The organism is Enterobacter sp. NFIX59 (assembly GCF_900113755.1).
In the GTDB taxonomy this organism is placed as follows: domain Bacteria; phylum Pseudomonadota; class Gammaproteobacteria; order Enterobacterales; family Enterobacteriaceae; genus Enterobacter; species Enterobacter pseudoroggenkampii.
The window spans coordinates 1143805-1201127 of sequence record NZ_FOQN01000001.1; the positions used below are offsets into that span (position 1 = coordinate 1143805).

At 56.4% G+C, this 57323-nt stretch carries 55 protein-coding genes (2 of these 55 only partly in view); 21 read left to right on the forward strand and 34 right to left on the reverse strand.

The window, feature by feature from the left end; genetic code table 11:
• A protein-coding gene (gene cspD / locus BM007_RS05595) for a cold shock-like protein CspD (RefSeq protein ID WP_006809408.1) crosses the window boundary here: on the forward strand, positions 1 to 152 show its 3' portion. The gene continues 70 nt to the left of window position 1, outside the view; only the last 152 of its 222 coding nucleotides appear in the window; the start codon falls outside the window, past its left edge; its stop codon occupies positions 150 to 152.
• Positions 153 to 222: 70 nt separating this feature from the next.
• Here cspD and macB read toward each other — a convergent pair whose 3' ends face one another.
• The gene (macB, locus tag BM007_RS05600; RefSeq protein ID WP_090417551.1) at positions 223 to 2163 is read right to left on the reverse strand and encodes a macrolide ABC transporter ATP-binding protein/permease MacB; all 1941 of its coding nucleotides are present in this window, start codon (positions 2161 to 2163) and stop codon (positions 223 to 225) included.
• A complete protein-coding gene (gene macA, locus BM007_RS05605) occupies positions 2160 to 3275 on the reverse strand; it encodes a macrolide transporter subunit MacA (RefSeq protein WP_032649222.1) in 1116 nt (371 codons plus the stop codon). The genes macB and macA overlap by 4 nt, the downstream gene beginning before the upstream one ends.
• Before the next feature lie 159 nt (positions 3276 to 3434).
• On the opposite strand from macA, the gene BM007_RS05610 reads away from it, so the two are divergent.
• Positions 3435 to 4391, forward strand: coding sequence for a VirK/YbjX family protein (locus BM007_RS05610; RefSeq protein WP_090417552.1), 957 nt, complete (start codon positions 3435 to 3437; stop codon positions 4389 to 4391).
• Here BM007_RS05610 and BM007_RS05615 read toward each other — a convergent pair.
• Positions 4388 to 6046: an ATP-dependent endonuclease gene (locus BM007_RS05615; protein ID WP_090417554.1), complete on the reverse strand. Its 1659-nt coding sequence runs from the start codon at positions 6044 to 6046 to the stop codon at positions 4388 to 4390. The genes BM007_RS05610 and BM007_RS05615 overlap by 4 nt on opposite strands.
• Before the next feature lie 291 nt (positions 6047 to 6337).
• On the opposite strand from BM007_RS05615, the gene aqpZ reads away from it, so the two are divergent.
• The 4 genes from aqpZ to hcr all read left to right on the forward strand — a co-directional run bounded on the left by aqpZ (position 6338) and on the right by hcr (position 10880).
• A complete protein-coding gene (gene aqpZ / locus BM007_RS05620) occupies positions 6338 to 7033 on the forward strand; it encodes an aquaporin Z (RefSeq protein ID WP_023335104.1) in 696 nt (231 codons plus the stop codon).
• Positions 7034 to 7204: 171 nt separating this feature from the next.
• The gene (locus BM007_RS05625) at positions 7205 to 8104 is read left to right on the forward strand and encodes a LysO family transporter (protein ID WP_024907818.1); all 900 of its coding nucleotides are present in this window, start codon (positions 7205 to 7207) and stop codon (positions 8102 to 8104) included.
• 144 nt (positions 8105 to 8248) lie between these two features.
• The gene (gene hcp / locus BM007_RS05630; RefSeq protein ID WP_090417556.1) at positions 8249 to 9901 is read left to right on the forward strand and encodes a hydroxylamine reductase; all 1653 of its coding nucleotides are present in this window, start codon (positions 8249 to 8251) and stop codon (positions 9899 to 9901) included.
• Positions 9902 to 9911: 10 nt separating this feature from the next.
• Positions 9912 to 10880 (forward strand): NADH oxidoreductase, encoded by a 969-nt coding sequence (hcr, locus tag BM007_RS05635; RefSeq protein ID WP_090417558.1) that lies wholly within the window; start codon positions 9912 to 9914, stop codon positions 10878 to 10880.
• An 86-nt stretch (positions 10881 to 10966) separates the two neighbouring features.
• On the opposite strand, the gene BM007_RS05640 is transcribed toward hcr, so the two are convergent.
• Complete coding sequence (locus BM007_RS05640) at positions 10967 to 11401, reverse strand: DoxX family protein (RefSeq protein ID WP_090417559.1); 435 nt, start codon at positions 11399 to 11401, stop codon at positions 10967 to 10969.
• Between the two features lie 151 nt (positions 11402 to 11552).
• On the opposite strand from BM007_RS05640, the gene poxB reads away from it, so the two are divergent.
• The 4 genes from poxB (at position 11553) to BM007_RS05660 (ending at position 16864) form a co-directional block, all read left to right on the forward strand.
• Positions 11553 to 13271, forward strand: a complete 1719-nt coding sequence (gene poxB, locus BM007_RS05645) for a ubiquinone-dependent pyruvate dehydrogenase (protein WP_047346936.1) — start codon at positions 11553 to 11555, stop codon at positions 13269 to 13271.
• A gap of 38 nt (positions 13272 to 13309) precedes the next feature.
• The gene (gene ltaE, locus BM007_RS05650; protein ID WP_048990963.1) at positions 13310 to 14311 is read left to right on the forward strand and encodes a low-specificity L-threonine aldolase; all 1002 of its coding nucleotides are present in this window, start codon (positions 13310 to 13312) and stop codon (positions 14309 to 14311) included.
• A 10-nt stretch (positions 14312 to 14321) separates the two neighbouring features.
• Entirely contained in the window at positions 14322 to 15758 is a 1437-nt protein-coding gene (locus BM007_RS05655) for an SDR family oxidoreductase (protein ID WP_090417561.1), read from the forward strand.
• A gap of 92 nt (positions 15759 to 15850) precedes the next feature.
• Complete coding sequence (locus BM007_RS05660) at positions 15851 to 16864, forward strand: NAD-dependent epimerase/dehydratase family protein (protein ID WP_024907825.1); 1014 nt, start codon at positions 15851 to 15853, stop codon at positions 16862 to 16864.
• 118 nt (positions 16865 to 16982) lie between these two features.
• Here the strand turns inward: BM007_RS05660 and BM007_RS05665 are convergent, their stop codons facing one another.
• From BM007_RS05665 to gspC, 15 genes are all read right to left on the reverse strand, one after another.
• Entirely contained in the window at positions 16983 to 18815 is a 1833-nt protein-coding gene (locus BM007_RS05665) for a chitinase (RefSeq protein WP_090417563.1), read from the reverse strand.
• Positions 18816 to 18948: 133 nt separating this feature from the next.
• Complete coding sequence (gene iagB, locus BM007_RS05670) at positions 18949 to 19389, reverse strand: type III secretion system invasion protein IagB (protein WP_024907827.1); 441 nt, start codon at positions 19387 to 19389, stop codon at positions 18949 to 18951.
• A 106-nt stretch (positions 19390 to 19495) separates the two neighbouring features.
• On the reverse strand, positions 19496 to 22207 hold the full coding sequence (locus BM007_RS05675) for a glycosyl hydrolase family 18 protein (protein ID WP_090417565.1): 2712 nt from the start codon (positions 22205 to 22207) through the stop codon (positions 19496 to 19498).
• Between the two features lie 256 nt (positions 22208 to 22463).
• Positions 22464 to 23261 (reverse strand): prepilin peptidase, encoded by a 798-nt coding sequence (locus tag BM007_RS05680; RefSeq protein ID WP_090417567.1) that lies wholly within the window; start codon positions 23259 to 23261, stop codon positions 22464 to 22466.
• The gene (gspM, locus tag BM007_RS05685; protein ID WP_090417569.1) at positions 23258 to 23743 is read right to left on the reverse strand and encodes a type II secretion system protein GspM; all 486 of its coding nucleotides are present in this window, start codon (positions 23741 to 23743) and stop codon (positions 23258 to 23260) included. The genes BM007_RS05680 and gspM overlap by 4 nt, the downstream gene beginning before the upstream one ends.
• Positions 23740 to 24873 (reverse strand): type II secretion system protein GspL, encoded by a 1134-nt coding sequence (gene gspL / locus BM007_RS05690; protein ID WP_090417570.1) that lies wholly within the window; start codon positions 24871 to 24873, stop codon positions 23740 to 23742. Before gspL ends, gspM begins: the two co-directional genes overlap by 4 nt.
• Before the next feature lie 15 nt (positions 24874 to 24888).
• Positions 24889 to 25899: a type II secretion system minor pseudopilin GspK gene (gene gspK, locus BM007_RS05695; RefSeq protein ID WP_024907832.1), complete on the reverse strand. Its 1011-nt coding sequence runs from the start codon at positions 25897 to 25899 to the stop codon at positions 24889 to 24891.
• The gene (gene gspJ / locus BM007_RS05700) at positions 25896 to 26501 is read right to left on the reverse strand and encodes a type II secretion system minor pseudopilin GspJ (protein ID WP_061715663.1); all 606 of its coding nucleotides are present in this window, start codon (positions 26499 to 26501) and stop codon (positions 25896 to 25898) included. Before gspJ ends, gspK begins: the two co-directional genes overlap by 4 nt.
• Complete coding sequence (gene gspI, locus BM007_RS05705) at positions 26498 to 26878, reverse strand: type II secretion system minor pseudopilin GspI (RefSeq protein WP_048990951.1); 381 nt, start codon at positions 26876 to 26878, stop codon at positions 26498 to 26500. The genes gspJ and gspI overlap by 4 nt, the downstream gene beginning before the upstream one ends.
• Positions 26871 to 27356: a type II secretion system minor pseudopilin GspH gene (gene gspH, locus BM007_RS05710; protein WP_048990949.1), complete on the reverse strand. Its 486-nt coding sequence runs from the start codon at positions 27354 to 27356 to the stop codon at positions 26871 to 26873. Before gspH ends, gspI begins: the two co-directional genes overlap by 8 nt.
• Positions 27356 to 27805, reverse strand: coding sequence for a type II secretion system major pseudopilin GspG (gspG, locus tag BM007_RS05715; protein ID WP_024907836.1), 450 nt, complete (start codon positions 27803 to 27805; stop codon positions 27356 to 27358). Before gspG ends, gspH begins: the two co-directional genes overlap by 1 nt.
• 3 nt (positions 27806 to 27808) lie before the next feature.
• On the reverse strand, positions 27809 to 29017 hold the full coding sequence (gene gspF, locus BM007_RS05720) for a type II secretion system inner membrane protein GspF (RefSeq protein WP_090417572.1): 1209 nt from the start codon (positions 29015 to 29017) through the stop codon (positions 27809 to 27811).
• Positions 29017 to 30495, reverse strand: coding sequence for a type II secretion system ATPase GspE (gene gspE, locus BM007_RS05725; protein WP_090417574.1), 1479 nt, complete (start codon positions 30493 to 30495; stop codon positions 29017 to 29019). The genes gspF and gspE overlap by 1 nt, the downstream gene beginning before the upstream one ends.
• A gap of 15 nt (positions 30496 to 30510) precedes the next feature.
• Complete coding sequence (gene gspD, locus BM007_RS05730) at positions 30511 to 32436, reverse strand: type II secretion system secretin GspD (RefSeq protein ID WP_024907839.1); 1926 nt, start codon at positions 32434 to 32436, stop codon at positions 30511 to 30513.
• A gap of 13 nt (positions 32437 to 32449) precedes the next feature.
• Positions 32450 to 33181 carry a type II secretion system protein GspC gene (gene gspC, locus BM007_RS05735; RefSeq protein WP_090417576.1) on the reverse strand — a complete coding sequence of 244 codons (732 nt, stop codon included), beginning with the start codon at positions 33179 to 33181 and terminating at the stop codon, positions 32450 to 32452.
• A gap of 300 nt (positions 33182 to 33481) precedes the next feature.
• On the opposite strand from gspC, the gene BM007_RS05740 reads away from it, so the two are divergent.
• Together BM007_RS05740 and BM007_RS05745 are read left to right on the forward strand one after the other, a co-directional pair.
• A complete protein-coding gene (locus BM007_RS05740; RefSeq protein ID WP_090417578.1) occupies positions 33482 to 35032 on the forward strand; it encodes an ExeA family protein in 1551 nt (516 codons plus the stop codon).
• Positions 35032 to 35661, forward strand: coding sequence for a hypothetical protein (locus BM007_RS05745; RefSeq protein ID WP_090417580.1), 630 nt, complete (start codon positions 35032 to 35034; stop codon positions 35659 to 35661). Before BM007_RS05740 ends, BM007_RS05745 begins: the two co-directional genes overlap by 1 nt.
• On the opposite strand, the gene BM007_RS05750 is transcribed toward BM007_RS05745, so the two are convergent.
• From BM007_RS05750 to BM007_RS05760, 3 genes are all read right to left on the reverse strand, one after another.
• Complete coding sequence (locus BM007_RS05750) at positions 35662 to 36285, reverse strand: helix-turn-helix domain-containing protein (protein ID WP_061715669.1); 624 nt, start codon at positions 36283 to 36285, stop codon at positions 35662 to 35664. It abuts the gene before it with no gap.
• A gap of 268 nt (positions 36286 to 36553) precedes the next feature.
• Positions 36554 to 37384: an N-acetylmuramoyl-L-alanine amidase gene (locus BM007_RS05755; protein WP_090417582.1), complete on the reverse strand. Its 831-nt coding sequence runs from the start codon at positions 37382 to 37384 to the stop codon at positions 36554 to 36556.
• A complete protein-coding gene (locus BM007_RS05760) occupies positions 37381 to 37704 on the reverse strand; it encodes a heavy metal-binding domain-containing protein (protein WP_023310944.1) in 324 nt (107 codons plus the stop codon). The genes BM007_RS05755 and BM007_RS05760 overlap by 4 nt, the downstream gene beginning before the upstream one ends.
• A 97-nt stretch (positions 37705 to 37801) precedes the next feature.
• Between BM007_RS05760 and BM007_RS05765 the strand changes: the two genes are divergently transcribed.
• From BM007_RS05765 to artJ, 6 genes are all read left to right on the forward strand, one after another.
• Positions 37802 to 38320, forward strand: coding sequence for a lipoprotein (locus BM007_RS05765; RefSeq protein ID WP_045908429.1), 519 nt, complete (start codon positions 37802 to 37804; stop codon positions 38318 to 38320).
• Positions 38321 to 38546: 226 nt separating this feature from the next.
• A complete protein-coding gene (artP, locus tag BM007_RS05770) occupies positions 38547 to 39275 on the forward strand; it encodes an arginine ABC transporter ATP-binding protein ArtP (protein ID WP_023310942.1) in 729 nt (242 codons plus the stop codon).
• Between the two features lie 19 nt (positions 39276 to 39294).
• Positions 39295 to 40026, forward strand: a complete 732-nt coding sequence (gene artI, locus BM007_RS05775) for an arginine ABC transporter substrate-binding protein ArtI (protein ID WP_048990934.1) — start codon at positions 39295 to 39297, stop codon at positions 40024 to 40026.
• A gap of 6 nt (positions 40027 to 40032) precedes the next feature.
• Positions 40033 to 40749: an arginine ABC transporter permease ArtQ gene (gene artQ / locus BM007_RS05780; RefSeq protein ID WP_024907846.1), complete on the forward strand. Its 717-nt coding sequence runs from the start codon at positions 40033 to 40035 to the stop codon at positions 40747 to 40749.
• Entirely contained in the window at positions 40749 to 41417 is a 669-nt protein-coding gene (gene artM, locus BM007_RS05785) for an arginine ABC transporter permease ArtM (RefSeq protein WP_024907847.1), read from the forward strand. The genes artQ and artM overlap by 1 nt, the downstream gene beginning before the upstream one ends.
• Positions 41418 to 41590: 173 nt before the next feature.
• Positions 41591 to 42322: an arginine ABC transporter substrate-binding protein ArtJ gene (artJ, locus tag BM007_RS05790; protein ID WP_061715671.1), complete on the forward strand. Its 732-nt coding sequence runs from the start codon at positions 41591 to 41593 to the stop codon at positions 42320 to 42322.
• A gap of 79 nt (positions 42323 to 42401) precedes the next feature.
• Here the strand turns inward: artJ and BM007_RS05795 are convergent, their stop codons facing one another.
• The 11 genes from BM007_RS05795 to nfsA form a co-directional block, all read right to left on the reverse strand.
• Positions 42402 to 43871: a sensor histidine kinase gene (locus BM007_RS05795; protein WP_090417583.1), complete on the reverse strand. Its 1470-nt coding sequence runs from the start codon at positions 43869 to 43871 to the stop codon at positions 42402 to 42404.
• Positions 43868 to 44560 (reverse strand): response regulator transcription factor, encoded by a 693-nt coding sequence (locus BM007_RS05800; RefSeq protein ID WP_061715672.1) that lies wholly within the window; start codon positions 44558 to 44560, stop codon positions 43868 to 43870. Before BM007_RS05800 ends, BM007_RS05795 begins: the two co-directional genes overlap by 4 nt.
• Positions 44561 to 44632: 72 nt before the next feature.
• The gene (rlmC, locus tag BM007_RS05805) at positions 44633 to 45760 is read right to left on the reverse strand and encodes a 23S rRNA (uracil(747)-C(5))-methyltransferase RlmC (RefSeq protein ID WP_090417585.1); all 1128 of its coding nucleotides are present in this window, start codon (positions 45758 to 45760) and stop codon (positions 44633 to 44635) included.
• Between the two features lie 40 nt (positions 45761 to 45800).
• A complete protein-coding gene (locus BM007_RS05810; RefSeq protein ID WP_090417587.1) occupies positions 45801 to 46298 on the reverse strand; it encodes a YbjO family protein in 498 nt (165 codons plus the stop codon).
• A 41-nt stretch (positions 46299 to 46339) separates the two neighbouring features.
• Positions 46340 to 47185 (reverse strand): putrescine ABC transporter permease PotI, encoded by an 846-nt coding sequence (potI, locus tag BM007_RS05815; protein ID WP_023310934.1) that lies wholly within the window; start codon positions 47183 to 47185, stop codon positions 46340 to 46342.
• A complete protein-coding gene (gene potH, locus BM007_RS05820; protein WP_090417589.1) occupies positions 47182 to 48135 on the reverse strand; it encodes a putrescine ABC transporter permease PotH in 954 nt (317 codons plus the stop codon). Before potH ends, potI begins: the two co-directional genes overlap by 4 nt.
• A 9-nt stretch (positions 48136 to 48144) precedes the next feature.
• Positions 48145 to 49278, reverse strand: a complete 1134-nt coding sequence (gene potG / locus BM007_RS05825) for a putrescine ABC transporter ATP-binding subunit PotG (RefSeq protein WP_024907855.1) — start codon at positions 49276 to 49278, stop codon at positions 48145 to 48147.
• Between the two features lie 102 nt (positions 49279 to 49380).
• Positions 49381 to 50493 (reverse strand): spermidine/putrescine ABC transporter substrate-binding protein PotF, encoded by a 1113-nt coding sequence (gene potF, locus BM007_RS05830; RefSeq protein WP_024907856.1) that lies wholly within the window; start codon positions 50491 to 50493, stop codon positions 49381 to 49383.
• 351 nt (positions 50494 to 50844) lie between these two features.
• A complete protein-coding gene (locus tag BM007_RS05835; RefSeq protein WP_003858385.1) occupies positions 50845 to 51321 on the reverse strand; it encodes a YbjN domain-containing protein in 477 nt (158 codons plus the stop codon).
• 63 nt (positions 51322 to 51384) lie between these two features.
• Positions 51385 to 52287 carry a 30S ribosomal protein S6--L-glutamate ligase gene (gene rimK / locus BM007_RS05840; RefSeq protein WP_024907857.1) on the reverse strand — a complete coding sequence of 301 codons (903 nt, stop codon included), beginning with the start codon at positions 52285 to 52287 and terminating at the stop codon, positions 51385 to 51387.
• Positions 52288 to 52356: 69 nt separating this feature from the next.
• Positions 52357 to 53079, reverse strand: coding sequence for a nitroreductase NfsA (gene nfsA, locus BM007_RS05845; RefSeq protein ID WP_024907858.1), 723 nt, complete (start codon positions 53077 to 53079; stop codon positions 52357 to 52359).
• 184 nt (positions 53080 to 53263) lie between these two features.
• Between nfsA and BM007_RS05850 the strand changes: the two genes are divergently transcribed.
• Positions 53264 to 53533, forward strand: a complete 270-nt coding sequence (locus tag BM007_RS05850; protein ID WP_006809455.1) for a GrxA family glutaredoxin — start codon at positions 53264 to 53266, stop codon at positions 53531 to 53533.
• 30 nt (positions 53534 to 53563) lie between these two features.
• Here the strand turns inward: BM007_RS05850 and BM007_RS05855 are convergent, their stop codons facing one another.
• Positions 53564 to 53938 carry an inner membrane protein YbjM gene (locus BM007_RS05855; protein ID WP_061715676.1) on the reverse strand — a complete coding sequence of 125 codons (375 nt, stop codon included), beginning with the start codon at positions 53936 to 53938 and terminating at the stop codon, positions 53564 to 53566.
• 273 nt (positions 53939 to 54211) lie between these two features.
• Here BM007_RS05855 and BM007_RS05860 point away from each other — a divergent pair, with 273 nt between their 5' ends.
• Positions 54212 to 55897, forward strand: coding sequence for an aspartate:alanine antiporter (locus BM007_RS05860; protein ID WP_014169303.1), 1686 nt, complete (start codon positions 54212 to 54214; stop codon positions 55895 to 55897).
• 889 nt (positions 55898 to 56786) lie between these two features.
• Positions 56787 to 57323, forward strand: partial view of an HD domain-containing protein gene (locus BM007_RS05865; protein ID WP_090417591.1) — the 5' portion only. It continues 507 nt past the right edge of the window; 537 of the gene's 1044 nt are visible here — the first part of the coding sequence; its start codon is at positions 56787 to 56789; its stop codon lies off the right edge, out of view.

Below are 57323 nucleotides of genomic sequence, written 5' to 3' on the forward strand. Positions count from 1 at the left end.
GCGAGGATATCTTCGCTCACTATTCCACCATTCAGATGGATGGTTACAGAACGCTCAAAGCCGGGCAGTCCGTCCGGTTCGATGTACACCAGGGACCAAAAGGCAATCATGCAAGCCTAATCGTACCCGTTGAAGCAGAGACGGTTGCATAGCTCTCTGTTTTATTGTGTACATCCCGCAGTCAAAATGCCAGCCCGATCGGCTGGCATTTTTATTTTCGGGTTATTCCCGAGCCAGCGCGTCCACCGGATCCAGCCGCGCCGCATTGCGGGCGGGCAACCAGCCAAACAAAATGCCGGTAAAGGTCGAACACAAAAATGCGGTAATAATGGCAACCGGCGAGAAGCCAATCTCCCAGCCGGGTAAAAAGAGCTGGAGTGCAAACGCGATCATCATCGAGAGCGCAATGCCCATCGCCCCGCCGACCAGACACACCAGCACGGCTTCAATCAAAAACTGCTGCAGCACGTCACTGGCGCGGGCCCCGACCGCCATGCGGATGCCGATCTCCCGGGTGCGTTCCGTTACCGACACCAGCATGATGTTCATCACCCCGATGCCGCCGACGACCAGCGAAATCACCGCCACCAGCGTGAGGAACAGCTGAAGAGTACGTGTGGTCTTTTCCGCCGTTTTCAAGAGGCCGTCCATATTCCAGGTGAAGAAATCTTTCTTCCCGTGGCGCAGGATTAACAGCCGCTCAAGCTGCTGTTCGGCGAGCGCGCTGTCGTAGCCCTCCTTCACGCGCACGGTGATGGAGTTGAGCCAGGACTGCCCCATAATCCGCCCGGAGATGGTGGTGTAGGGCAGCCAGACGCGCAGGATCTTGCTGCTGCCAAACATCGACTGCTTCTCTTCCGCCACGCCGATGACCGTGGCAGGCATGTTGCCGACCAGGATCACTTCGCCTACCACGTTGACTTTATTGGGGAAGAGCTGCCTGCGCGAGTTCGCGTCCAGCACCACCACCTGCGCCCTGCCCGCCAGCTGTTCGGCGTTAAAGGTAGCGCCTTCACTGAAGGTCATGCCGTAGACGTTGAAATAGTCTCCGCTAACGCCGTTCGCACTGGCGGCAACGTCGACATTGCCCACCCGCAGGCGCAGGTTCTGCGACACCGCAGGCGTGGCGGAGTTGACCCACGGCTGCTTCTGAATGGCCGCCAGATCGTCGTATTTCAGCGCCTGCTGATACTGCGGCTCGTCGTCGCCAAAGTCTTTGCCGGGATACACGTCAATGGTATTGGTGCCGATGGCGCGGATATCTGCCAGCACCAGCTGCTTGGCCGCGTCGCCCACCACCACAATCGACACCACCGAGGCGATACCGATGATGATGCCGAGCATCGTCAACAGGGTACGCATTTTGTTGGCCGCCATCGCCAGCCAGGCCATGGTCAGCGCTTCACGAAAGCCGCTGGAAAACTGTCCCCAGCCGGTTGATGTCGGGAGCGCTTCTTTCGGCGCCGCTGCTCTGGACTCGCGCGGCGGCGGATTGCTGACCAGCTCGCCGTCGTGGATCGCAATAATGCGTTCCGCCTGCGCCGCCACCTGCGGATCGTGGGTAACAATGATGACCGTGTGCCCCTGATCGCGAAGCTGATGGAGGATCGCCATCACCTCTTCGCCGGAATGGCTGTCGAGCGCGCCGGTCGGCTCATCCGCGAGGATCACCTGCCCGCCGTTCATCAGGGCGCGGGCAATACTCACGCGCTGCTGCTGGCCGCCGGAAAGCTGCGAGGGCTGGTACTCCAACCGCTCTGCCAGCCCCAGACGCGTCAGCAGCATCTGCGCGCGCTCGAGGCGTTTTTTACGCTCGACGCCCGCATAGACCGCAGGTACTTCCACGTTCTGCGCGGCATTGAGGTGAGAAAGCAGATGGTAACGCTGGAAGATAAAGCCGAAGTGTTCCCGGCGCAGCTTCGCCAGCGCGTCGCCATCCAGCGTGGAGACATCCGTCCCGGCCACGCGATAGGTACCGCTGGTGGGTTTATCCAGGCAGCCGAGAATGTTCATCAGCGTCGATTTACCGGAACCCGATGCGCCGACAATCGCCACCATCTCGCCCGCCTCCACGCGCAGGGAGATGCCCTTCAGCACCTCCACCGGGCCATCGCCGGAGGGATAGCTGCGACGAATGTTATTCAGCTCAAGCAGCGCCGTCATTTGGCGGCTCCGGGCAGGCTTTCGCTGACAACAACCTCCTCGCCCTCTTCCAGCCCTTTCACCACTACCACGTCAGTGTCGTTGCGCGCGCCAATCACGACCTCACGCTCGCGCGTTTCGCCGTTGCGCAGCACTTTCACTTTATAACGGCTATCCCCGGCGGATTCGCCGAGCGCAGAGAGCGGAATGGTCAGCACGTTCTTCACGCCGGTCAGCTGGATATGCACCTGTGCGGTCATGTCCAGACGCAGCACGCCCTGCGGGTTTGGCACTTCAAAACGAGCATAGTAGAAAATAGCGTCGTTCACTTTTTCCGGCGTCGGCAGAATGTCTTTCAGCACGCCTTCGTAGCGCGTCTGCGGATCGCCCAGTACCGTAAACCAGGCGTTTTGCCCCGGCTTAAGATGGATCACATCCGCTTCTGAGACCTGGGCTTTGACCAGCATGGTGCTCATGTCCGCCAGCGTCAGAATGTTTGGCGCCTGCTGTGCGGCAATCACCGTCTGCCCCTGGAGCGTGGTGATCTGGGTCACTTCGCCCGCCATCGGTGCCACAATTTGGGTGTAGTCGAGGTTGGTTTTCGCCGTATCCAGCGAAGCCTGATTGCGTTTGATTTGCGCGTCAATCGTGCCAATCTGCGCCTGTTTCACCGCCAGTTCAGTGGTGGCGGTATCTAAATCTTGTTTTGAAATAGCCTGAGTTTTAGCCAGCGCCTGCTGACGGGTTAGCGTCACCTGGGCCAGGTTACGTTCTGCCAGCGCCTGCGCACGCTGCGCGCGCAGTTCCATCAGCGTGGCTTCCACCTCGCGGATCTGGTTCTCAGCCTGTTCAGGATCGATAACGCCGAGCAGCTGGCCTTTTTTCACCTTGTCGCCAATCTCAACCGACAGCGTTTTCAGCTGGCCGCTGACCTGAGCGCCGACGTCAACCTTGCGCAGCGCGTCAAGCTTGCCCGTCGCGAGGACGTTTTGCTGCAGTTCGCCCGGACGAACAATCAGTGTCTGATACTGCGGCACCGGCGCGTTCAGCACCTGCCATAGCCAGTATCCACCGGCTAAAACCACGACCGCCAGCAGCAGAAACAGCGTTCTGCGTTTTCCCTTGAGGTTCATAAATAATCCAAATAAATGTTCTGGCAATGATAAGTGTTGATTCTATCTAAACGACTCCTCAACGAAACCCCTTCTTCTTGAAATCGTCACAATTTGTTTACGAGACGTTGAACGTTCGCCTGCTGAAATGGAGATCTTCATCAAGAAGCAGGATCTATCATGTCTTCCATCGTCGATACACCTTTTTCAAACTTGCCTCAGCCTAAATCTGGCTGGCAGCTCTTCAAAAATCTGGCTTTCGGTAAGCTCAAACCAGGACTGGCGTGGCAAAACCCCGCCTATCGACGTAAATTCATGTTACGTTCACTGGCGACACCCATTAGCACTGCGCGCCTGTTAACAAGTCTTGCAAAACAACCACGTCTGATGCAGATGCTGCAGGTACAACCAGGGCTACCGTGTCGGTTGCATCGTCCCTGGTTGACGGTGAATATGGATCGACAGCATGCGCTGGAATCCCTCAACTGGCACTATCAGACGATGAGCCGCCAGCTTCCGGTGACGCTGCTAACGGGTTATTTTTCGAAGAAGGGCTTCACCCTGCTGACCTTAACCGGCAAAGATGAACAGCAATTTACCGTCCGTCTGTGCGCCGATGCGTTTCTGGATAAAGAAGGGGAAGCCACCCTCGCCTTCTGCGACCATCAGAATACGGTGCTGGCCGAGATGACCTTCACCCTGTGCCAGTTTGAGGGAAAATCGACGCTGTTCATTGGCGGTTTGCAAGGGGCAAAAGCGCATGTTCCCCATGAGCTGATCCAGGGTGCGACGAAAGCCTGCCATGGTCTGTTCCCGAAACGTCTGTTGGTCGAGGCCGCCATGACCCTCGGCACCGCCTTCCCGGTAGAACAGATTATCGCCGTCAGTAACGATACCCATATTTATCGCAGCTGGCGCTACCGCAAGAAAAAAGAGGGGAAACTGTTGGCCGATTACGACAGTTTCTGGCTCTCTATCGGCGGTGAAAAACAGGATAACGGTAACTTTATGCTGCCGCTCGTCATGCCGCGTAAACCGATGGAAGAGATCGCCAGCAAAAAACGCTCCGAATATCGCCGCCGCTACGAGCTGCTGGATAGCCTGATTCAGCAGGTGAAACAGGCGACCCAACGCTAATCCGCTTTCCCGCGTGCCAGCCACAGCACGCGGGAAAACATCTTCCGCAGCAGGGTCGGTACCGCCTCTACGCCCCGCCTTCCCGCTTCCGTCGCCACTTCAATGGCTAAATCCGGTTTTGACGAACGATGAATGGCTTTGGCGATCACGCGCCGCATGTTCATCGGGACATCGACCGGCACCATGGCAATGCGGTGGAAGACGTCATCGAACCCCTGACGGTACATAAAGTGTTCCATGTCCATCGCAGGGAGCATGGTTAAATGGTCGCGCTCTTCCTCACGCTCGTTATTCAGCAGGCTGCGTACGGTCGAGGCATATTTTTTGCCCGCCTCATCACCGTCGACCAGAACGTGCCACTCGATCCCCATCCGGCGAGCAAATTTTATCAGCGGCTTTAGTCCCGACTGGGCGAATTCAATCACCTTAATGCCTTCCGCATCAAAATGGTGGCCGCACTGGCGCGCCAGTTCGTTGATAACCCACGTTTCCGTTTCCCCCTCCACCAGCAGCCAGCAGCGGGCAAAGAGCGACGACGCGCGGTTAAAGCGAATATGAAACGCGATGCGCCGCCCGTCTTCCGCGTTCAAACCACCCGGACCAAGCCGGAAAGCGGAGACGCGGGAGGACTCACGGACCAGACGGCAGACGTGTTCTACCGGCGTCAGCGATAATAATTCACCGGAATTGGTGGTCGTAATGCGCTGGAGCGGCAGCAGATTCAGCAGATGCCATGCCACGGAGAGCATGATGGGATGCAGCCGCGTTTCCGGGTCTTCCACCAGCAGCAGCGGCCGGGCGTCCCGGTCAAGACGAACGGTGCCTTTGGCCTGCAGAAGCGTTGAAAACAGCCCCAGCAAAATCACCCGATGGGTACGACCGCCGGGCCGGTCAATCATTCGGTTAATGATGTCGAGGTAACGCCAGCTGCGCTGCTCATCATGAGAACGGCGGCGCATCAGACGATGACGCGACTCAGAGGTTCCATGCTCGGAAAAATAGTGCTCCAGGAGTTGCACCATTGCGGACAACCCCTGACGGATTTGACCATCGGTCAGATTTTGCGGACGCGACACCAGCTCTCTTGCCAGAAAATCCAGCTCGCGGGCGGTGACTTCCACGTCCGGCATATTGGGTACGGTACCGTTACGAATACGCCGCATAAAACGCGCATCGCGCAGGCGTAACACCGGCGTCAGGCGAATCAGGTGGCGGGCCAAATCGTCGATATTCTCAAGCGGGATCGGGTTGGCTTTCTCATCGAGAAAATCACGCAGGGTGAGTACCCCCTCGTTCTCCGCCATCTCCCCTTCCAGCCGATAGAAAATCCGGTGGAAACCGTCATCGCACGGCACCCAGCAGGGTGACAGCGGGCGGAAGCGACGCACCCGATGCCGTCCGGGCTCGGATTCGCGGAACGTCAGGATGATATGCAGGTGCTTCTCGCGCCCCGTCACGTCGCCGGGCGGGAACCAGAAATCGTCGCGAACGAAGTGATACAGATCGTCTTCGGGCGAAAGCAGTAACGTCAGCGCATCCAGCAGGCTGGACTTACCCCACGCGTTCTCGCCGATCAGGACGTTGTTCTGTTCCAGCTGCAGCGACAGGCGGTTAATACCGCGAAACCCGACAATTTCCACACGTTCGAGAAGCATAAATCCCCCGACAAATGATCACTTTTTCCTTTAAGTTATCAGCAGTATAGCGGGAGGCGTTCTGTCACGACAGCACAACGTTCACCCTTGCGAGAATTAGTCTATGCTCTATTTACCGCTAATTTGAACAAGGATTGACATCGCATTGCCTAAAATCAAACCAACAGAATTTATTTAAGTGGCGAAGGGGTGTTGTTATTTTTTAGAATAGAGACTCTTTGAGTCGTCATCCCTTTATGACGATATATCCCGCGCGCGGGAAAGCGTGCGGATAATTATTTTGAGGTGGTTATGTTTAGAAAATTAGCGGCAGAATGCTTTGGTACATTCTGGCTGGTATTTGGTGGCTGCGGTAGCGCCGTTCTGGCAGCAGCATTCCCGGAATTGGGTATTGGTTTTGTCGGCGTCGCGCTGGCGTTTGGTTTAACCGTATTAACCATGGCGTTTGCCGTGGGACATATTTCCGGCGGTCATTTTAACCCGGCAGTGACATTAGGTTTATGGGCAGGCGGCCGTTTCCCGGCAAAAGACGTGATTGGCTACATTGTGGCGCAGGTGGTTGGCGGTATTATTGCAGCTGGCGTTCTGTACGTGATTGCCAGCGGTAAAGCCGGGTTCGACGCGGCGGCCAGCGGCTTTGCCTCTAACGGCTTCGGCGAACACTCTCCGGGCGGTTACTCCATGCTGTCTGCCATCGTGATTGAAATTGTGCTGACCGCCGGCTTCCTGCTGGTGATCCACGGCGCAACGGACAAACACGCGCCAGCCGGTTTTGCCCCGATTGCGATTGGCCTGGCGCTGACGCTTATCCATCTGATTTCGATTCCGGTCACCAACACCTCCGTTAACCCGGCACGCAGCACCGCCGTCGCCATCTTCCAGGGCGGCTGGGCGCTTCAACAGCTGTGGCTGTTCTGGGTGATGCCAATTATCGGCGGTATCCTGGGCGGCGTGCTGTACCGCACCCTGCTGGAAAAACGCGATTAATCGAGCGCGGTGTCGGGTGGCGCTAACGCTTACCCGACCTACGTTAGAGTGCACTTTGTAGGCCGGGTAAGGCGTAGCCGCCACCCGGCTTTTTTATTGCTCCTTTACCTGACAGCCTTTATTGGGTAGTGTCTCTGGCGCTCAACAGATACTCAAAAGGACCGGCTGTTCATGTTTTCAGGACTCCTCATTATTCTGCTGCCCCTGATTGTGGGCTACCTTATCCCGCTGCATCAGGAATCTGCATTACGGCTTATCAACCGTTTTCTCAGCTGGATTGTTTACGTTATTCTTTTCTTTATGGGGATAAGCCTGGCATTCCTGGATAACCTGTCGGCGAATTTACTCTCCATCCTCCATTATTCTGTCGTCACCGTGGTGGTTATTTTACTGTGCAATATTGCCGCGCTGCTGTGGCTGGAACGCACTATTCCATGGAAAAATCACCACCATCAGGAAAAACTCCCTTCACGAATTGCCATGGCGCTGGAATCATTAAAACTGTGCGGCGTCGTGGTGCTCGGTTTTCTTCTTGGACTGACCGGTTGGGCATTTTTACAGCACGCGACAGAGGCCAGCGAATATACGCTTATCTTCCTGCTGTTCCTGATCGGTATTCAGCTGCGAAATAATGGCATGACCCTGAAGCAAATTGTCCTCAACCGTCGGGGAATGATGGTTGCCGTGATTGTTGTCGCCAGTTCAATGGTCGCGGGCGTCATTAACGCCTTTATTCTCGATCTGCCGCTGAAAACCGGCCTGGCGATGGCGTCAGGTTTTGGCTGGTACTCCCTCTCCGGTATTCTGCTGACCGAATCATTCGGCCCGGTGATCGGCAGCGCCGCCTTCTTTAACGATCTGGCGCGAGAGCTGATTGCCATCATGCTGATCCCAAGCCTGGTTCGCCGCAGTCGTTCTACCGCGCTGGGCCTGTGCGGCGCAACGTCGATGGACTTTACCCTGCCGGTACTACAGCGCTCCGGGGGGCTGGAGATGGTGCCCGCCGCCATCGTGCACGGCTTTATTTTAAGCCTGCTGGTTCCGGTCCTGATGGCCTTCTTCTCTGCCTGATACTTATTTGGCGGTAGGTTTCCTGCCGCCAAAATTGCGCTAAATCAATCTCCCTCTATTTTGTAGCAGAAAGCCCTTTTCACCGTTCTGGCACAAGCATAATCTTAAACATGTATATCAAATATAACTTTAACAGGTGTGATTATGTTTTGTGTGCAATGTGAACAAACCATCCGTACCCCGGCAGGCAATGGCTGCTCTTACGCACAGGGTATGTGCGGCAAAACCGCAGAAACATCTGACCTGCAGGACCTGCTGATTGCGGCCCTGCAAGGCCTTTCCGCCTGGGCGTTCAAGGCCCGTGAATACGGCATTGTCGACCACTACGTCGACAGCTTCGCCCCGCGCGCCTTCTTCTCCACGCTGACCAACGTTAACTTCGACTCTCCGCGCATTGTCGGCTATGCCCGCGAAGCGATTGCCCTGCGTGAAGCGCTGAAAGCACAGTGCCTGAAGGCGGACGCCAGCGCCCACGTGGAAAATCCGATGTCAGAACTTCAGCTGATCAGCGACGATCTGGGCGACCTCCAGCGTCAGGCGGCAGAATTCACCCCGAATAAAGACAAGGCGGCGATTGGCGAGAACATTCTCGGCCTGCGCCTGCTGTGCCTGTACGGGCTGAAAGGCGCGGCGGCCTATATGGAACACGCGCACGTGCTCGGGCAATACGACAACGACATCTACGCCCAGTACCACAAAATCATGGCGTGGCTGGGCACCTGGCCTGCCGATATGAATGCCCTGCTTGAGTGCTCAATGGAAATCGGCCAGATGAACTTCCGCGTGATGAGCATTCTGGATGCCGGTGAAACCAGCACCTACGGCCACCCGACACCGACGCAGGTCAACGTCAAGGCGACCGAAGGCAAGTGCATCCTGATTTCCGGTCACGACCTGAAAGATCTCTACAACCTGCTGAAGCAAACCGAAGGCACCGGCGTTAACGTCTATACCCACGGCGAAATGCTCCCGGCGCACGGCTACCCGGAGCTGCGCAAGTTTAAACATCTGATCGGTAACTACGGCAGCGGCTGGCAGAACCAGCAGGTGGAGTTCGCCCGCTTCCCGGGCCCTATCGTGATGACCTCTAACTGCATCATCGACCCTACCGTCGGCGCGTATGACGACCGCATCTGGACCCGCAGCATCGTCGGCTGGCCGGGCGTGAGCCACCTCGAAGGCGACGATTTCGGTCCGGTTATCGCCCAGGCGCAGCAGATGGCGGGCTTCCCGTACAGCGAGATCCCGCACCTGATCACCGTCGGCTTTGGTCGTGAAACCCTGCTGGGTGCCGCTGATTCGCTGATCGACCTCGTCAGCCGTGAAAAGCTGCGCCACATCTTCCTCGTTGGCGGCTGCGACGGCGCGCGCGGCGAGCGTAACTACTTCACCGATTTCGCCACCCGCGTGCCGGAAGACTGCCTGATCCTGACCCTGGCGTGCGGCAAATACCGTTTCAACAAGCTGGACTTCGGCGACATCGAAGGCCTGCCGCGCCTGATCGATGCGGGCCAGTGTAACGATGCTTACTCAGCCATCATTCTGGCGGTCACGCTGGCGGAGAAACTGGGCTGCGGCGTGAACGACCTGCCGCTGTCGCTGGTGCTGTCATGGTTTGAGCAGAAAGCGATTGTCATCCTGCTTACCCTGCTTTCTCTCGGCGTGACCAACATCGTGACCGGCCCGACCGCGCCCGGCTTCCTGACGCCGGACCTGCTGGCGGTGCTGAACGAGAAATTCGGTCTGCGTTCTGTGACCAACGTTGAAGATGATATGAAGCAGCTGCTGAGCGCGTAAGGAGTAACTCATGACCATGCCAACCCCACAATGTCCGTGGCGGATGCAGGTTCATCACATCCATCAGGAGACGCCGGATGTGTGGACGCTGTCGCTGCTGTGCCATGACTACTATCCGTACCGTGCGGGTCAATATGCGCTGGTTAGCGTTCGCCATTCGGCAGACACCCTGCGCGCCTACACCCTTTCTTCCACGCCGGGCGTGAGCGAGTACATCACGCTTACCATCCGTCGCATTGAAGGCGGAGCCGGTTCAGAATGGCTGACCCGAGACGTGAAGCGCGGGGATTATATCTGGCTGTCTGACGCACAGGGGGAATTCACCTGTGACGACAAAGCAGACGATAAATTCCTGCTGCTGGCGGCGGGCTGTGGCGTAACGCCGATTATGTCGATGCGCCGCTGGCTGGCGAAGAACCGTCCGCAGGCAGACGTGCAGGCGATCTTCAGCGTGCGCTCTCCGGAAGATGTGATTTTTGCCGATGAGTGGCGGAATTATCCTGTGACTCTGGTGGCTGAGCACAACGCGACCCACGGCTTTGTGCCCGGTCGCCTGAGCCGCGAGCTGCTGCAAAGCGTGCCGGATATGGCGAACCGCACCGTGATGACCTGCGGCCCGGCGCCGTACATGGATAGCGTGGAAAAAGAGGTGAAAGCGCTTGGCGTGACCCGCTTCTTCAAAGAGCAGTTCTTCACGCCGGTAGCGGAAGCGGCAACCAGCGGCGTTAAGTTCACCAAACTGCAGCCTGCGCAGACCTTCTTTGGCCGCGTGGGGACCACGCTGCTGGAGGCGCTGGAAAGCAATAAGGTGCCGGTAGTGGCTGCCTGCCGTGCGGGCGTGTGCGGCTGCTGTAAGACGAAGGTGGTTTCCGGGGAGTATACCGTCACCAGCACCATGACGCTGTCCGACGCGGAAATTGCCGAGGGTTACGTGCTGGCATGTTCGTGCCATCCACAGGGGGATTTGGTCCTCGCATAAACAATAAACGTTCGTAGGCCCGGTAAGCGTCAGCGCCACCGGGCTTTTTGTCGGGTGGCACTGCGTTTACCCGACCTACAACAACCCTACCGCCACGCCGGACCTTTCCCTACCGCAAAGCGCCCTGCCCCTAAAAACGCGACAGCCAGCGAGCCGATAAAGAAGTACACCAGGCTTTCAATCGCCCATGCGCCTACCTTATCAAGGGCGAGCGTTTCCCCCATTCCCACCATCAGCCACGCCACAATCATCGTAAACGCCAGCACCAGCGCGGCCGGGCGCGTAAAGAGCCCAACAATAATCAGGATCGGCGCCACCACTTCGCCAACCAACACGCCGTAGGCGATAAATCCCGGCAACCCTTTTTCCACCAGCATGCCGCTGATAAAGCCCACGCCGCCAAAAAGCTTGTGCAAACCGTGAAAAAGCATCAGCCCGCCAACGGCAAGTCGTAACAAGAGTTTGCCAAGATCGTCGCACGATAGCTTTTCATTAACAGCAATTAACAATGATTTAACCATTTGAAATGATTCCTGTTTTCACCGAGGTATTGCCAGATTATGCCGAATAATTGCGCGTGAAAAGCACCTTTTAATTAGGGGGAAATGACGGGCAATACGGAGACTTTCTTCTAAGCTTGTAAGCGATATCACAAAAAGGAGACGGACAACCATGAAACAAACCGTGGCTGCATATATTGCGAAAACGCTCGAACAGGCTGGCGTGAAACGTATCTGGGGCGTAACCGGCGATTCCCTGAACGGACTTAGCGACAGCCTCAACAAGATGAAGACCATCGAATGGATGCCCACCCGCCATGAAGAGGTTGCCGCCTTCGCCGCAGGCGCTGAAGCACAGCTTACCGGTGAACTGGCCGTCTGCGCCGGATCCTGCGGGCCGGGTAACCTGCACCTGATCAACGGGCTGTTCGACTGTCACCGTAACCACGTCCCGGTGCTGGCGATTGCCGCTCATATCCCCTCTTCCGAAATCGGCAGCGGCTATTTTCAGGAGACGCATCCGCAGGAGCTGTTCCGTGAATGCAGCCACTATTGCGAGCTGGTTTCATCCCCGGAGCAGATCCCGCAGGTGCTGGCGATCGCCATGCGCAAGGCCGTGCTGAACCGCGGCGTTTCGGTGGTTGTTATCCCGGGCGATGTAGCCCTCAAGGCCGCACCGGAAGGTGCCAGCACCCACTGGTATCACGCGCCGCAGCCGGTGGTGACGCCAGCCGAGGAGGAGCTGAAAAAGCTGGCACAGCTGCTGCGTTACTCCAGCAATATCGCCCTGATGTGCGGCAGCGGCTGCGCGGGGGCGCACAAGGAGCTGCTTGAATTTGCCGGTAAGCTGAAATCGCCCATTGTTCACGCCCTGCGCGGCAAAGAGCACGTCGAGTACGACAACCCTTACGATGTGGGGATGACCGGTCTGATCGGTTTTTCCAGCGGCTTCCACACCATGATGAACGCCGACACGCTGATCCTGCTCGGCACCCAGTTCCCGTATCGTCCGTTCTACCCCGCGGATGCCAAAATCATTCAGATTGATATCAACCCGGCCAGCATCGGCGCGCACAGCAAGGTCGATATGGCGCTGGTGGGCGACATCAAATCTACCCTTGCCGCCCTGCTGCCGCTGCTGGAAGAGAAAACCGACCGCAAGTTCCTTGATAAGGCGTTGAGCGACTATCGCGATGCCCGCAAGGGGCTGGACGACCTCGCCAAACCGAGCGACAAAGCCATTCACCCGCAGTATCTGGCGCAGCAGATCAGCCATTTCGCCGACGACGATGCCATCTTCACCTGCGACGTGGGCACGCCAACGGTCTGGGCCGCGCGCTACCTGAAGATGAACGGTAAACGCCGCCTGCTCGGCTCGTTCAACCACGGCTCGATGGCTAACGCCATGCCGCAGGCGCTGGGCGCAAAAGCAACGGCGCCGGAGCGTCAGGTGGTGGCGATGTGCGGCGACGGCGGGTTCAGCATGCTGATGGGGGATTTCCTGTCGGTGGTGCAGATGAAGCTCCCGCTGAAAATTGTGGTCTTCAACAACAGCGTGCTGGGCTTCGTGGCGATGGAGATGAAGGCTGGCGGCTATCTGACGGACGGCACCGAGCTGCACGATACCAACTTCGCGCGTATCGCCGAGGCCTGTGGCATCACCGGTATTCGCGTGGAGAAAGCCTCCGAGGTGGATGAAGCCCTGCAGCGCGCCTTTTCCATCGACGGTCCGGTGCTGGTGGATGTCGTCGTCGCCAAAGAGGAGCTGGCGATCCCGCCGCAGATCAAGCTTGAGCAGGCCAAAGGCTTTAGCCTCTATATGCTGCGCGCGATCATCAGCGGGCGTGGTGACGAGGTGATCGAACTGGCAAAAACCAACTGGCTCAGGTAAAACATCTGGCATCGCCTTTTTAATAATAAGGACATGCCATGATCGATTTACGCAGTGATACCGTAACCCGCCCGAGCCGCGCCATGCTCGAAGAGATGATGGCCGCCCCGGTCGGGGACGACGTCTACGGTGACGATCCGACGGTAAACGAACTGCAGCGCTATGCCGCAGAGCTCAGCGGAAAAGAGGCCGCCCTGTTCCTGCCAACCGGTACGCAGGCTAACCTCGTGGCGCTGCTCAGCCACTGCGAGCGCGGTGAAGAGTACATCGTGGGCCAGGGCGCGCATAACTACCTCTACGAAGCCGGCGGTGCCGCGGTGCTCGGCAGCATTCAGCCGCAGCCGATTGACGCCGCGCCGGACGGCACCCTGCCGCTCGATAAGGTCGCGGCGAAAATCAAAGCCGACGATATTCACTTCGCCCGCACCCGGCTGCTCAGCCTTGAAAACACCCACAACGGCAAAGTGCTGCCGCGCGAATACCTGAAAGCCGCATGGGAGTTTACCCGCGAGCGCAGGCTCGGCCTGCACGTGGACGGCGCGCGCATCTTCAACGCCGTGGTGGCGTACGGCTGCGAGCTGAAAGAGATTACGCAATACTGCGACTCGTTCACCATCTGCCTCTCTAAAGGGCTGGGCACGCCGGTGGGTTCCCTGCTGGTGGGCAATGCGGACTACATCAAACGCGCGAACCGCTGGCGCAAAATGACCGGCGGCGGCATGCGTCAGGCGGGTATTCTGGCGGCAGCGGGGCTGTATGCTCTGAAAAACAACGTGGCGCGCCTGAAGGACGATCACGACAACGCCGCGTGGATGGCGGCTCAGCTGCGCGAGATTGGCGCCGACGTGATGCGCCACGACACCAACATGCTGTTCGTCCGCGTGGGCGAGGATCGCGCCGCAGCGCTGGGGGAATTTATGAAAGCCCGTGGCGTGCTGATCAACGCCTCACCCGTCGTGCGTCTGGTCATGCATCTTGACGTCAGCCGCGAGCAGCTGGCGGACGTAGTGAAACACTGGCAGGCGTTTTTACAGCGATAAGGAGCATCACGTGCCGCAACGCATTCTGGTGCTCGGCGCCAGCGGATATATCGGTCAGCACCTCACCGCGGCGCTAAGCCAGCAGGGACACCGGGTGCTGGCAGCGGCACGCAACACGGAGCGCCTGCAAAAGCTCAGTTTACCTGGCGTCACCTGCCACAACGTTGATCTCAACTGGCCGAAGGAGCTTCCCGCGCTGCTGGAAGGGGTCGACACGCTTTACTACCTGGTGCACAGCATGGGCGAAGGCGGGGATTTTATCGCCCACGAGCGTCAGGTGGCGATGAACGTCCGCGATGCTCTTCTGCAAACGCCGGTGAAACAGGTAATTTTTTTAAGCTCGCTCCAGGCACCCGAACACGAGCAGTCCGATCACCTGCGCGCCCGCCAGCTGACGGCTGACACCCTGCGCGGCGCTGCTATTCCCGTCACCGAACTGCGCGCCGGAATTATCGTCGGCGCAGGCTCCGCCGCCTTCGAAGTGATGCGCGATATGGTGTATAACCTGCCGGTGCTCACGCCGCCGCGCTGGGTCCGTTCGCGCACCACGCCGATTGCGCTGGAGAACCTGCTGCATTATCTGGTGGCATTGCTGGATCACCCAACCGACCAGCACCGCGTGCTGGAGGCCGCCGGGCCTGAAGTCCTGAGCTATCAGGAGCAGTTCGAACATTTCATGCGCGTCAGCGGCCGCCGCCGCTGGCTGATCCCCATCCCCTTTCCAACCCGCTGGATCTCGGTGTGGTTTTTGAATGTGATCACCTCCGTGCCGCCGACGACCGCCAAAGCGCTGATCCAGGGGCTGAAGCACGATCTGCTGGCGGACGATCGCGAGCTGCGGGCACTCATACCCCAGGACCTGATCCGCTTTGACGATGCCGTGCGTAATACGCTGAAAGAGGAAGAGCAACTGGTGAACTCCAGCGACTGGGGCTACGACGCCCAGGCGTTTGCCCGCTGGCGCCCGGAGTATGGCTATTACCCGAAACAGGCGGGCTGCACGGTGAAGACTTCTGCCAGCCTCGCAGATCTGTGGGAGGTGGTGAACCAGATTGGCGGCAAAGACGGTTATTTCTTCGGCAATATCCTCTGGCAAACGCGCGGGGCAATGGATCTGCTGGTGGGGCACAGGCTGGCAAAAGGCCGCCCGGCACGCCCGTATCTTGAGGTGGGCGATGCGGTCGACAGCTGGAAGGTGATCATCGTCGAGCCGGAAAAACAGCTGGCGCTGCTGTTCGGCATGAAAGCGCCGGGGTTGGGACGACTCTGCTTTACGCTGAAGGACAAAGGCGACCATCGGGAGCTGGACGTCCGCGCCTGGTGGCATCCGCACGGAATGCCGGGGCTGTTCTACTGGCTGTTGATGATCCCTGCCCACCTGTTTATCTTCCGCGGAATGGCGAAACGCATTGCGCAACGGGCAGAACAAAAGACGGAAAAGATATAAATAAAACTCTCTTTCTTTCACCTTTCCCATTGCATAGCGCCGTAATTCACGAAAGAATGCGCACGAAATTCTTTTCAACACAGTGGATAGCTATGAAGGTACTGGTTACCGGGGCGACCAGCGGCTTAGGCCGAAATGCGGTCGAATTTCTGCGCAATAAAGGCATCAGCGTCAGGGCTACCGGTCGCAACGAAGCGATGGGTAAACTGCTGCAAAAAATGGGCGCAGAGTTCGTCCATGCTGACCTGACGGAGCTGGTCTCCTCTCAGGCAAAGGTGATGCTCGCCGGTATCGACACGCTATGGCACTGTTCCAGTTTTACCTCCCCGTGGGGGACCCAGGAAGCCTTCGATCTCGCCAACGTGCGCGCCACCCGTCGTCTGGGTGAATGGGCCGTTGCCTGGGGCGTGCGTAACTTTATTCATATCTCGTCACCGTCACTCTATTTCGACTATCACCACCATCGCGACGTGCAGGAAGATTTCCGCCCTGCTCGCTTTGCCTGTGAATTTGCCCGCAGCAAGGCGGCCAGCGAAGAGGTGATTGACCTGCTGGCGCAGTCAAACCCGCATACCCGCTTTACGGTCCTGCGTCCGCAGAGCCTGTTCGGGCCGCACGACAAGGTGTTTATTCCGCGTCTGGCGCAGATGATGCACCACTACGGCAGCGTGCTGCTGCCGCGCGGCGGCGATGCGCTGGTGGATATGACCTATTACGAAAACGCCGTTCACGCTATGTGGCTGGCAAGCCAGCCGGACTGCGATAAGCTGATCTCCGGTCGCGCCTACAACATCACTAACGGCGAACCGTGCACGCTGCGCAGCATTGTGCAGCGGTTGATCGACGAGTTGCAGATCGACTGCCGTATCCGTTCCGTGCCCTACCCGATGCTGGATATGATTGCCCGCAGCATGGAGCGTTTTGGCAGTAAATCGGCCAAAGAGCCTGCGCTGACGCATTACGGCGTCTCTAAACTCAACTTTGACTTCACGCTGGATATTTCGCGGGCGGAGAATGAGCTGGGGTATAAACCGGTTGTGACGCTGGATGAAGGGATTATGCGCACCGCGGCGTGGCTGCGGGATCACGGGAAGCTTCATCGCTAGCCTTTTTGCCCGGTGGCGACTTCCGCACCGTACTGTCCCCTCGCCCCTTTGGGGAGAGGGTTAGGGTGAGGGGAAAGAGCAAACACTAAAACGGCAACCTTTCGGTTGCCGTTTGCTTTTACAGTGCCGTCCAGGCATCAGCCCATGCCAGACCTGCGCCTGGCTCGTAGTATGCCGGGGCGTTGTTACACCAGCCGCTGTACGGGAACGGTTTGCACTGGAACAGTTTACCGTGGTTGTTCACGATATCACCTGCCTTGTACTTGCTGTTCGCGCTCCACGCGACGTAAGAGCCGGAAGTGCCTTCGTCCTGAGACGGTGCCGCTTTCGCCTTCACGTTCAGAAGGTAAGAGGTGGTGCTGCTCAGTTCGCCATCGCTAACGGTCAGACTCACTTCAATCTGCTGTGCAGTGGCGGATTCTGGCGCCCTGAAGGTCACAACCGCTTTGTCCTGACCGGTCACGGTCTGACCATCCTGTGAACGCCAGGTGTAGGTCAGCTTGTTACCGTCGGCGTCTGTGGAGCCTTCCGCGCTCAGAGAGACCTGCGCACCGGCTTCAACGGCGCCGACTGGACCCGCAATATGCGCGACCGGGGCGTGGTTCACCGCCACCGGCTCAGCCGGGGTTTCATCCGGCGTCGGCGCTGGCGCTGGCACTGGAGCCGGCGTTTCATCTTCTGCCGGCGCTGGCGTTACCGGGGTTTCGTCCGGGGTGGTGGCAGAGCCATCGTCGTTCACAATGTTGACGTTAAAGAACTTCTGCACGCACTTGCTGTAGTCACCCTCTTTAAAGGCGCTGAACGGCGTCTGGTAGCCCACCAGCTGGCAGGAGTAGGTCTGGCCAGTTGGAGTATCCGCGCTCCATCCCCAGTCCTGTTCCCAGTAAATCTTCAGGGCACCAGCACCGCCTTCATCAAACTGCTTCATGTTAGCGCAGCCCAGCACTTCGTTCGCCGGAACGGGCACTTTCAGGTAGTTCGCGAACTCTTTGTAGTACTTGATACGGTTTTGCGACTGGGCAATTTCAGTCGGGCCGCCGCACTCAACGCCGCCGTTGATGATCTGGGTGGTCACGCCGAAGCCAGGGACCAGACCGTTGGCTTTATCGTGAGCGTTCGGCTGCCAGGTGCCGTCGATAACCTGCAGCATGCTTGGTTTTGGCGGCTGCGGGTAGGCGAAGAAGAAGATCGCGCTCGCCAGGTTCAGCCAGGTGTCCGCCACCAGCCCAGGTTTTTCGAGCAGGGTACGCACGTCGCCGTACATCGCTTCAGAGAACGGACCGTAGTTGTAGTTGTAGGACAGCTGCTTCGCACCGCGACCGAAGTAGCTCAGGAAGTCGCCGTCTTTATCTTTCCCGCACGGCCAGGTCTGCCCCTGCCAGACGTCAGGGTTACATTCGCCGTTATAGCCGCCCTTCTGGCCTTCGCTCCAGCCCATTTCACGCACGTGAACCAGCGCCTGACGCCATTCGGCCTCCGGACGCCAGCTCTCGTGGCCGCCGGTTTCCTGGGCAAAGTGGGCAAACATGGTAGCCAGCTCTTTACGACAGATGGCGTCGCTGTCGCGACCGTCGTTATAGGTCTTACACAGCGCCGGGAATTTACCTACCGCCTTCAGGAAGTTGCTGTAGGTGTACGCCTGCGCGCGCAGTGGGAAGAGATATTCCCAGTCGCTGGCCTTCACGATCCCTTCCACGCGCTTCACGTTTTCAGGGTTCGCCGCTCGGCCTGGCTCAATCATTTCTACCTGAGCATTGTCCAGCGTCTGGATGGTCTCTTTCACCGAGGCCATCAGCGGGAAGCTGGTCAGTTCTTTTTCCTTCTTCGCCAGATCGCTGGCTTTCATGGTGTACGGCTCACTGGGGGTCGCTTGCAGCGAGGCAGCCTGCGCCATAAACGGGGCGACGCATGCGCCGGCAACGAGTACACTCAGTAACGTCCTTTTGTTCATTTCTGTATTCCTGTTAATAGAAGTTAAATTATAAAATCCCGGCTTATGTATTAATCCGTTAATAAATAAACCACAGACAGCTGTTTTCACTTTTCGAAGAACACCCTCGGGAATTCTTCAAAAATAAAAAACCTTAATAACGTGCCGCTAATTTCAATTGCTGATATTTCGCCCAGACTTTATGGGCATATTTCATGCGTTGCGGATAATTCTCTTTTTTTAACCCGGCGTTATACGCGCCTACCGCCTCCCAGTTATAGCCATAGACCTTAATCATCCCGGACAGGATGGAAGCGCCGACCATGATGGAGGTACAGGGCTCGGTCATCAGCCGGTATTCATCGATCCCCCTGCTCTCAAGCTGCGCAAAATGGGAGCTGTTAATTTGCATTAGCCCGACATCACGCGTGCCGTCATGGTTTTGACCAACCGCGTAAGGGTTCATGCCGGATTCAACGTTGGCGATGGCATATAATAAGTACGGATCGACATGATAATAATGCGCCGCTTTATCCCAACAGTTTGCCAGCGCGCTTTGGCTTATTATCAATAACAACAACATTACCTTTTTCATGTTTACCTGCTGTAAGCGTCAGTGATTTCTCCTTAGCAACATCCTGTAAAATGAATTTTGAATCACTCACCACACCAAAAGGGTGGTGAGTGATTACTGGGCTATATTATTTGCAGCCTGTTGATGGGCCTTCTTTCACCCATACATCGCTCTTAGCCGGGTTATCACCGCGGGTCCACCATTTGGCACGGTAAACGTTGCCCTGATAGGTTGTGGTTTCGCCGCCGTTGTAGACCAGGTCAGAACGCCAGTTCATCTTCACATTGCTGACCAGCTCCCAGGCATCAACACCGAAGCCGGGCTGGTTGCCCTGGGTCCAGTACTTCGCTTTCCACACCAGATGGTCGAAGCTTACGGTATCGCCATTGTTGTAGATTTTGCTGGCATCCCACGCGGCATATTTGCTGGCGTTAGCATCGACAGGCGCGTCGCAGCTACCGGCTGCAGAGCCTTCATCAGATGGCGGAATCACCTCATCAGCCGGAGGGGTAACCTCGTCAGCAGGTGGGGTCACGTCATCAGCCGGCGGCGTAACCTCAGCCGGTTTCGGATTCACGGTAACCTGCACGTTAGACTGCACGCTGGTTTTACCATCACCGACAACGACGCTCAGCGTGTAAGTAGACGTTGAAGTCACCTCTGGCGCAGTGATGGTCACGTTCGCGCTATCGGTTCCGGTTGCGTGCATATCCGCCGGAATGCTCCAGGCGTAGGTCAGCGCGTCGCCGTCAGGATCCGCCGCCTGGGCATGCAGAGCATAGGTTTCACCCGCCTGCAGCGTTACCGCTTCCATCTGATTGACTACCGGCGCCTGGTTCGCTTTTGGCGCTTTGTTCACGACCTGCACATCAATTGCGTTGCTCAGGCCTTTCGCATCCGTTACCGTCAGGCGGAACGCCAGGGTCTGGTCGCTGGTCACGGCCGCAACGTTGAAGGTCGCTTTGGCTTTGGTGCTGTTGGTGAGGGTCACCGATGGACCAGAAATCTGGGTCCACTTGTAGGTGATAGCATCGCCATCCGGGTCGGTAGAGGCAGAGCCATCCAGCGTAACGGTTGCCGGGCCTGAGACGTTCTGATCGGAAGATGACGCGATTGGCGCATGGTTAGTCACCACCGGATCAACCGGGGTAGTGCTGCCCAGCAGGCTTTCGTTCATCGCGTTCAGGATATCGCCGTTGTCAGCATCAATAGACCAGGAGAACAGACCACCCAGTTTGTTGGCCAGGACGTATTTGCCTTTCGCGGCCGCGGAGTGGGCATCTTCATAGGAGATCAGATCGCCCGTTGATTTGTTGAAGACGTAAGGCGCTTCTGCAGTCGCGTCGTAGCCATACTCCCAACCCGGCTTGCCTTTGTACTCATTTACGATCTGGCGATAGTCGACAACACCCGGTTCCCAGGTGCCTTTCACCATGCCGGTTGCAGTACCGGTGAATGGATTATCGCCGGTGTAGCCGTGCACGCCGGTCCAGCCACGGCCATACATACCTGTACCCACGACGATCTTACCTGGCTGTACACCCTGCTGAAGCAGCGCATTCACGCCGTTTTCTGTGGTGTAGTTGGTATCTGGTTGCCATGACGGTGCGCGCAGTGCGGCCTGGTGGCCCAGGTCGGTGTTGCTCCAGCCGCCGTAGAAGTCATAGCTCATCAGGAAGATGTGATCGAGATACTGCTGAGCGGTGGTGTAATCCACATCCTCAACTTTATCTTTACCGGCGCCAATGGCGCTGGTCAGCTCGTAGGAACGGCCCGTTTCGCTTGACAGTTCATTGAGCATCGCACGGAGATCGTGCATCAGCGCAGTGTAGGTCGCTTTATCCTGCTGCGGATTACCGAGGTTTTCACTCACACCGCCGCCGCCTGGGAATTCCCAGTCGATATCCACACCGTCAAAGAACTTCCAGGTTTGCAGGAAATCTTTTACAGACGATACAAAGCGAGCGCGGATCGCAGGATCGCCCATGTGGAAGAACGGATCGGACAAGGTCCAGCCACCGATGGATGGCAGGACTTTCAGGCCGGGATGCGCTTTTTTCAGCGCCATCAGCTGGCCGAAGTTCCCTTTGTAGGGGTCATCCCATCCAGACACGCCAGCCTGCGGTTTTTGCAGGGCAGCCCACGGATCGTGGATAGCCACGGTATAGTCCGGGCGGCCTGCACAATCACGCTGCAATACGGCGAAGCTGTTACCACCTTCAACGGTTTTCAGACCATCGTTGATGCCATCGCCACCGCAGATTGGAATAAAGCCGTACAGGATGTGGTTCAGGTTAGCGGCAGGGATTTTATCAACCGGGAAGTTACGGCCGTATACGCCCCACTCAGGGAAATAGGCCCCGACGACCTTATCGGTATGCTCAGAGAAGGTTTTATTGTTCTCTTTCATGGTTGTATTCAGCGGCAGCAGATGGCTGCCGTCGGTGTCCGCCACAATAATCAGCTTGCTGGCACTTTTGGTACAGCCGCTGGCGTTACACAACTCAACCTGTTCCTGGTAACGGCCACCTTTTTTCACTTTAAACGTCGCGGAGCCGGAAGCGCTACCGGCCCCGGTCCAGACAGGGGTGCCATCAAGCAGAACTTTTGCAGACGTTGGCGCAGCGCCACTCCAGACATTCCACTCAACTTTCACATCCACGCCATCTTTATGCACTTTGACAAGGCTGTTGTAGTCCTGAGCCGCCTGGTCTACCTCTACCAGCGCAAATTTATCATTGCCGCTGCTGATAGTCGGTGTACCCGGTGCTGCTGCAAATGCGGAGCCGGATGCCGCCGCAATGAAGAGCGCCAGATATTTAGGCTTCATAAATTTCATTTTTATTTCCTGATAAATTTATTCGTGACGTTAATAATCCATGTCTTCCTTGAGAGCATGGAATCTATTTGCATAATGCGTATTTAACTGACCTTACAACCGTGACAAGAAAATATTTTTCTGCGTTGTATTCCCCCATAAAAAGATACAAGCCAAAATTCCGTATAGCTTATATCCCTTACGATACACTGGGCGCAAAGAGACGTCCTGCTCTTACACCGTCGAAAAAATTGACAAAAAAACTTGACCGAAATATTTAAAATATGAAAGCAAACTGCTGCCCAATAAACACCACTATTCCAGCAAATGAGAGATAGGGTCCGAAAGCAATAATGAGGTTATTTTTATTTAAGATATTCAGGATGAAATAACCGACAATACCGCTTAAGGCGGCGACTAATACCAGCATGGGTAATGCCTGCCAGCCGCACCAGGCCCCCAAAGCCGCCAGCAGCTTAAAATCGCCATAGCCCAGCCCTTCCCGCCCGGTACAAAGCCGAAATGCCCAGTAGAGCAGCCAAAGAGAGAGATAACCTGCCACGGCGCCAAAAAGCGCATCGCGTAGCGGCATCGTATGGTCAAACGTATGGAGCAACAGGCCAGCCCACAGCAGAGGCTGCGTCAGGCAATCCGGCAGCAGCTGATGCCGCCAGTCGATCAAGGCCAGAGGCAACAAGAACGCCGCCAGTACCCACAGGGAGAACAAGACCTGTACGTTTGGCATACACCAGGCGGTGACGCCAAAAAACAGCGCGGAAAAAAGTTCGATCAAAAATATTCTCAATGGGATACCCACGCCGCAGCGGCTACAACGTCCACGCAGGAGAAGCCAACTGACCAGCGGAATATTCTCCCAGGCGGCCAGGGTGTGCTGACACGCCGGGCAGTGCGACGCCGGAAAGAGCAAATTACTGCCGTCCTCTTCCTCCATCACCATGCCCGGTACGCGCTCGGCGACGACGCCCAGAAAGCTCCCCACAATGCCGCCCAGAATCGCACTCATCAGCGGGAACCCCACCGGGTAAACCTCCCGCATCAGCGCGAAGGTGTTCATGCGGCCTTGCTCCAGGTGAGCTGGACTTCCGCTTTTACATCACTGAGGCGATCGACCGGCGTGAGGTTCATTTTTTGCAGCCTGACGCCGGAGGTCTGGTTAATTTCCCGCAGCCAGCTCTTTAATTCATAGACGTTTACGCGATTCACGACGAACGATAAGGTTTGTCCATCCTGACGCACATCCGTCAGGGGAAGATTAATTTCCTGTGCGCTACTCTCCACCACCGTACGCGGATTATCTGTTTTGACAATCTGGACCTGGAGATGGTTTTTATCTATTTCACTGCGCATCCAGTTCAACGTCTCTTTTTGTCTGCTCAGCGTGGCTTTACTGTTCAGAATCATATTATCCAGCGGGATCATGCCTGCGTAATAAACGGCCGTCCCCGCAAGGGCAACGGCACATATTTTTATAATGACTTTTTCCCTGGCGCTGTAATTCTGATAACGAGACTTAAGCTGCGCGATTCGCTCTTTCATTTATATTTCCCTGCGATCATGGCGGTATAAGGTGCAGCGGTGGAAACAGGCTGCAGGGTAAAATCAAAATTTTCCCCCGCCTGATCCACAAACGTCTGCAACGCGGTTTGGTTTTGCGCACTGACGCTCAGCGTCAGCGTGTTCTGTTGGGCGTCGTATTCCAGCAGATCGATTTCCATCGCCGGCACGGCCTGCCTGGCTTTCTCCAGCGCTTCAAGCTGCAAAAATACCCCTTTGGTCTGCTTTTTCATGTTTTGATCAAAGTGGTATTTGATGTTGGTCTTCTGGCGCATACTCGGAAAATGGTGCTGAAAAACCTGAACGATCTCCTGCTGTATAGCATTCTCCTGCTGCACCAGCATCCAGGCCATGGCGACGCGCGGGCCGAGCAACAGGCCGAGAGACAGCAGACCCGCTGCGGCCATTGCCGCTTTGATGCCTTTCGGGGCTTTACCCGAGCCCGCTTTCGCGCTGAATTCACCGTGCATAATATTCACGCGGCAGGTTTGCCACTGCGGCTGGATCAGTACCAGCGGATGCTGCCAGGGCTGCAGGAGGTCAACGTCAACCCCTTCAGGCTGCGCGCCGTAGCAGCACACCTCGCCCTCGCCCGCTTTTTGCATCAGCAGCGGCAGCAGGCTGGCCTCCATCTCCCCGGCGGTGTGGGGGGATAAACGCAGCCAGTAGCTTTCATCCTGCTTAACCAGCGTGCTTCCTCCCTCTGCTACCGGCAGCAGCCAGGCATCCGGCAACGCCTGGATCACCTTCATTCCGGCGGCCTGAAAACGGGTTAACCATCCGCGCAGCTGGTCGGCATCAATCGCCACCGCATCGACCTCGGTGCCCTTTTTGTTGAGCACCGTCCAGTGAAGATTATCCACGTCACCAATCAGCGTCTCTTCCGCCATCCACGAGAATGCAGCCGCCTGCGAGGCAACTTTTTTCGGCAGCGTAAAGTGGCGGAAGATCATGTTGCTGGCAGGCAGCAGCAGGCAAACGCGTGCCGCCAGGGGATGGTTTATCAGCGAGTCAAGGCTATCCAGCGTCTCAACCTGCTCGCTGCCGGAGACACACCACATTATTTTCCCGCCCTCGCGGCTGTCGGGACGCACAAAAAGGACCTGTTTCATAGCGTTCTACTTTTCTTATTCAATCATTCGGTAACGGCGCTGCCACGTCACGATCTCACCGGCTTCGTTATTGACCTGAAGCTGGCTCACCACGCGAAGCGTTAATTCATCGGTATTGCCGGTATAATTGACGCGGAAATACCGGCTGTTAATGGAGAGATAGTCGGCCACCTGTGGAAGGTCGTCTTTCAACTGCGGGAAGGCCTGCTCCAGCGCTTTGCTGAAGGTTTCCATACTTTCCCAGCCGGTTTCAGGACGCGATTCAATCAGGCGAACGGCATCATCTTCATTGAGTTTTCCCGGGAACAGCGCGGCCAGCAAGGCGGCCTGCTCCGGTTTCAGGGTATTCACATCCACCTTGCTGGCGGCGTCCGGCAGCGCGCACAGCAGCTTGCTCACCTTCGGGTAAGCGGCAGCCGGAAATGCGGGCAGCAGCGTGATCTCCGCAATGGTGCGCATCATCTGGTTCGCCGGTTGGCGAGCGGGCACCACGCCAGCCCAGGCATCGGTCTCAGCGCCCTCTTTGGCCGTCGTCGTGTCGCCATCGAGATAGTCCACCAGCTGCAGATACACCTCTTCCGCATTGGTCTGGCTCAGGCCGCTCTGCGTCAGAAGCTGTTCAACAATCTGCTCTCTGCGGGGCTTTTCCGGCACCGCCGGGGGGTTTTTCCCCTGGGCAACTTTCTCGACCGCCAGCAGGTTGTTGACATTAAAGCAGTCCTGCGCGTCTTCCACCTGGCCGACCACCGTGTAGTCTTCGCCCCGGGTTTCCAGCGGCTGATGCCAGTCGCCGTCGGGGGAGAGCGCTTTGCTTTCCCCGCTGGCGTCGGCCTGCAGCCGGTCTTTCACCACCTTTTCCTGGGCCTGCATCGCCCAGCGCAGCTGCTGCTGGCTTACCTGGTAATGCGTTTTTTGCAGGTTGCGGCAGAACTGCTGGCTGATTTTGGCAGCCAGCGCCGACATCATCACCAGCAGGATCAGCACCACCAGCAGGGCTACGCCTTTCTGTTTCTGTAATCGGCTCATGGCTTCACTTCCTGTGCCGGCTGCGGGGCAGGTGCAGCGGCCTCAGGCAGATCTCCCGGGGTCGTAAATACCCAGCGCCAGGTATCACCGTTTTCCATGGTCAACGTCAGCTCCACGCCGTCCGGCAGATGCGCCGGGTCGCTCCATCTTTTCTGCCAGCCCTGACGGTAAAAACGCCACTGCAGGGATTTCACGTCGCTGACAATCGGCACCTCGTCGGGTTTCGCGTCCGCCGGGCCGTCAATCACCGGCCAGACGTCGCGATACAGATGCCCTTGTTCCAGCCGCCAGCGCACGCGCTCCAGCTGGACCGTGCCGCTCACGCCGTTCAGCGTGGTCAGCTCAAGCGCATCGTCCGCCTGACGGAACAGATCCGGCTCGTTGCGCGGCGCGCGCGCCTGCAGCTGGTAGAAATCACGCTCCATCAGGTTCCATGCGCGCTGCAGCTGATTGAGCTTCGCCGCGCTGGCATCGGTGGCCGAACTGGTGCGCATCGCCCCGTCCAGAATTTGCCAGGCCAGCGTGCCGATCACCGCAAAGATGGTCAGGGCAATCATGATCTCCAGCAGGGTAAAACCGCGCTGGCGTCGGGTTCTCTTCACTGGCTCTCTCCTGGCCCAACGATCTGCAGCGAAATAACCGGCTGGCTGTCGTCACCTTCGGCATACACGCGAATCGCGTTAGCCCAGCCGTTGTCGGAGGTTTTGACCCGCTGCTTGCGCCAGTTCCAGCCGCGCCCGCCCATGATTTCCGTTCCCTGCTCCTCAGCATCCGGGAAGTCGGTTTTCGCGAGCTGCGCTTCCGCCAGCTGGTTCTCGGCCACCCAACTGGCCTGCAGCGTGTCGGCCAGCCCGTGGGTAAAACGCACGTTCAGGGAGACCGAGTTCATCAGCGCCAGCGCGGCGGTGGAGAAGATGACCAGCGCGACCATCACCTCCAGCAGCGTCATCCCGTTCTGCTTAACCTTGCCTTTAGTCATCGTCCTCTACCGATACCGGGGCCGCGCCCTGCGACACCACGCGGAAATGGTGCTGTTTGTCGTAGCTTTGCAGCGTCAGCGTAAAGCGGCCAATCTCACCGTCCGGCAGAAAGAGGATCTGGGGATCGGCCTCGACGGTGGCCGCCAGACGCTGGGGCGACAGCGATACATGCATCTCCTGCGGAAAATCGCCTTTGGTGGTAATTCGTCCGGCAGATAAAGGCACCCAGTGACGCACGCCATTTTTATCGTCGAGCGTGACCAGCTGATATTTATCGGTGGTGATTACCAGCCCGACGATATTTCCGTCCATTACCGCGCGGTCTGAACCATAATCAACGAGGGCTTTTAATTGCTGGCCAAATATATCCGCACCGCTGCGTGAGGGTATTGTTGACACCACCATCATGGCGCAGCTGGCAAATATCACCAGCGCCAGAATAATTTCCAGCAACGTAAAGCCGTGTTGATTTTTCATTATTTCTCTTTCTTATCCAGCGACCAGTTCGTAATATCATCGGCGGTATTGGCTTCGCCGTCCGGACCGGCAGAGAAGACGTCAACTGCGCCGTGTTCGCCCGGGCTGACGAGCAGATAATCGTTTCCCCACGGGTCCTGCGGCAGGCGGCGAATATAGCCGTCAGCGCGGTAGCCGTTCGGGATGGGTGCGATTTCAGGCTTGGTCACCAGCGCCTGCAGGCCCTGCTCTGTTGTCGGGTAGCGGTGGTTATCGAGCTTATACATATCCAGCGAGCCTTCGAGCGCGACAATATCGCTGGTCGCTTTTTGCGTATCCGCTTTTTCTTTATTGCCCATTAAGTTTGGTACCACCATACTCGCTAAAACGCCGAGAATAACGATCACCACCATTAATTCGAGCAAGGTGAAGCCCGCCTGGCGAGCCAGGTTTTTACGTTTTATAGCCATGATTTAACCTACCATATTATTAAGTTGCAGAAGCGGCTGTAATATTGACAGCACGATAAATAAAACAATCGTCGCCATGGAGACCACCAGCGCCGGTTCAAATACCGACAGCGTTAACGTAATTCGATGCTGTAATGCCGACTCCTGGTTTTCCGCCGCGCGGTCCATTAAATTGCCGAGCTCCCCGCTCTCTTCGCCGGAGGCAATCATGTACAGCATGGTTGGCGGGAATAATTTCGCCTGTTCAAGCGCAGCATATAAAGATGCCCCCTGGCGCACGGTATCGGCGGCCTGCTCCAGCACCTGCCGGGCGTAGAGGTTTTCGATACCGTCCATCGCGATATACATCCCTTCGAGCAGCGGCACGCTGCTGGCCTGCAGAATGCTCAGGGTTCGGATATAGCGGGCGCTGTTGATGGCGCACATCAGCTTTTTAATCGGCGAGCCGTTCACCAGCCAGCTGTGCCAGCGAAAGCGGTTTTTGGCATTTCTGAGCCAGGTCTTAAAGCCGATAAACCCACCGGCCAGGATCCCGACAATATAGATGCCGTACGCCTGCAGGAAATCGCTCACTGCGATCAGCGTGCGGGTGGTGATCGGCAGCTGCTGCTTCATGTGGGTGAACTGCTCGATCACCTGCGGGACCACCGCCACCAGCAGAATGCCGATCACCGCGATGGCCACCACCGTCAGGGTAATCGGGTAGACCATCGCCTGCGTCAGCTTGCTTTTCATCTTCTGACGCTGCTCGTTGTACTCCGCCAGCTTCTCCAGCACGTCGCCCAGGTGACCGGTCTTTTCACCGGCCATCACCAGGGTGCAGTAGAGCTTGTCGAAGGTGCGCGGGAACTGGCTGAAGGCGTCAAACAGCGTGTGCCCTTCCACCACCTTTTCACGGATCTCCACCACCATCGCCGCCAGCTTTTTGTCTTCCGTCTGCTTCGAGATGGCCTTCAGCGCACTTTCCAGCGGCAGCGCGGCGTTGACCAGCGTGGAAAGCTGGCGGGTAAACATCGACAGCACCGGCGTGGAGAGCTTAGCCCCGGTCTTTGCTTTCCCGGACACCGCCGCTTCGCGGGTTTCGGTGATGCTGACAGGCATTAGCTTTTGTTCGCGAAGCCACTGGCGAACCTGTTTTTGCCCCTCGACCTGCAGCGTGCCGCGCCGGGTTTTGCCCGCCGCATCCGTTGCCGTCCAGGCGTAGAAGGCCATTACTCATCCCCTCCACGCTCGGCGGTGACGCGCATCACCTCTTCCAGAGAGGTGATGCCGCTAATCACCTTCAGCAGCCCGTTTTCGCGCAGGCTGTAGGCCTGCTTAAAGAGCTGCGTTTCGATGGACATTTCGTCCTTATCTTCATGGATGGCGCGGCGCATGGTGCTGTCCACCACCAGAAATTCATGAATACCGGCACGGCCCTGATAGCCGCTCTGGCGGCAGTGTTCACACCCCACCGCGCGGTAAATCGCTTTCGGCGGCGTCTCCATAAAGCTGAATAGCGCTTTTTCATTGGCGTCCAGCGGACTGGTGGTGCGGCAGTGCGTACACAGCCGACGCACCAGACGCTGGGCAATGACACCGAGCAACGATGAACCGATTAAAAACGACTCCAGCCCCATATCCCGCAGGCGGGTAATCGCCCCGGCGGCGCTGTTGGTGTGCAGCGTAGACATGACCAGGTGACCGGTAAGCGAGGCCTGTACCGCAATTTGCGCGGTTTCGCCGTCGCGAATTTCCCCGATCATCACCACGTCCGGGTCCTGACGCAGAATGGCGCGCAGCCCGCGGGCAAAGGTCATGTCCACGCGCGGGTTAACCTGCGTCTGCCCCACCCCTTCCAGCTCGTATTCAATCGGGTCTTCAACGGTCAGGATGTTGCGCTCATGGCCGTTCAGCGCCGAGAGAATGGCGTACAGGGTGGTACTTTTACCGGAACCTGTCGGCCCGGTGACCAGGATAATGCCGTGCGGGCGGTCAATCAGCCCTTTTAACTTCTCCAGCTCTTCATCAATCAGGCCCAGCTTGTTGATGTCGGGCTTCAGGTTGCTTTTATCGAGCAGGCGCATGACCACGCGCTCGCCGTACTGGGACGGAATGGTCGAGACGCGCACGTCGATGGCCTTGCGGCCGATGCGCAGAGAGATACGGCCATCCTGCGGCAGGCGCTTCTCGGCGATGTCCAGTTTCGACATGACCTTGATGCGCGACACCAGCAGCGGTGCCAGCTTGCGCGCCGGTTGCAGCACCGGGCGCAGCACGCCGTCAACGCGGAAGCGAATACTCAGCGTGCGCTCGAAGGTTTCGATATGAATATCCGACGCGCCGTCCTTCACCGCCTCGCCGAGAATGGCGTTGATCAGGCGGATCACCGGCGAGTTCTCGTCGTTATCAAGCAGGTCTTCGTTATCCGGGATCTCCTCGGTTAACGCCATCAGGTCGATATCCGCGTCCATATCATCCACCAGCTGCTGCGAAACGCCGCTGCTCTGCTGCCAGATCTTGGCCAGCAGCTCGTCAAAGGCTTCAGATGTCAGGGTCACCGGGACGAACGCGCGTCCCAGCACCCGGCGCACTTCCAGCAGTGCTAACGCCGGGGTGTTATCACGGATATAGACGTCGTTGTTGTAAAACAGAACGCCGTTATCTTTTGCGTAGCTGCTGCTACACAGGGTTTTAGTCAGTTCGTCCACGGTGCCCTCGCCGCCTTAGTGTTTAAACGGATTGCGCGGTGTGCTGGCGCTGGTTTTTACCGGCGCGGCGCTGGCGTCGACGGGAAACGCGGGCAGTACCGCGTTATCCGTTGGTTCGATAATGCCGAGCTTTTTCTCTTCCACGCGCTGCTGCTGGCGGGCGCGGATCTGGTCATATTTCTCTTTCGACGCCGCGCTGTAGTTGTCGTCGTCGCGCAGCACGGTGGTATGGATAAACACCATCAGATTGCGTTTCGACGTATCCTGCGAGGTATAGCGGAACAGCTGGCCGACCAGCGGGATATCGCCCAGCAGCGGCACTTTGGAGACCGACTGTTTGGTGACGTTCTCCATCAGGCCGCCGAGCACCACCGTCTGCCCGCTGTGCACCATCACTTCGTTGTTGATGGTACGGGTGTTGAAGGTTGGGCCAAGGCTGGCATCTTCCGTCGCGCTGTTGTCGACGCTGGAGACTTCCTGCTCAATCTTCAGGTGGATCATGTCGCCGTCGTTGATCTGCGGCACAATTTTCAGCTTGGTCCCGACCGTCTTGCGCTCAACGGAGTTAAAGACGTTGTCGCCGCTGGTGGTCTGGGAGCCGGAAAGCACCGGCACGTCCTGACCGACGTTGAACGACGCCTCTTTGTTATCCAGCGTGACCACGCTTGGGGTAGAGAGAATGTCGTTTTTGCCGTCGGTAGAGAGCGCGGTCATCAGCGCCCCGAAATCGCCGTTAAAGAAGCCGGTCGCAAGGCCGGTGAAGCTCGCCCCCTTCATGGTGCCGTTTTTAATCTGGCTGATTGGCAGGCCGGTGGAGCCGAACTGCACGCCGCCGTGCTTGCTGGTCCACTGCACGCCGAGATCCAGGCCGTTACCGTCCTGCACTTCAGCAATGATCGCTTCCACCAGCACCTGTGGACGACGGATGTCGAGCTTGTCGATCACCTTCTCAAGGGAGTTCATCACGTTAGGCTGGGCGGTGATCACCAGCGAGTTGGTGGCCTCGTCGGCGGTAATGTTCAGATCGCTGGACGCGGTGGCGGTTTTCGCCTTCGGCGTACTGGCCTTGTCCTTCAGCTGTTCACCTATCCCGGTCAGAACCGGCACCACCTTCGTGGCGCTGGCATATTTGAGGTAGAAGACGCGGGTATTCCCCTCGTTGTTCTGCTCGCGGTCCAGCTGATGGATCAGAGAGCGGGTACGCATGCGCGCATCTTCCGAGCCGCTGATCACCAGGCTGTTGGTTTCGTCATCCGCCACCACTTTTGTGGCCAGCTGCGGCGCGTTCTGCCCTTTCTGCTCTTCATTGTTGAGGTTGTTCAACATGTCGGAGAGCTCTTTGGCGGAGGCAAAGCGCAGCGGCACGATCTCGCGGCGCTGAATCCCGTCTTTGTCCACGCGCTGAACCAGATCCACCAGGCGGTTCACCACCGAGGCTTTACCGGTCAACAGCAGCACGTTGGACGGTTCAAAGTGCACCACGTTGCCGATGCCGGTGGCATCGTTGAGCTGGCGCAGCAGCGGGGCAAGTTCACGTACCGGCACATTTTCCATGCGCACGACGCGGGTGATGATCTCATCACCTTTACCCGGGTTTTTGCTGTCTGCCAGCGGCGCGCCGGCGGTACGGGCCACGCTGGAACGCACTACTTTAATCATGCCGTTGTCCATCGGGATCACCGACAGGCCGTACAAATCCAGCACGCTCAGGAAGAACTGGTAATACTCATCTTCCGTCAGCACGTTGTAGGTTCGCACCGACACCGAGCCCTGCACGGACGGATCGACGAGTATGGTTTTATTTAGATTGCGGCCTACCGTATCGATAAACTCGCGGATATCGGTATTTTTAAAGCTCGCGCTAAAGTTGGCTGCAAGCAGCGAACTTGAATATAACGACAATGCGGTCAGCGCCACGCACGCCCAGGGAAATTTCTTCATGTCTGTACACTTGTTAATTGTTTAGAACATTAACCCGAATATTTTCAAGGTGAGCGTGACGTCTGACGACGACCTCCGCCTCTTTCATTTTCGACCAGTTGGCAATAATACTTTTTGCCTTTGCTTCATCGGTCATATCGACAGAATTCACTTTTACCGCCACATCACCTTTTTCGAGCCCTGAATGGCTGTAGAAGGAAGAGGCATTCCTTGGATTAATGTTGTAGCCTTCCAGCTGGCCTTTTTCGATTAACGGCTTTAACACCAGATAATCATTCAGATGCACACTTTCCGCGCCTGCATCTTTCGTCGATTTGCTTACCGGGCCGCTGTCAACGCCGCCCTTAAAATAATCAGGTTTATTTAATGCCAGTACCTGCGTAGCACCTTCGTAATTAACCACCACATTGTCTTTGTTAATTTCCTGAATATAGGCATCGTTAAAACCGGTCAGCGGCTCGCCTTCACGGTAGCTCTTCTGACCACCCGGCGTTTTGATCACGGCGAAAGAAAGCCAGGCGTCATCGCTGCGCACAATACCTTCGATCTCCGCTGCCAGCGGGGCTTTCGCGGCGGCTGGCAGGTTGTCCTGACGCACGGCCGCCGTGAAAAGGGTGAATGTTTTTTTATCACGACGCGTTTTCAGCGGCTGCGCATCAGCGTTAGCCAACTTATTCGTAACTTTTTTATAATCTTTAAACGTCAGATACCCTTGCTGGCCGCAAAAAATTAACAGCACAAACATAATGCAAGGCGTTATCCACCGTGACAGAAATGAGAACCTCATTTTTCATCTGGCCTTTAGCAAAGCGAAAATAAGCAGCGTCGCGCTGCGCCAATATGTGAGCAAAGCGTAATTTCCCGCTGTAAAAACGACCACTCACTTTGCCGCTAACTTTCATACAGAAAAATATTGACCGCATAAAATCCAGATGTTAGGCCTCACCGGCAGGATATTTTTACCCTGTGCGCAAATTGACCACCCTATAGCGTTGCTTTACTTTCTCGTCCTGTTGCTATTCCTAATCAGAGACGGTAAGTCGTTATGTATCAGAGCCACTTTAATTTTAAAAACCCGCCCTTTCGGAAAATAACCGGGTTATCCGGGGATTTTCTGGTGCCTTATCATCAGGATGTGTTCAACCTGCTGAAAGAGAAAACCCAACAGGCGGGGATTATTGGGCTCTTTGCTGACGATGCCCCGCTGCTGGGCCAGTTCAGCGACGCCCTGAAATCCGCTAATCCTGACGTTTTTGCCATCAACGCGTTTCCAAAACTGAGTGCCAGTAGCCTGCTGTATAAACTCAACCCGGGAACGAAAGAGAGCAAAAACCGGCTTCAGGCGGTGGATACCATCCTGCACCAGTGGCAAGGGGAAAAAACCAGGACGAAAGTGCTGGTGATTAGCCACACCGAAGCCATGAAGGACACCTGTCAGGAGGTGCTGGCTATGCTACTGACGCGCGCCCAGGAGCTGGGGTTTTGCCTCTCCATCGTGCTGATGGGCGCAGCGGATCGGGAAGCCGTCCTGATGCAGCAGCCTGAGCTGCGTGAATATGCGCATACCCGTCACAGCCTGCGTCCTCTTACCTGCCGGGAATCTCTCCGCTACGTTGAGGCGCAGTGTGAAGAGCACGGATGCGAGAGCTCACCGTTAACCCCGGCGCGCGTGCGCAAGATGCATGCGCTGACCAGAGGGAATATCAGCAAGCTGAACGAGCTGGCCCACCTGTCGATGCTCGCCGCCTGGACCGAGCGTGCGGATCAGGTCAGCCCGCGTCATTTACGTCTGGCCTCCGGCGAGACGCTGCCTGCGAAAAAACACGGTAAGCGCCTGGCTACCGTCGGTTTATTCGCATCCGTGCTGTTTGCCGCCTGCGGCTGGTGTTTAACCTCCTCGATCGATGCAAAACTTCCGGTTCAGCTCCCGGTGCCTGCCAGCTGGAAACAGCAGACGCCACATGTTCAGGCCCCGGTGGTGCCGTTTATCGACAATGAAATGGTCAATCAGCCGGATGCCATGCATCAGCTCTATCTGATGTGGGGATATGACGCCTCAGCGGACGATGCCCTGTGTCAAAACGCCGCGAAGGTGAACCTGATGTGCAGGCAGGGTAACGCCTCACCGGACGCGCTGGCGCAGGAAGGGTATCCGTGGGTAAGTGAACTGAAAACCGGCAACCACCTCAATTATGCCGTGGTCGCCCGCGTCGGGGATAACTCACTCGACCTGCTGATGAACAACCGTACCTGGCAGGTAAGCCGCAGCTGGTTTAACCAGCATGCCACCGGCAACTTTACCCAATTGCACCGCCTGACGCCGGAAGGTAAAGACGTCATCAGCGCCGCCAGCGATGCGAAGGACATGGGTTGGCTTGACCAGCAGCTGAGCGTAGCCCTTAACCAGCCGGAAACCCATTCCCGGACCTGGACGGCGGAGATGATGAAACGCACCCGCGAGTTCCAGCAAAAAATGCATCTGCATGTGGATGGCATTCCAGGGGAAGATACATTGATGCAGTTAATGCGTGAAACCCATTCCACGCCGAGCGTGCTGATCCAGACCTCCCCGAAAATGCAGGAGAAGAAAGCCTGATGTCTACCATCTGTTTTGCGGCCCAGCGCAGCTACGCTACCGGGGAGGCGGTCTGGTTTTCGTATCGCCTCCCCAGCCTGAGAAAAATCGTCGGCAACGCCTTTTTAGGGATGTTGGGTCTGTGCGTCATGTTGACGGCGGGCGTGTACGCGCATACTTACTGGAATCTGCGTCATCCTGCGCCGGAACCGGTAACAAAAGCGAGCGTCGCGAAACCTGAAACGCAGCTTTCTGATATGCACTACGTGTATGTGAGCAAGCCGTTCCCGCATCCACATCCGAAACCCGCACCGGTGCAGGCAGACATCCCTGCCATGCAGGATCTGCCGATTAACAGCGACGATGCCGACTGGCAGCAAGCGCCCGACGGCGCGGAACCGCACGATACGTCGCGGGATACGTTACCCGGCACCGAAGCGCATGATGTCGCGCCCGCCAGTACAGGCAGTGAGGATGCTTCTGTAACCGAGTTGTTTAAGCAGGCGTTAAAAGAACAGGAGCAAGATTATTCGCAAGGCAAAATTCCCGCGCCACCGGTGGATGAAACGCAGGATAATTCGCAGACGAGAGTGCAACATAACGTGGGATCCCGATCTCCTTTGAGTGAAAAAGGAGATCGGCTGGAATAGTTAGTATTTTTCAGGCAATGTGTTCAGATTAAGGAGTCGACCTTTTTCCACCACAATATATTGACCTTTTTTGAGGTCGGAGAGGATTTTAATGATGGTACTGCGCGCCAGATTGGTATACTCCTGAATGTAATCATAAATATTAATATCACGCTGATGATGAACAATCAGCTCATTAATCTCGTATAAAAACTCGCGCACTACAGAATAAGCGCTGCGGGCAACCAGCACATCGTCGCGTTTGCTCAGCATACAGATGTACCAGGCCAGCACTTTGGTGAGTTCAGGCCATAAATTGTTATCGGTCATCAGCTGCGCGAAGACCTCTTTTTTGATTGAGCGCACCACAGCGTTAGCGCGAATGAGGCCGTACATATGGGTTGCGTTATAGTACATCGACGAGAGGCCAAAAATGCACTGGCCCGTTACCGTGAACATACACAGTTCGTCGGATTCGCGTCGGAATTCAACTTCACCGCTGACGATAATATGAATATATTGTGAATCGGACGTGGAGAGTTTCTGCCATTTCTTTAAGATCTTCTCTTCAAAACCTGATGTAGCAGAAATAATGGCTTCCATTTCATATTGCGGACGTAATTTTTTTGCATAGATGCTTAACATTGTTATACCCGATTTAAGATGTGAAATTTAAAAATGCAGGCATAGGGCAAAAAAGCCTTAAGCCCTGAATATGTTCCTGTGAAATTCTCAATGAGAGAAATAAAGAATAAATGCGATATATTTATTTGCTATATTAATTAGCAAGCTATGTGTCTATCTTAAATCCGGATAATTTTAAGTCAATTAACTAAAAATGAATTGAGTTTGTACTTAAGATTAATCTGAAGAAAATCAGAATGCGTTAAGGCATTCGGGGTAGTCCGAAGGATTACCCCTGCCCGTACTTCTCCAGAAGCGCTTCGGCAATGGCCATCGTTTCGACGTCCGCAATACCGTTCCACAGGTCAGGCCGGAAATGCATCTGGAACGCCGTGATGATGCGCTTTTGCTGCGCAGGGGTGCTGTCAACCGGCACCTCATAGCCATACCGCGCGAGGAGATCGAGTAATGCCCCGGTCGCCACCTGCTGATAGCGCGGACGCCCGTTAATATAGAACGCGACGCGCGCCGGATCGGGCCATGCGCCAATGCCCTGCTGAGCAAGCTGTCGCCACGGGAACAGCGGGCCGGGATCGTCTTTGCGCTGCGGCGCGATGTCCGAATGGGCCACCACGTTTTCAGGTTTGATGTTGTAGCGGGTAATAATATCTTTGGCGAGCGGCACCAGCGCCGCAATTTGCTCAGGCTCAAACGGGGTAAAGCGCTTAACGCCCGACGTTTTTTGCCAGCCGCGGTTCTCCAGCTCAATGCCGACAGACGTATCATTGATGCGGTTTGTGCCGCGCCAGAAGCTAATGCCCGCATGCCAGGCCAGTTCGCTCTCGGGCACCAGCTGCCAGATGCGCGGCTTACCGTCCGGTGCCGGGGGTTTAGCCGGGATCAAATAGTGAGAGCTGACGTTCTTATCCGTCAGCGTGGCCAGCGAGCTGTCAAAATCATCCGCGGTGTAGTGGATAACCAGCACCTTGATGCGCGGGTAAGCCGCCTGAGCCTGATGACGCGTATCCAGCTCGTAGGCACCTTTATCGATGATTCCCTTTTCCGCGGCACACCCTGCCAGCAGCAGCGCCAGCAGGATTGTGGCAAACGAACGCCTCATCGGAGGGTTTTCACCGCCGTACCGCTCACGCTCACCATCAGCATGCTGGCATCTTTCCCGACCGTTTCGTAGTCGATATCAATCCCGACGACCGCATCCGCGCCGAGGGCTTCCGCCTGCTCGCCAAGCTCTTTAAAGGCGATTTCGCGCGCTTTGCGCAGCTCTTTTTCGTACGCGCCAGAGCGGCCGCCCACGATGTCGCGGATACCGGCAAAAAAGTCACGGAAGATATTGGCGCCGAGAATCGCTTCGCCGGTGACCACGCCGCAGTACTCGGTTATTGTCTGCCCTTCCAGGGTTGGCGTTGTTGAAAACTGCATGGTTTCTCTCCTTCTTTAGCGTTCAATGCCTTAGGCACAGCATTATCGGTTCGTTACGCTATGATTGAAAGGATAGTTAATAAATAAGGAAATCAACATGCGCTATTCTGCTTTAACACTTTTCGTGCCCTGCGCGCTGGTGCTCAGCGCCTGTACCACCACGGTCACGCCAGCCTTTAAGGATATCGGTACCCGCAGCGGCCCCTGCATAGAGGGCGGCCCCGACACCGTGGCGCAGCAGTTCTATGATTATCGCATTCAGCACCGCAGCAACGACCTCACCGGGCTACGCCCGTATCTGAGCGATGGCCTGGCAAAACTGCTTAACGATGCCACCCGCGATCCACAGCATAACGCCCTGCTGAAATCCGATCCGTTCTCCAGCCGCACCACGCTACCGGACAGCGCCGAAGTGGCGAGCGCATCAACCATCCCGAATACGGACGCCCGTAATATTCCGCTGCGCGTGAAGCTGACGCAGGGAACCCAAACCTGGCAGGATGAAGTGCTGATGATCCGTGAAGGTCAATGCTGGGCAGTGGACGACGTACGCTACGTGGGCGGCAGCGTTCATGCCCCGGCAGGCACGCTTCGCCAGTCGATTGAGAATCGCTAAATCCGCCGATATTCCCTGGTAACCCCCGTAAAATGTGCGGCATTTCATGCGGAATGCCGACATTTATACTCGCCGACCTTGCCGTTCGCTATTTTGTGCTATGTTTAAGAGGAAACACGGGTTATATTTAACTTTTAACGCAGAAATATTGCATAACTATTCTGTCAACGGTACTATCTGCGGCCTCAATTGCTATAGATTGCCTGGATGAGTAAAGACTGCCCCGATGAGTATTAAACTAAACGGCATTAACTGCTTCTACGGCGCACACCAGGCGCTGTTTGACATCACGCTGAACTGCCCGGAAGGCGAAACGCTGGTTTTGCTTGGCCCAAGCGGTGCAGGCAAAAGCTCCCTTCTGCGTGTCCTTAATCTGCTTGAAATGCCCCGTTCAGGTACGCTGGCGATTGCCGGTAACCATTTTGATTTCGCGAAGACGCCGTCTGATAAAGCGATTCGTGAACTTCGTCAAAACGTCGGCATGGTCTTCCAACAATACAATCTCTGGCCGCACCTGACCGTCCTGCAAAACCTGATTGAAGCCCCGTGCCGCGTGCTGGGGTTAAGCAAGGATCAGGCGATCGCGCGCGCCGAAAAGCTGCTGGACCGCCTGCGTCTTAAGCCCTACAGCGACCGCTATCCGCTGCATCTTTCTGGTGGTCAGCAGCAGCGTGTGGCCATTGCCCGTGCGCTGATGATGGAACCCGCGGTGCTGCTGTTTGATGAACCCACCGCGGCGCTGGATCCGGAAATCACCGCCCAGATCGTGAGCATTATTCGCGAGCTGGCGGAAACCAACATTACGCAGGTCATCGTCACCCACGAAGTGGAAGTGGCGCGTAAAACCGCCAGCCGTGTGGTCTACATGGAAAACGGCTATATCGTTGAGCAAGGTGATGCGAGCTGCTTCGCGAACCCGCAAACCGATGCCTTCAAAAACTATTTATCTCATTGATTGTGTCAGGGGAAATATAATGAAAAAAGTATTACTTGCCGTGCTGCTTGCTGGCGTTACCCTTTCCGCTACCGCAGCCCAGACCATTCGTTTTGCCACGGAAGCCTCTTACCCTCCGTTTGAGTCCATCGACGCGAACAACAAAATTGTGGGCTTCGACGTGGACCTGGCTAACGCCCTGTGTAAAGAGATCGATGCGACCTGTACCTTCAGCAACCAGGCGTTTGACAGCCTGATCCCAAGCCTGAAGTTCCGCCGTATCGACGCCGTGATGGCCGGTATGGATATCACCCCGGAGCGTGAAAAGCAGGTGCTGTTCACCACCCCTTACTACGACAACTCCGCCCTGTTCATTGGTCAGAAAGGTAAATTCACCTCTGTCGATCAGCTGAAAGGCAAAAAAGTCGGCGTGCAGAACGGCACCACGCACCAGAAATTCATTACGGATAAGCATCCGGAAATCACCACCGTTCCGTATGACAGCTACCAGAACGCGAAGCTGGATCTGCAAAATGGCCGTATCGACGGCGTTTTCGGTGATACCGCGGTTGTGACCGAGTGGCTGAAAGCCAACGACAAGCTGGCGCCAGTGGGCGACAAAGTGACCGATAAGGATTACTTCGGTACCGGTCTGGGGATTGCCGTTCGTCAGGGCAACACTGAGCTGCAGCAGAAATTCAACGCTGCGCTGGAAAAAGTGAAGAAAGACGGCACTTACGAAACCATCTACAAAAAATGGTTCCAGAAGTAATTCCTGATGAATGAAATTTTTCCTTTAGCAAGTGCCGCCGGGATGACCGTCGGCCTTGCCGTTTGCGCACTGATTATCGGCCTCGTGCTGGCGATGTTCTTTGCGGTGTGGGAATCCGCGAAATGGTTCCCCGTCGCCTGGACAGGCTCCGCGCTGGTCACCGTGCTGCGTGGGCTACCGGAAATTCTGGTGGTCCTGTTTATCTATTTCGGCTCTTCGCAGCTGCTGCTCACGCTGTCTGACGGCTTCACCCTCAATCTCGGTTTTGCGCAGATCCCGGTGCAGATGCAGATTGATAACTTCGACGTTAGCCCGTTCCTGTGCGGCGTGATTGCCCTCTCCCTGCTCTACTCCGCGTACGCGTCGCAAACCCTGCGCGGTGCGCTGAAAGCCGTGCCGCAGGGACAATGGGAGTCGGGTCAGGCGTTAGGGTTGTCGAAATCCGCCATCTTTTTCCGTCTGGTGATGCCGCAGATGTGGCGTCATGCCCTGCCGGGGCTCGGCAACCAGTGGCTGGTGCTGCTGAAAGATACCGCGCTGGTGAGCCTGATCAGCGTTAACGATTTGATGCTGCAAACCAAAAGCATCGCCACCCGTACCCAGGAGCCGTTTACCTGGTACATTGTGGCTGCGGCGATCTACCTGGTGATCACGTTGCTCAGTCAGTACATCCTCAAGCGTATTGACCTGCGTGCGACGCGCTTTGAACGGAGACCAGGCTGATGCTTGAATACTTTCCCGAGTTGATGAAAGGGCTGCACACCAGCCTGACGCTGACCGTGGCGTCCATTATCGTGGCGCTGATCCTGGCCCTTATCTTCACCATCATCCTGACGCTGAAAACGCCGGTGCTGGTGTGGATTGTGCGCGGTTACATCACCCTCTTCACCGGTACGCCGCTGCTGGTGCAGATCTTCCTGATTTACTACGGCCCGGGCCAGTTCCCGTCGCTGCAGGACTATCCGGTTATCTGGCATCTGCTCTCTGAGCCGTGGCTGTGTGCCCTGATTGCCCTTTCGCTGAACAGCGCGGCCTATACCACCCAGCTGTTCTACGGGGCGATCCGCGCCATCCCGGAAGGCCAGTGGCAGTCCTGCGGGGCGCTGGGCATGAGCAAGAAAGACACGCTGGCGATCCTGCTGCCGTACGCCTTTAAGCGCGCCCTCTCCTCCTATTCCAACGAAGTGGTGCTGGTGTTCAAAAGTACCTCGCTGGCCTACACCATCACCCTGATGGAAGTAATGGGTCACGGACAGCTGCTGTATGGACGCACCTATGACGTAATGGTGTTCGGCGCGGCGGGTGTGGTGTATCTGGTGGTGAACGGTCTGCTGACGCTGATGATGCGCCTGATCGAGCGTAAAGCGTTGGCGTTTGAGCGCAGAAATTAACCACGCGAATGCATAAAACGGTATTTATAAAGCGGGTAACCTGATGGGTTATCCGCTTTTTTTTGCAACAAACACAATATTTAATCATTTTTATTGCATACAAATTCATTAACTGGCATTGTACATCCAGGCCGCAGACACGGCGCATCAATAAGACAGACGGGAGCATTACAATGAAAAAGTTAGTTCTGGCCGCATTACTCGCCACCTTCGCCGCTGGCGCATCCGCTGCGGATAAAATCAATTTCGGCGTCTCCGCCACCTATCCGCCGTTTGAGTCGCTGGATGCCAGCAACCAGATCGTCGGTTTCGATATCGATCTGGCGAAAGCGCTGTGCAAACAGATGCAGGCCGACTGCACCTTTACCAACCATGCCTTCGACAGCCTGATCCCGTCGCTGAAGTTCAAAAAATACGATGCGGTGATCTCCGGGATGGACATCACGCCTGAGCGCAGCAAGCAGGTCGCGTTCACCGACCCGTACTACGCCAACTCGGCGGTGGTGATTGCAAAGAAAGGCGCTTATACCTCTTTCGATCAGCTGACAGGCAAACGCATCGGGATGGAAAACGGCACCACGCACCAGAAATACCTGCAGGACAAACATCCGGAAGTGAAAACCGTGGCCTATGACAGCTACCAGAACGCGATTATCGACCTGAAAAATGGCCGTATCGACGGCGTCTTCGGCGATACCGCCGTGGTGAACGAATGGCTGAAAACCAATCCGCAGCTGGGCACCGCAACGGAAAAAGTGACCGATCCACAGTACTTCGGTACGGGCCTCGGCATCGCGGTACGTCCGGATAACAAAGCCCTGCTGGAAAAACTGAACGGCGCGCTGAAAGCGATTAAAGCGGACGGTACGTATCAGAAAATCAGCGAGCAGTGGTTCCCGCAGTAACCTTTTTTGCCGGGTGACCTGGCCTACGGGGGTGGTAGTCTGTAGGCCGGGTAAGGCGAAGCCGCCACCCGGCAATTTCTCAAAGCGGCACAAAGAACCTGAACCGCGCCCCGCTCACCGACTCCATCAGCCTGATCCCGCCGCCGTGCAGCTCCAGCATCCGTTTCACGATTAATAGCCCCAACCCGCCGCGATTCTCTCTCGACGCCTGGGTATTGAGCGCCGATGGCCGCTGGAACAGATCGTCGCGCAGCGAGGCATCCACGCCCGTTCCGCTGTCGGCCACTTCGACCTGCAGCCGTTCATTCTCCTGCCAGACCGCCAGACGAATTTCCCCGCCAGCTGGCGTATGGCGCATCGCGTTATCGAGCAGGTTGGTCACCACGCGTTCGATCATCGACACATCGGCGTTTATCAGCGGCAGCGGCCCCGGCACGTCAATATGCAGATTGACCTCTCGCGTGCGGGCGGTGAGCTCAAACTTCTGCGCCACGTCGGAAATCAGCTCTCCCATCGCGAACCGTTCGCGCTGGGGTTTAATGCCGCCGTGCTCAAGGCGCGCCAGCTCAAACAGCTGCTGCGAAAGATGACGGACTTTTTGCCCCTGACGCAGCGCGGTGGCGAGATACTGCTGGTGCTCCTGCGGCGTCAGCGTGGCGGATTTTAGCGAAAGGGTTTCCAGATAGCCCAGCAGCGAGGTCAGCGGCGTGCGGAGATCGTGCGAAATGTTGGCGATAAACTCCCGGCGCTGGCGATCGCTGTCGGCCAGCTGATCCCACTGGCGGGTGATTTTGCGCGCCAGCTCGATAAAGCTGTTGCGCAGGATCGCCACTTCATCTTTTGCCGCCGCGTCCGGCGTCTGTGCCGCCAGCAGCCTGATTGCGCTTATGCTGTCCTGCTCCAGCCCGGCCACTTCCACCGTCAGCTGTTTGACCGGGCGCGTGACCCAGTACCAGACCAGCAGCCCTGCCAGCAGCCCAAACAGCGCGACCCACAGCAGTGACCACAGGACGGTACTCCACAGCGCCTTGTGCCAGGCCATTTCCGCCAGAGCGTTTGACTCCTCGCCCTGCAAGATAATGTACAGATAGCCTTTCAGCTCGCCGTCCTGCCGCAGCGGCGTGGCGCTGAAGACTTTTTGATTTTGACTGCGCGGATCGTCGCCCAGTACCGGCATGGCAGTGCCGCTCAGGAAGCTCTGCACCGGCGCCAGGTCGATTTTTTGCCGCTGAATATGGCCCGGCGGGGCAGCATCGGCGAGGATATCGCCGTCAGGAGAGATAACGTAGAGCTCAACGCTCGGATTAAAGGTCATCAGCCGGCCAAACAGCGGTTTCAGCGCGCTGCGGTCGACCCGGCCCTGCGCGTCCAGAATCGGTTCGCGCTGGACTATCTGCTGCGCCAGCCCGCCCGACAAACGCTGCACCATCGCGTTACCGTACTGCATGCTGCTGTAGAGCTGTACCGCGCAGGCGACGGCGGCGCAGAGCATCATCAGCAGGATGAAGAGCAGCGTCAGGCGCTGGCTCAGGCTAAAGCGACGCATCATTGCGGCTCCGCAAATTTATAGCCCTTGCCCCAGACGGTGCGAATGATCTCCGGCTCGGCGGCGTCCTTCTCAATCTTAATGCGCAGGCGGTTGATGTGGGTGTTAACGGTGTGTTCGTAGCCCTCGTGCTGGTAGCCCCAGACCTGCTCCAGCAGCGCCAGACGCGAAAACACCTCGCCGGGATGACGGGCAAAAAAGTACAGCAGCTCGAACTCGCGCGGGGTGAGGTCCACCACCTGGCCGTGAAGCAGCACGCTGCGCGCCAGCGGATCGATGGTCAGTCCGTGCGCCTGAATGTGTCCGTCGGTTTGCGCCTGCCCCATCGCCTGCTGGCGACGAAACAGCGCTTTGATGCGCGCAATCAGCTCCTGCACGGAGAACGGCTTAGCCAGATAGTCGTCGGCGCCGGTTTCCAGCCCGGTGATGCGGTCGGTTTCGCTGCTGCGGGCGCTGATGATGATCACCGGCAGGTAGCGCGTCATCTGACGGATGCGGCGGCAAATCTCCAGACCGTCAACCTTGGGCAGCATCAGGTCGAGGATCACCGCATCCCACGTATGGGCTTCAAGACGCTGCAGGGCGTTGCCCCCGTCGGGCTCGTGGGTGATGGCGTAGCCTTCGTCTTCTAAATTGAGTTGCAGAAGCGCCGCGATATCGTGGTCGTCTTCCACCAGCAGGATCTGCTTCATGAGTAAGCCTTCATTCATTTCTTATGACGTAAGCTTACCTGATTTCGCCGGGATGAAGAGTTCACATTTTGTTTAAGATTTTACGAGCAACGTCAGCACTTCATAGTGCGCGGTATGCGGGAACATATCAAAAAGCTGAACGCGTTCAATGCGATAGCCCGGTAGGTGCGCAATGTCTTTCGCCATGGTCTGCGCGTTGCAGCTGGAATAGATGATGTACTCTGGCGCCATCTGGCTCAGGTAGTCGCACAGCGCATTGCCGATGCCGCGGCGCGGCGGGTTGACCAGCACCAGCTCAGGCACGTTGCCCTGGCCGGTCGCGAACTGCGTGGAGTCCAGCGCCTGGAAGCGCAGGTTCGTTAACCCCAGTTCGGCGGCGGACTGTTTCGCGCAGGCAATCGCTTCGGCAGAGATCTCAATCCCGGTGAGCTGCATCTCCGGCGTGGCGCAATGCAGGCCAAACCCGCCCACGCCGCAGAATAGATCCCACATGTGGTGAACGTTCAACGCTCGAACCCAGTCGCGGGCGGTAGCGTACAGGCCGCTTGCCACGGTCGGGTTGGTCTGGAAGAAGCTTTGCGGGCGGATCCACAGCGGAACGCCGTTGAAGCTCTCCGCCAGCGCGTGCTGGTCGGTGAAGAAAATCTCTTTCTCACCTTCCATGATCGCCATATGCACCGGCTGAATATTCGCCGTAATGACTTTTAGCTGCGGGAGTTGCGCCTGCAGCCACGGCAGCGCCGCGCGAAGCTGCGCCAGCTTGGTTTCAGAGCGCAGCACAAAGCGCAGCATCATGCCGCCGTCGATCTGGCTTTCGGTCAACAGAAGGTACTTCAGCTCGCCGCGCTTGCGGGCCACGCTGTAGGGCGTTAACCCCGCCCGCGCGATAAACGGCTTAAGCGCCGCAAAGACCGGCGCAAAGGAGGCGGGATACAGCGGGCAGTCGGTTAAGTCTTCCGGCGTGCCGTCGCGGTGCAGCATCCCCAGCAGCGGTTTTTCCACGCTGCCGCTGACCACCATTTTGGCTTTATTACGGAAACCCTGCTCCGGGCCGCTGACGGGTGCGCACCATTCGCCCACCGCGTGCGCTGCCAGCAGCTGTTGCAGGTCGGCCATTTTGGCGGTGAGTTGTTGAGAGACCGGCTGTTCTATCCACTGACAGGAGCGGCAGCGTCCGGCGTCATAGAGTGCGCACTGCATATGAAAACCTTAAGAATCACGAGGGCTGCGATTATACACATTATTGCAGGCGGAAGAACCGCCGACTGGAAGCCGGAACGAAGAGTAGAAAGAGCACCAGCATGTCCGGCAGTTTTTGCATAAACAGCGCGCGCAGGATCTCGCGTTTGGATTCACCGGCAATGCTGAACAGCTCCGGGTAGCCATACCCCAGCGAGGCGGCCCACAGATAGCTCGCCGCGGTAATCTGCGTCAGCAGATAGACCCAGCGCGCCCAGTTGCGCCCTTTGACCAGCGAAAACGCGCAGTAGATCTCGATAAACACCAGCACCAGGCTGCTCAAAAAGACCAGCGTCAGATTCCACGTCTGCACGCTGCGGTGAATGAATTCACCGATGCCGCGCACGCCCAGGGTATTCAGAATCATCAGCACGTCCAGGCAGCGGATCATAATAATGGCGAGCGCCGCCACCTGAACCAGTGCAGGTACGTTAGGACGCGCGTGCGTAATACGTGATTTTTTTAATAATCCCAATGTTTTACTTCCCTGAAAAACAATGCCGCGTCATGCGCGGCACATCACTGGAAATTTTAAATCCTTCAGCCGCGTCTTGCACGCTGGATATCGCGCACGCGCTGTTTTTCCGCGCGCGCCATCAAATACCAGGCGATAAATCCGACAATTCCGACCACGCCGAGGATGATAGAGGCCAGGGCGTTGATCTCCGGGTTGACCCCCATACGCACGCTGGAGAAGACCAGCATCGGCAGCGTTGTCGCCCCCGGTCCGGAGACAAAGCTGGCGATAACCAGATCGTCCAGCGACAGCGTAAACGCCAGCAGCCAGCCGGAGATCACCGCAGGCATAATCATCGGCAGGGTGATGATGAAAAAGACCTTCAGCGGCGTCGCGCCAAGATCCATCGCCGCCTCTTCAATAGAGCGATCCAGCTCGCGCAGGCGCGAGGAGATCACCACCGCCACGTAGGCCGTACAGAAGGTGACATGCGCCAGCCAGATGGTGAGCATGCCGCGATCCGCCGGCCAGCCGATGGCGTGCGCCAGGGCCACGAACAGCAGCAGCAGCGCGAGACCGGTGATCACGTCCGGCATGACCAGCGGTGCGGTGATCATAAAGGCGAAGCCGTTCGAACCGCGAAAACGCCCGAAGCGCACCATCACCAGCGCGGCGATCGTACCCAGCACCGACGCCATGGTCGCCGCCAGCGCCGCAATGGTCAGGCTCAGCCCCACCGCGCTCATCATCGCATCATCGTGGAACAGCTCGCTGTACCAGCGCGTCGACCAGCCTGCCCAGACCGTCACCAGCTTGGAGCTGTTAAACGAGTAGATCACCAGCATCAGCATCGGCGCATACAGGAAGGTAAAGCCGATAACGAGGATCGCTATCCGCCACGGGGAGCGCACTACCGGTAAGTTGTTCATCCGTGATCTCCCATCTGTTTCTGCTGATGCTTGTGGAACCACATGATCGGCACGATCAGCAGCAGGAGCATCACAATCGCCACCGCAGAGGCCACCGGCCAGTCGCGGTTATTGAAGAACTCCTGCCACAGCACGCGGCCAATCATGATGCTGTCCGGGCCTCCAAGCAGTTCCGGGATCACAAACTCCCCGACCGCCGGGATAAAGACCAGCATCGACCCGGCGATGATGCCGCCTTTGGTCAGCGGGACAATGACGCTGAAGAAGGTTTTTAACGGGCGCGCGCCGAGATCGAGCGACGCCTCCACCAGCGAATAATCAATACGCGTCAGCGCCGTATAGATCGGCAGCACCATAAACGGCAGATAGGCGTACACGATGCCGATATAGACCGCGAGGTTGGTGTGCAGGATCGTCAGCGGCTGATCGATAACCCCGAGCCACATGAGAAAGTTATTCAGCACGCCGTTGTTTTTCAGGATCCCCATCCAGGCGTAAACGCGGATCAGGAACGAGGTCCACGACGGCAAAATTACCAGCAGCAGCAGGATGTTACGCGTCGACGGCTTGCTGTGCGCCACCGCCCACGCCAGCGGGTAGCCCATCACCAGACAGCAGAGCGTCGAGATCGCCGCCACCTGCAGCGACTGCAGATAGGCTTCGAAATAGAGCGGGTCGTCGGTGAGCTGCAGGAAGTTGCCGAGATTAAGCGTCAGCGTCAGCTGCCCGTCGGCCCAGTCCAGCAGGTTAGTATAGGGCGGGATCGCCCGCGCCATTTCCGCCAGGCTTATCTTGAAAACAATCAGGAACGGCAGCAGGAAAAGCAGGATCAGCCACACGTACGGCATGGCGATCACCAGCTTGCGGCCGTGTTTCATCTGCATGCGCGTCAGTAAACCGGCAATGGCGCCCGGCTTTTCTAAGCGGGCTGGAGGTTCAAGTGTGCTCATGATCGCTCCTTATACCGTCAGCACAACGCAACTGTCAGCGTCCCAGCACAGGCGCACTTCGTCGCCCCAGGTCGGCTGCCCCTTGCGATAGCGATGTTCGTTCTGCAGCTGCGCGCTGAGCATCTGCCCACTTTTCAGGCGCACGTGGTAGATGGACAGATCGCCCAGATAGGCAATGTGCACCACTTCGCCCACGGCAAAGTTATAGCCATCGGCAGGCGGATCCTCACAGAGCATGATTTTCTCCGGACGCAGTGCGACGTAGACCGGCACGTTATCCACCACAGAGTTATCAGGATCGACCTTAAGCGGATGCTGCAGCCCCGGCGATTCGATAACCAGGCCATCCTCCTGACGATCTTTCAGCAGCCCTTCGAAGACGTTAACCGAGCCAATGAACTCCGCGCTGTAGCGGGTGGTCGGATGCTCATAAATCTCTTCCGGCTCGCCAATCTGCACGAACTTGCCGCGGTTCATGATCGCGATACGTCCAGCCATGGTCATGGCTTCTTCCTGGTCGTGGGTCACCATCACGCAGGTCACCCCCACGCGCTCGAGGATATCGACCACTTCGAGCTGCATACGGTCGCGCAGTTTTTTATCCAGCGCGCCCATCGGTTCATCGAGCAGCAAGAGTTTCGGGCGTTTTGCCAGGCTGCGGGCCAGGGCCACGCGCTGGCGCTGGCCGCCGGAGAGCTGGTGCGGCTTACGCTTCGCGAACTCCTGCATGTGCACCAGGCTCAGCATCTCGGCCACGCGCGCGGTAATTTCCGCTTTCGGCAGTTTGTCCTGCTTCAGGCCAAAGGCGATGTTCTGCTCCACCGTCATGTGCGGGAACAGCGCGTAAGACTGGAACATCATGTTAATCGGGCGCTGATACGGCGGCACGCTGGAGAGATCCACGCCATCAAGCATGATCTGCCCGGCAGTGGGCTGTTCAAAACCGGCCAGCATACGCAGCAGGGTCGATTTACCGCAGCCAGAGGCCCCCAGAAGGGCAAAAATTTCGCCTTTATAGATCGTCAGGCTGACGTCGTCCACGGCATGCTGGCCATCGAAAGATTTGGTGAGGTTACGTATTTCAAGAAGCGGGGTCAGCGCTTTACGGACTTTCGCCTGCGGGCGGGGGATCGCGTCATTCACGGGGTGTTCTCCGGTAGAGATCAAATCATGGTGCAGGCGCACCAGAACGGTGCGCCTGTTGCCGGACACGCTTCGCTTGCCCGGCCTGTGACTCACGGTAGCTTATTTACCGCTTTTCACCTTGGTCCACGCGCGGGTACGCACGCGGTCGATTTTTGGATCCTGTACTTTCAGGGTGAAGAGCTTGGCGAACACATCCGCTGGCGGATAGATAGCCGGGTTATTGCGGATCTCTTCGCTCACCAGCGGCACGGAGGCCTTGTTACCGTTCGCGTAGTAAACGTGGTCGCTGATGTGGGCGATCACGTCAGGACGCATCAGGTAGTTGAGGAACTGATACGCTTCGTCTTTGTTTTTAGCGTCAGTCGGCATCGCGAAGACGTCAAAGAAGGCCAGCGCCCCCTCCTTCGGAATGAAGTAAGAGACGTTCACGCCGTTTTTCGCCTCTTTCGCGCGGTTAGCCGCCTGCCATACGTCCCCTGCCCAGCCGATCGCGACGCAGATGTCGCCGTTCGCCAGGTCGTTAATGTACTGGGACGAGTGGAAGTAACGAATGTTTGGACGCAGCTTCAGCAGCAGATCGGTCGCCGGACCGGTGTAATCATCGGCTTTACTGCTGTTCGGGTCTTTGCCCAGGTAGTTCAGCACGGTGGCGAAAATCTCTTCCGGCGCATCGAGGAAGGAGACGCCGCAGCTTTTCAGCTTCTCAAGGTTTTCCGGCTTCAGCACCACGTCCCAGCTGTCCAGCTTCACGTCCGGGCCCAGCACCGCTTTGACTTTATCAACGTTGTAGCCGATACCGGTAGTCGCCCACAGGTAAGGCATGGCGTATTTGTTGTCCGGGTCATGCTTGGCCACCAGCTTCAGCACCTCCGGATCGAGGTTTTTCCAGTTCGGTAACTTGCTCTTGTCCAGCGGCTGGAAAACGCCTGCCGTTAGCTGACGTTCCAGGAAGCTTGCGGAAGGCACCACGAGGTCAAACCCGGTGCTGCCCGCCATCAGTTTTCCTTCCAGAACTTCGTTGGAATCGAACACGTCATAGACCACTTTAATGCCGGTCTCTTTTTCAAAATTTGCCACCGTGTCCGGCGCAATATAGTCAGACCAGTTATAAACGTGCAGCGTTTTTTGTTCCGCAGCGAGCGTGCCGGCAGAGACGGCCATCAGAGCACCCGCAACCAGACCCGATAACCATTTTTTATTCAAGGCGATCATAGTGTTATTCCTTCTGAAAGCTCGTTAACAAACGAACTAAAACTGTGCAATCTGAAGATATGCAATAATCATGCATAGTTTGTCGCTCTGCCCAAAATAAAAAGAAACCTCTTTACCCGGCAGTTTCCGCTCGCTTTTTTAAGCATCGCAAGAATAACTGTAGCCCGTGTCCCCGGCTATAGCCCAGACGAAAAAACGCCTTTTATCAATTTTTTATGCAGGTTATGTCTACGTGATAAGCCGAAACGGCCTTCAGGGAGGTGAATAATTCTTTAAAGAAAGGTTAAAAGCAGCAGAAAAAATGGCCTTCTGCAGCCGCCATGGCAGCGACTGCGCAAAAGTCAGACAGGCTTAGTGAAGAAAATTGGGAGATGCATCATTATTCTCTGCATCATCTTCCGCGCTATACAGCAGATGGTGTGCATTGGCTTCCATCATCACCATCGAAATTTGCTCTTCGCTCAAGCGCATAAACCAGGCGAACTGCTTGAACGACAGCCCTGCCCCGGAGAATAAAGACTGGCAAACGACCAGTTTTGGCAGATTATCATCCTGTATGTCGAGAAATGCCTTCACCGTCAAAGAACTGGCATTGATGGCCGACAGGTCGGAGGCCAGCGCCAGCAGCGCGGACGGCTTCACTTCGGCCAGCGCGGAGAAAAGGATCACGTCGTTAATGAGATCGATTTTGGCATCGAAAATGCCGTCGAAATTCTGCATATGAGGCAGATGCAGCGCCTGGCAGGAATCGCATTCGAAGAACGTAATTCCGGCATCATCAAGCCATTGACGTAACGTATCCAGTGTAGGTACGACCTGTAAATCCATCGCGATGCAGCCTCTTTAATAAAAACTTCGCATAGGGTACTCAAAAAGCGCGCGGTAATCCATTTAACCACCCGTTTTCAGACAGTAACCCGGCGTGGCATGACGCTCGATCCATGAGATCATTTTACCCGCAATATCGACACCTGTGGTTTTTTCCACGCCTTCCAGCCCGGGCGAGGCGTTCACCTCCATGACCAGCGGCCCGCGCGTCGCGCGCAGAAGATCTACACCCGCCACGTCCAGCCCCAGGGTTTGCGCGGCTTTCACCGCAATTTCCCGCTCGCGGTCGCTGATATCAGCGATTCTTGCAATGCCGCCCCGGTGAAGATTAGAGCGGAAGTCGCCCTCTTTGGCCTGGCGCTCAATGGCCGCTACCACCTCGTTTCCCACGACGAAGCAGCGGATGTCGCGCCCTTTGGCCTCTTCAATATACTCCTGCACCAGAATGTGGGCATTCAGCCCGCGGAAGGCGTCAATCACGCTCTCCGCTGCCTGACGCGTCTCCGCCAGCACCACGCCAATGCCCTGGGTGCCTTCCACCAGCTTGATCACCAAAGGGGCGCCGCCCACCATGTCGATCAGATCGCTGGTGTCGTCCGGTGAATGGGCAATCCCCGTGACGGGGAGATCGATCCCCTGACGAGCAAGGAGCTGCAGCGAGCGCAGCTTGTCGCGGGCGCGGGAAATAGCAACGGATTCGTTGAGAGGATAGCTGCCCAGCATCTCGAACTGGCGCAGCGCGGCGGTGCCGTAGTAGGTAATCTGGGAGCCGATGCGGGGGATGACCGCATCGAAGTGCGGCAGCTTGCGGCCTTTGTAGTGAATCGACGAGGCGGCCGGGTCGATGTTCATGTAGCAGGACATCGGGTCGAGGATCTCAACCTGATGCCCGCGTTTCGCCGCCGCCTCACGCAGGCGTTTACATGAATAGAGCGTTCCATCCCGGGACAATATGGCAATTTTCACCCTGCACCTCTCTGAAGACATGGAAAAAGCCTGCGTATCATATACGCAGGCAGGCACAGGATAAATGGACTATCGCGTCGCCCAGCCCTGTTTGTGCAGATAATCAAGAATAAACGGGCGATTTTCTTTAATGATGGTGCGACGAATATGGTCGGTCCAGGTATCACGACGGTTATTGCTGCCGCGCGTCATGTAGTAGTTCGCCAGCTCTTCATCGTATTGATTCAGGACATCCTGATCGACCGGCTGGTAGTGGTTTTCGTGCACCAGCATCGCCGCAGGAATGCGCGGCTTCAGATCCGGGTTATCCGCCGGCCAGCCGAGGCACAGGCCAAACAGCGGCAGCACGTGTTTTGGCAGCTTCAGCAGCTCGGTCACGCTTTCGATGTTATTACGCAGGCCGCCGATGTAGACACCGCCTAACCCCAGCGACTCCGCCGCCGTGAAGGCGTTTTGCGCCATCAGCGCGGTATCCACCACGCCCAGCAGCAGCTGTTCGGCCAGCCCCAGCTCGGCCTCAGGGCAGATCTGCAGATGACGGTTAAAGTCGGCGCAGAACACCCAGAACTCCGCTGCCTGCGCCACATGCTTCTGCCCGCCGGTCAGCGTCACCAGTTGCTCACGCATGGCCGGGTCGGTGATGCGGATAATGGAGGTGCACTGCAGGAAGCTCGAGCTCGAGGTCGCCCTGGCGCTGTCGATGATCGCGTTACGCTGCGCCTCGGTAATCGGCTCATCGGTGAAGTGGCGAATGGAACGGTGGGAACGGAGCAGGTCAATCGTGGGTGTCATCTTGTCTCTCTTTGTCGTGCTTAATACGTATTGCAGCCAGTATAGGCAATGATCTGCGCGATGTAATTGGCGAAACATAGCCTGACTGTATCAAAGCGACAGGCGAAACCTTCTTTAATGGCGGCAGGTTATCGGGCACTATATGTCCTATTCGCCGTCAGGCTTGTTTTTTGAGGAGAGAGAAATGTTTGCAGTAATTTTTGGTCGTCCAGGGTGCCCTTACTGTGTGCGCGCGAAAGAGCTGGCTGAGAAACTGACCGAAGAGCGCGATGACTTCAACTTCCGCTACGTGGATATCCACGCGGAAGGCATCACCAAAGCGGATCTCGAAAAAACCGTCGGCAAGCCGGTTGAAACCGTACCGCAGATCTTCCTCGATCAGAAACACATCGGCGGCTGCACTGACTTTGAAGCTTACGCCAAAGAGCATCTGGGCCTGTTTGCCGCTCAGTAATGAAAGGACGCCCTCACCGAGAGGGCGTTTTTATTTGTGGTGCCGTCGGTGCTGAAGCAGACTGCGCACAAATAAGTAGCAGAGCGCGCCAAGGGCGCACCAGAATACGGCGCTCATCAACCATGCCAGTTCCTGCCAGAAACTCCGCGTTGAAATATAGAGCAAGCGCATCAGCAGCAAACAGAGCGGCGCGGCCAGCATGGCGCCCAGCAGCGGCTTCACCACCTCCCCTTTACGGGAGAGAAAACTGGCAGCAGCCCCCGGCAGCGTAAAAAAGAGCAGCCCCAGCTCCGGATGACCCGACGCCCTGAATGCCCCTTTCACGTTAAAAGCAAGCGACATGCATACGACCGTGAACAGCAAAAAGCAGCTGATCACCCCCGCCCAGTTTCGTTTAGTGTTCAAACTATCCTCCTGACTTATCTCTATCAAATACACTTTCGTCGGGTAGACGCCCAGTCAGATAAAGCAATGCGGCAATCCTTGCCAAAGTACGCACAGGGTGATGCGATAATCAGTAGCTGTCAGTAGCTAATGCGATTAAACTACACGCCAGCTAATGTTTTAGGGAATAAAGCAGGAAACAGGGAGCGTTAACGCCTTTCCCTGACCCAGAAAACAGTAGCCCAAAAAGTCCTTTCATTCAACAACTTACTGGTAAACAAGAAGTTAGCCTCCGTGAATATAAACGTCGCAGACTTGTTAAATGGGAATTACATCCTGTTATTATTTGTGGTACTGGCGCTGGGCCTTTGCCTGGGTAAATTGCGCCTGGGTTCAGTTCAACTTGGTAATTCCATTGGCGTTTTAGTCGTCTCCTTATTATTAGGCCAGCAGCACTTCAGCATTAACACGGACGCGCTCAACTTAGGTTTTATGCTGTTTATTTTTTGTGTTGGCGTGGAAGCAGGACCGAACTTTTTTTCAATTTTCTTCCGCGACGGCAAAAATTATCTGATGCTGGCGCTGGTAATGGTCGGCAGCGCGCTGCTGATCGCCTTAGGGCTGGGTAAACTGTTTGGCTGGGATATCGGGTTAACGGCCGGTATGCTGGCAGGCTCCATGACCTCCACCCCTGTGCTCGTGGGTGCCGGTGATACCCTGCGCCATTCCGGCATGGCCGGCGCGCAGCTTTCTACCGCACTTGACCACCTGAGCCTGGGTTATGCCCTGACCTATCTGATTGGTCTGGTGAGCCTGATTGTCGGCGCACGCTACCTGCCCAAACTGCAGCACCAGGATTTGCAGACCAGCGCCCAGCAAATCGCCCGCGAGCGCGGTCTGGATACCGACTCCAAACGTAAAGTCTATCTCCCGGTGATCCGCGCCTATCGCGTCGGGCCAGAGCTGGTGGCATGGGCTGACGGTAAAAATCTGCGCGAGCTGGGGATTTACCGCCAGACGGGCTGCTACATTGAACGTATCCGCCGCAACGGCATTCTGGCGAACCCGGACGGCGACGCGGTGCTGCAGATGGGTGACGACATCGCGCTGGTGGGTTACCCGGACGCCCACGCCCGTCTCGACCCGAGCTTCCGTAACGGCAAAGAGGTGTTCGACCGCGATCTGCTCGACATGCGCATCGTCACCGAAGAGATCGTGGTGAAAAACCATAACGCCGTGGGCCGCCGCCTGGCGCAGCTGAAGCTGACCGACCACGGCTGCTTCCTCAACCGCGTGATCCGCAGCCAGATTGAGATGCCTATCGACGACAACGTGGTGCTCAACAAAGGCGACGTGCTGCAGGTCAGCGGCGACGCCCGCCGCGTGAAAACCGTGGCCGACCGCATCGGCTTTATCTCCATTCACAGCCAGGTCACCGACCTGCTGGCCTTCTGCGCCTTCTTTATCGTTGGCCTGATGATCGGGATGATCACCTTCCAGTTCAGCAACTTCAGCTTCGGCATCGGTAATGCCGCCGGTCTGCTGTTCGCCGGGATCATGCTGGGCTTCCTGCGAGCGAACCACCCGACCTTCGGCTACATTCCGCAGGGTGCGCTGAACATGGTGAAAGAGTTCGGTCTGATGGTCTTTATGGCGGGCGTGGGCTTAAGCGCGGGCAGCGGGATTGGTCACAGCCTCGGCGCCGTCGGCTGGCAGATGTTGGTTTCCGGACTTATCGTCAGCCTGGTACCGGTGGTGATCTGCTTCCTGTTCGGTGCCTACGTGCTGCGCATGAACCGCGCCCTGCTCTTCGGGGCGATGATGGGGGCGCGTACCTGTGCGCCTGCCATGGAAATCATCAGCGATACCGCGCGCAGCAACATCCCGGCGCTGGGCTATGCGGGCACGTATGCTATCGCTAACGTGCTGCTGACGCTGGCGGGTACGCTGATCATCATCATCTGGCCAGGACTCGGATAACTCCTAAGAATGCGCGTGGCGGAAAATATTTTTGTTACGTGCAGAACTTTTTTATCAGGGGGCAGTCATAACTAGTGCCACTGCTTTTCTTTGATGTCCCCAATTTGTGGAGCCCATCAACCCCGCCGTTTTGGTTCAAGGTTGATGGGTTTTTTGTTGGCTGAAAATTAAATTTAATGAAATCATATGGTTATGATCAATCTTTCATAACTATAGCTACATAATGGCGGCAGAATAGACAAATATCTTTTAGCAAGGCGTCCCATAATCGCTTGGTTGCTGATTCAAATCCAGCAGAGATATTGGCAATTTACATTTAAAATCAATATATTAAATACTCGTCGCAAGGCAGGGATGTATCAAATGGTTTGTGTCATAAAAGTGTCGAGATAATTTTTTCAGTAACGACCATCCTGCCATGCCAGAAAAAAGCTTTTCATAATGGAATCAATGCTCACGACAGTCTAAGCGGTAAGGCAAAAGTTCATGCGTATAGTTCTGATGAATGCATTATGCTATATAATGGATGTTAACATTGAAGTGTCAGGCTTAAGAAGGTCAGCATACCAATTGCTCCCGACAGAAAACTCTCAAGACCGTATCTACTGTTAGGTGTCAGCTGGGCTCAGTCCTAAATAGCCAACCGAGAGCAGTAGCGAATGCTATCTGTACATACAGCCAACACTGCTGCGCAGGAGTTGGATACAAGTTAAAGACTTGCGGACCTTACTTTATGTAAAGTAAGATTGTTGATTTGCTTGGACAGGAGACTTATCACCTTTTGTTATAGAAATGAAGCAGTTTACTTTTATTGTTGTAATACTAGCCCTTGTACCTCCAAAAGTGCTAAAGTTAACATCATATTGTATCCGTAACAGAGCGTTGAAAAATGGAAAATCTATTTAATACAACATATAGCGAGGATGATTTAGAAAAAGAAAATATAACGTATTGGATTAAGGATTTTCGGAAGCATGAAGAAATAAATAATATTATTAAAACAAAAGCATTCAATAGATTGAATGATATTTCGTTCTTGGGCGCAATTGATTACAGTGATAAGAGTGAACTGGCAAGGATTGATAGAAATCGCGCGGTTCATTCACTATATGTTGCTGGAATTGCTAATTATATAGCAACAGAAAGAAGATATGATGAAGAGCTAAAAAAGCATATCGTAGCAGCTGCTTTACTTCATGATATTGGGCATATGCCCCTATCACATAGTGCTGAACCATATATAAAATCGAGGTTTGGTTATGGGCATCATGAAATAGGAAATGACCTTATTTCAGGCCGTATATGGAAAAGTAGTGGTATCAATGATGTCTTATCGAAAGGTTTCGATATTACATTCATCAAGCAGTTACTTAATAATAAGACAAGCAATGAAGGAATCGATATTTTTTCAAGCAAAATCAATGCC

What these genes read in the sequence shown, in the direction of transcription:
- macB (WP_090417551.1), bottom strand. Translation starts at nt 2,163, where the DNA reads ATGACGGCGCTGCTTGAGCTGAATAACATTCGTCGCAGCTATCCCTCC.
- macA (WP_032649222.1), bottom strand. Translation starts at nt 3,275, where the DNA reads ATGAACCTCAAGGGAAAACGCAGAACGCTGTTTCTGCTGCTGGCGGTC.
- BM007_RS05610 (WP_090417552.1), top strand. Translation starts at nt 3,435, where the DNA reads ATGTCTTCCATCGTCGATACACCTTTTTCAAACTTGCCTCAGCCTAAA.
- BM007_RS05615 (WP_090417554.1), bottom strand. Translation starts at nt 6,046, where the DNA reads ATGCTTCTCGAACGTGTGGAAATTGTCGGGTTTCGCGGTATTAACCGC.
- aqpZ (WP_023335104.1), top strand. Translation starts at nt 6,338, where the DNA reads ATGTTTAGAAAATTAGCGGCAGAATGCTTTGGTACATTCTGGCTGGTA.
- BM007_RS05625 (WP_024907818.1), top strand. Translation starts at nt 7,205, where the DNA reads ATGTTTTCAGGACTCCTCATTATTCTGCTGCCCCTGATTGTGGGCTAC.
- hcp (WP_090417556.1), top strand. Translation starts at nt 8,249, where the DNA reads ATGTTTTGTGTGCAATGTGAACAAACCATCCGTACCCCGGCAGGCAAT.
- hcr (WP_090417558.1), top strand. Translation starts at nt 9,912, where the DNA reads ATGACCATGCCAACCCCACAATGTCCGTGGCGGATGCAGGTTCATCAC.
- BM007_RS05640 (WP_090417559.1), bottom strand. Translation starts at nt 11,401, where the DNA reads ATGGTTAAATCATTGTTAATTGCTGTTAATGAAAAGCTATCGTGCGAC.
- poxB (WP_047346936.1), top strand. Translation starts at nt 11,553, where the DNA reads ATGAAACAAACCGTGGCTGCATATATTGCGAAAACGCTCGAACAGGCT.
- ltaE (WP_048990963.1), top strand. Translation starts at nt 13,310, where the DNA reads ATGATCGATTTACGCAGTGATACCGTAACCCGCCCGAGCCGCGCCATG.
- BM007_RS05660 (WP_024907825.1), top strand. Translation starts at nt 15,851, where the DNA reads ATGAAGGTACTGGTTACCGGGGCGACCAGCGGCTTAGGCCGAAATGCG.
- BM007_RS05665 (WP_090417563.1), bottom strand. Translation starts at nt 18,815, where the DNA reads ATGAACAAAAGGACGTTACTGAGTGTACTCGTTGCCGGCGCATGCGTC.
- iagB (WP_024907827.1), bottom strand. Translation starts at nt 19,389, where the DNA reads ATGAAAAAGGTAATGTTGTTGTTATTGATAATAAGCCAAAGCGCGCTG.
- BM007_RS05675 (WP_090417565.1), bottom strand. Translation starts at nt 22,207, where the DNA reads ATGAAATTTATGAAGCCTAAATATCTGGCGCTCTTCATTGCGGCGGCA.
- BM007_RS05680 (WP_090417567.1), bottom strand. Translation starts at nt 23,261, where the DNA reads ATGAACACCTTCGCGCTGATGCGGGAGGTTTACCCGGTGGGGTTCCCG.
- gspM (WP_090417569.1), bottom strand. Translation starts at nt 23,743, where the DNA reads ATGAAAGAGCGAATCGCGCAGCTTAAGTCTCGTTATCAGAATTACAGC.
- gspL (WP_090417570.1), bottom strand. Translation starts at nt 24,873, where the DNA reads ATGAAACAGGTCCTTTTTGTGCGTCCCGACAGCCGCGAGGGCGGGAAA.
- gspK (WP_024907832.1), bottom strand. Translation starts at nt 25,899, where the DNA reads ATGAGCCGATTACAGAAACAGAAAGGCGTAGCCCTGCTGGTGGTGCTG.
- gspI (WP_048990951.1), bottom strand. Translation starts at nt 26,878, where the DNA reads ATGACTAAAGGCAAGGTTAAGCAGAACGGGATGACGCTGCTGGAGGTG.
- gspH (WP_048990949.1), bottom strand. Translation starts at nt 27,356, where the DNA reads ATGAAAAATCAACACGGCTTTACGTTGCTGGAAATTATTCTGGCGCTG.
- gspG (WP_024907836.1), bottom strand. Translation starts at nt 27,805, where the DNA reads ATGGCTATAAAACGTAAAAACCTGGCTCGCCAGGCGGGCTTCACCTTG.
- gspF (WP_090417572.1), bottom strand. Translation starts at nt 29,017, where the DNA reads ATGGCCTTCTACGCCTGGACGGCAACGGATGCGGCGGGCAAAACCCGG.
- gspD (WP_024907839.1), bottom strand. Translation starts at nt 32,436, where the DNA reads ATGAAGAAATTTCCCTGGGCGTGCGTGGCGCTGACCGCATTGTCGTTA.
- gspC (WP_090417576.1), bottom strand. Translation starts at nt 33,181, where the DNA reads ATGTTTGTGCTGTTAATTTTTTGCGGCCAGCAAGGGTATCTGACGTTT.
- BM007_RS05740 (WP_090417578.1), top strand. Translation starts at nt 33,482, where the DNA reads ATGTATCAGAGCCACTTTAATTTTAAAAACCCGCCCTTTCGGAAAATA.
- BM007_RS05745 (WP_090417580.1), top strand. Translation starts at nt 35,032, where the DNA reads ATGTCTACCATCTGTTTTGCGGCCCAGCGCAGCTACGCTACCGGGGAG.
- BM007_RS05750 (WP_061715669.1), bottom strand. Translation starts at nt 36,285, where the DNA reads ATGTTAAGCATCTATGCAAAAAAATTACGTCCGCAATATGAAATGGAA.
- BM007_RS05755 (WP_090417582.1), bottom strand. Translation starts at nt 37,384, where the DNA reads ATGAGGCGTTCGTTTGCCACAATCCTGCTGGCGCTGCTGCTGGCAGGG.
- BM007_RS05760 (WP_023310944.1), bottom strand. Translation starts at nt 37,704, where the DNA reads ATGCAGTTTTCAACAACGCCAACCCTGGAAGGGCAGACAATAACCGAG.
- BM007_RS05765 (WP_045908429.1), top strand. Translation starts at nt 37,802, where the DNA reads ATGCGCTATTCTGCTTTAACACTTTTCGTGCCCTGCGCGCTGGTGCTC.
- artP (WP_023310942.1), top strand. Translation starts at nt 38,547, where the DNA reads ATGAGTATTAAACTAAACGGCATTAACTGCTTCTACGGCGCACACCAG.
- artI (WP_048990934.1), top strand. Translation starts at nt 39,295, where the DNA reads ATGAAAAAAGTATTACTTGCCGTGCTGCTTGCTGGCGTTACCCTTTCC.
- artQ (WP_024907846.1), top strand. Translation starts at nt 40,033, where the DNA reads ATGAATGAAATTTTTCCTTTAGCAAGTGCCGCCGGGATGACCGTCGGC.
- artM (WP_024907847.1), top strand. Translation starts at nt 40,749, where the DNA reads ATGCTTGAATACTTTCCCGAGTTGATGAAAGGGCTGCACACCAGCCTG.
- artJ (WP_061715671.1), top strand. Translation starts at nt 41,591, where the DNA reads ATGAAAAAGTTAGTTCTGGCCGCATTACTCGCCACCTTCGCCGCTGGC.
- BM007_RS05795 (WP_090417583.1), bottom strand. Translation starts at nt 43,871, where the DNA reads ATGATGCGTCGCTTTAGCCTGAGCCAGCGCCTGACGCTGCTCTTCATC.
- BM007_RS05800 (WP_061715672.1), bottom strand. Translation starts at nt 44,560, where the DNA reads ATGAAGCAGATCCTGCTGGTGGAAGACGACCACGATATCGCGGCGCTT.
- rlmC (WP_090417585.1), bottom strand. Translation starts at nt 45,760, where the DNA reads ATGCAGTGCGCACTCTATGACGCCGGACGCTGCCGCTCCTGTCAGTGG.
- potI (WP_023310934.1), bottom strand. Translation starts at nt 47,185, where the DNA reads ATGAACAACTTACCGGTAGTGCGCTCCCCGTGGCGGATAGCGATCCTC.
- potH (WP_090417589.1), bottom strand. Translation starts at nt 48,135, where the DNA reads ATGAGCACACTTGAACCTCCAGCCCGCTTAGAAAAGCCGGGCGCCATT.
- potF (WP_024907856.1), bottom strand. Translation starts at nt 50,493, where the DNA reads ATGATCGCCTTGAATAAAAAATGGTTATCGGGTCTGGTTGCGGGTGCT.
- BM007_RS05835 (WP_003858385.1), bottom strand. Translation starts at nt 51,321, where the DNA reads ATGGATTTACAGGTCGTACCTACACTGGATACGTTACGTCAATGGCTT.
- nfsA (WP_024907858.1), bottom strand. Translation starts at nt 53,079, where the DNA reads ATGACACCCACGATTGACCTGCTCCGTTCCCACCGTTCCATTCGCCAC.
- BM007_RS05850 (WP_006809455.1), top strand. Translation starts at nt 53,264, where the DNA reads ATGTTTGCAGTAATTTTTGGTCGTCCAGGGTGCCCTTACTGTGTGCGC.